At 38.0% G+C, this 44,651-nt stretch carries 44 protein-coding genes and 1 tRNA gene; 31 read left to right on the top strand and 14 right to left on the bottom strand.

The features are described from left to right. From OD355_RS12165 to OD355_RS12110, 12 genes are all read left to right on the top strand, one after another. Positions 1-698: hypothetical protein (locus tag OD355_RS12165; RefSeq protein WP_263038763.1), on the top strand; the 698-nt coding region annotated here is incomplete at its 5' end. Positions 699-1,055: 357 nt separating this feature from the next. Further along, on the top strand, positions 1,056-1,814 hold the full coding sequence (locus tag OD355_RS12160; protein ID WP_263038762.1) for a hypothetical protein: 759 nt from the start codon (positions 1,056-1,058) through the stop codon (positions 1,812-1,814). Between the two features lie 226 nt (positions 1,815-2,040). Beyond that, positions 2,041-3,027 (top strand): DUF4238 domain-containing protein, encoded by a 987-nt coding sequence (locus OD355_RS12155; protein ID WP_263038761.1) that lies wholly within the window; start codon positions 2,041-2,043, stop codon positions 3,025-3,027. 348 nt (positions 3,028-3,375) lie between these two features. After that, on the top strand, positions 3,376-3,732 hold the full coding sequence (locus OD355_RS12150) for a YciI family protein (protein ID WP_263038760.1): 357 nt from the start codon (positions 3,376-3,378) through the stop codon (positions 3,730-3,732). Next, positions 3,722-4,942: a sigma-70 family RNA polymerase sigma factor gene (locus OD355_RS12145; RefSeq protein ID WP_263038759.1), complete on the top strand. Its 1,221-nt coding sequence runs from the start codon at positions 3,722-3,724 to the stop codon at positions 4,940-4,942. Before OD355_RS12150 ends, OD355_RS12145 begins: the two co-directional genes overlap by 11 nt. A 439-nt stretch (positions 4,943-5,381) precedes the next feature. Next, on the top strand, positions 5,382-5,534 hold the full coding sequence (locus OD355_RS12140; RefSeq protein ID WP_263038758.1) for a hypothetical protein: 153 nt from the start codon (positions 5,382-5,384) through the stop codon (positions 5,532-5,534). A gap of 253 nt (positions 5,535-5,787) precedes the next feature. After that, complete coding sequence (locus OD355_RS12135; RefSeq protein WP_263038757.1) at positions 5,788-7,113, top strand: serine hydrolase domain-containing protein; 1,326 nt, start codon at positions 5,788-5,790, stop codon at positions 7,111-7,113. A 132-nt stretch (positions 7,114-7,245) separates the two neighbouring features. After that, positions 7,246-8,163 (top strand): hypothetical protein, encoded by a 918-nt coding sequence (locus tag OD355_RS12130; protein WP_263038756.1) that lies wholly within the window; start codon positions 7,246-7,248, stop codon positions 8,161-8,163. Then, positions 8,160-8,840, top strand: coding sequence for an ABC transporter ATP-binding protein (locus OD355_RS12125; RefSeq protein WP_263038755.1), 681 nt, complete (start codon positions 8,160-8,162; stop codon positions 8,838-8,840). The genes OD355_RS12130 and OD355_RS12125 overlap by 4 nt, the downstream gene beginning before the upstream one ends. Before the next feature lie 176 nt (positions 8,841-9,016). After that, positions 9,017-9,316 (top strand): GNAT family N-acetyltransferase, encoded by a 300-nt coding sequence (locus tag OD355_RS12120; protein WP_263038754.1) that lies wholly within the window; start codon positions 9,017-9,019, stop codon positions 9,314-9,316. Between the two features lie 29 nt (positions 9,317-9,345). Next, positions 9,346-9,540: a hypothetical protein gene (locus tag OD355_RS12115; RefSeq protein WP_263038753.1), complete on the top strand. Its 195-nt coding sequence runs from the start codon at positions 9,346-9,348 to the stop codon at positions 9,538-9,540. Positions 9,541-9,666: 126 nt separating this feature from the next. Continuing rightward, the gene (locus OD355_RS12110; RefSeq protein WP_263038752.1) at positions 9,667-10,260 is read left to right on the top strand and encodes a hypothetical protein; all 594 of its coding nucleotides are present in this window, start codon (positions 9,667-9,669) and stop codon (positions 10,258-10,260) included. Positions 10,261-10,429: 169 nt separating this feature from the next. On the opposite strand, the gene OD355_RS12105 is transcribed toward OD355_RS12110, so the two are convergent. The 7 genes from OD355_RS12105 to OD355_RS12075 all read right to left on the bottom strand — a co-directional run bounded on the left by OD355_RS12105 (position 10,430) and on the right by OD355_RS12075 (position 21,890). After that, a complete protein-coding gene (locus tag OD355_RS12105; RefSeq protein ID WP_263038751.1) occupies positions 10,430-13,225 on the bottom strand; it encodes an outer membrane beta-barrel protein in 2,796 nt (931 codons plus the stop codon). Positions 13,226-13,362: 137 nt separating this feature from the next. Next, entirely contained in the window at positions 13,363-13,998 is a 636-nt protein-coding gene (locus OD355_RS12100) for a DUF4097 family beta strand repeat-containing protein (RefSeq protein ID WP_263038750.1), read from the bottom strand. Positions 13,999-14,243: 245 nt separating this feature from the next. Then, positions 14,244-15,020 carry a DUF4097 family beta strand repeat-containing protein gene (locus OD355_RS12095; RefSeq protein ID WP_263038749.1) on the bottom strand — a complete coding sequence of 259 codons (777 nt, stop codon included), beginning with the start codon at positions 15,018-15,020 and terminating at the stop codon, positions 14,244-14,246. Positions 15,021-15,498: 478 nt separating this feature from the next. Next, positions 15,499-16,305 (bottom strand): anti-sigma factor, encoded by an 807-nt coding sequence (locus OD355_RS12090; RefSeq protein WP_263038748.1) that lies wholly within the window; start codon positions 16,303-16,305, stop codon positions 15,499-15,501. Positions 16,306-16,307: 2 nt separating this feature from the next. After that, positions 16,308-16,832 carry an RNA polymerase sigma factor gene (locus tag OD355_RS12085; protein ID WP_263038747.1) on the bottom strand — a complete coding sequence of 175 codons (525 nt, stop codon included), beginning with the start codon at positions 16,830-16,832 and terminating at the stop codon, positions 16,308-16,310. Between the two features lie 387 nt (positions 16,833-17,219). Continuing rightward, positions 17,220-18,680, bottom strand: a complete 1,461-nt coding sequence (locus OD355_RS12080; RefSeq protein WP_263038746.1) for a RagB/SusD family nutrient uptake outer membrane protein — start codon at positions 18,678-18,680, stop codon at positions 17,220-17,222. Positions 18,681-18,737: 57 nt separating this feature from the next. Then, the gene (locus OD355_RS12075) at positions 18,738-21,890 is read right to left on the bottom strand and encodes a SusC/RagA family TonB-linked outer membrane protein (RefSeq protein WP_263038745.1); all 3,153 of its coding nucleotides are present in this window, start codon (positions 21,888-21,890) and stop codon (positions 18,738-18,740) included. A 175-nt stretch (positions 21,891-22,065) separates the two neighbouring features. Between OD355_RS12075 and OD355_RS12070 the strand changes: the two genes are divergently transcribed. The 11 genes from OD355_RS12070 to mnmD all read left to right on the top strand — a co-directional run bounded on the left by OD355_RS12070 (position 22,066) and on the right by mnmD (position 31,263). Further along, positions 22,066-22,374, top strand: a complete 309-nt coding sequence (locus OD355_RS12070; protein ID WP_263038744.1) for a Rieske (2Fe-2S) protein — start codon at positions 22,066-22,068, stop codon at positions 22,372-22,374. Positions 22,375-22,901: 527 nt separating this feature from the next. Continuing rightward, the gene (locus OD355_RS12065) at positions 22,902-23,633 is read left to right on the top strand and encodes a MarR family winged helix-turn-helix transcriptional regulator (protein ID WP_263038742.1); all 732 of its coding nucleotides are present in this window, start codon (positions 22,902-22,904) and stop codon (positions 23,631-23,633) included. A gap of 116 nt (positions 23,634-23,749) precedes the next feature. Beyond that, complete coding sequence (locus OD355_RS12060) at positions 23,750-25,276, top strand: phytoene desaturase family protein (protein WP_382303514.1); 1,527 nt, start codon at positions 23,750-23,752, stop codon at positions 25,274-25,276. After that, positions 25,260-26,096 carry a phytoene/squalene synthase family protein gene (locus OD355_RS12055; RefSeq protein WP_263038740.1) on the top strand — a complete coding sequence of 279 codons (837 nt, stop codon included), beginning with the start codon at positions 25,260-25,262 and terminating at the stop codon, positions 26,094-26,096. The genes OD355_RS12060 and OD355_RS12055 overlap by 17 nt, the downstream gene beginning before the upstream one ends. Next, complete coding sequence (locus OD355_RS12050) at positions 26,096-26,548, top strand: hypothetical protein (RefSeq protein WP_263038739.1); 453 nt, start codon at positions 26,096-26,098, stop codon at positions 26,546-26,548. The genes OD355_RS12055 and OD355_RS12050 overlap by 1 nt, the downstream gene beginning before the upstream one ends. A 7-nt stretch (positions 26,549-26,555) precedes the next feature. Then, positions 26,556-27,023: an SRPBCC family protein gene (locus OD355_RS12045; protein WP_263038738.1), complete on the top strand. Its 468-nt coding sequence runs from the start codon at positions 26,556-26,558 to the stop codon at positions 27,021-27,023. 113 nt (positions 27,024-27,136) lie between these two features. Next, entirely contained in the window at positions 27,137-27,595 is a 459-nt protein-coding gene (locus tag OD355_RS12040; protein WP_263038737.1) for a sterol desaturase family protein, read from the top strand. Next, entirely contained in the window at positions 27,592-28,341 is a 750-nt protein-coding gene (locus OD355_RS12035; protein ID WP_263038736.1) for a lycopene cyclase domain-containing protein, read from the top strand. Before OD355_RS12040 ends, OD355_RS12035 begins: the two co-directional genes overlap by 4 nt. Before the next feature lie 83 nt (positions 28,342-28,424). Next, positions 28,425-29,201 carry a hypothetical protein gene (locus OD355_RS12030; protein ID WP_263038735.1) on the top strand — a complete coding sequence of 259 codons (777 nt, stop codon included), beginning with the start codon at positions 28,425-28,427 and terminating at the stop codon, positions 29,199-29,201. After that, positions 29,191-30,513 carry a cryptochrome/photolyase family protein gene (locus OD355_RS12025; protein WP_263038734.1) on the top strand — a complete coding sequence of 441 codons (1,323 nt, stop codon included), beginning with the start codon at positions 29,191-29,193 and terminating at the stop codon, positions 30,511-30,513. The genes OD355_RS12030 and OD355_RS12025 overlap by 11 nt, the downstream gene beginning before the upstream one ends. A gap of 72 nt (positions 30,514-30,585) precedes the next feature. Beyond that, positions 30,586-31,263, top strand: coding sequence for a tRNA (5-methylaminomethyl-2-thiouridine)(34)-methyltransferase MnmD (gene mnmD / locus OD355_RS12020; RefSeq protein ID WP_263038733.1), 678 nt, complete (start codon positions 30,586-30,588; stop codon positions 31,261-31,263). A 30-nt stretch (positions 31,264-31,293) separates the two neighbouring features. Here mnmD and gap read toward each other — a convergent pair whose 3' ends face one another. Further along, positions 31,294-32,304 carry a type I glyceraldehyde-3-phosphate dehydrogenase gene (gene gap, locus OD355_RS12015; protein WP_263038732.1) on the bottom strand — a complete coding sequence of 337 codons (1,011 nt, stop codon included), beginning with the start codon at positions 32,302-32,304 and terminating at the stop codon, positions 31,294-31,296. Positions 32,305-32,691: 387 nt separating this feature from the next. Here gap and OD355_RS12010 point away from each other — a divergent pair. Beyond that, positions 32,692-32,763: transfer RNA gene (locus tag OD355_RS12010), tRNA-Glu, on the top strand. Positions 32,764-32,862: 99 nt separating this feature from the next. Here OD355_RS12010 and rsgA read toward each other — a convergent pair. The 6 genes from rsgA to OD355_RS11980 all read right to left on the bottom strand — a co-directional run bounded on the left by rsgA (position 32,863) and on the right by OD355_RS11980 (position 37,786). After that, complete coding sequence (gene rsgA, locus OD355_RS12005; protein ID WP_263038731.1) at positions 32,863-33,777, bottom strand: ribosome small subunit-dependent GTPase A; 915 nt, start codon at positions 33,775-33,777, stop codon at positions 32,863-32,865. A gap of 53 nt (positions 33,778-33,830) precedes the next feature. Continuing rightward, positions 33,831-34,556, bottom strand: a complete 726-nt coding sequence (locus tag OD355_RS12000) for a hypothetical protein (RefSeq protein ID WP_263038730.1) — start codon at positions 34,554-34,556, stop codon at positions 33,831-33,833. Positions 34,557-34,800: 244 nt separating this feature from the next. Continuing rightward, complete coding sequence (locus tag OD355_RS11995; protein WP_263038729.1) at positions 34,801-35,856, bottom strand: hypothetical protein; 1,056 nt, start codon at positions 35,854-35,856, stop codon at positions 34,801-34,803. 7 nt (positions 35,857-35,863) lie between these two features. Beyond that, positions 35,864-36,502 carry a hypothetical protein gene (locus OD355_RS11990; protein ID WP_263038728.1) on the bottom strand — a complete coding sequence of 213 codons (639 nt, stop codon included), beginning with the start codon at positions 36,500-36,502 and terminating at the stop codon, positions 35,864-35,866. 5 nt (positions 36,503-36,507) lie between these two features. Then, on the bottom strand, positions 36,508-37,047 hold the full coding sequence (locus OD355_RS11985; protein ID WP_263038727.1) for an RNA polymerase sigma factor: 540 nt from the start codon (positions 37,045-37,047) through the stop codon (positions 36,508-36,510). Positions 37,048-37,135: 88 nt separating this feature from the next. After that, a complete protein-coding gene (locus OD355_RS11980) occupies positions 37,136-37,786 on the bottom strand; it encodes an ABC transporter ATP-binding protein (RefSeq protein ID WP_263038726.1) in 651 nt (216 codons plus the stop codon). Between the two features lie 150 nt (positions 37,787-37,936). Here OD355_RS11980 and OD355_RS11975 point away from each other — a divergent pair, with 150 nt between their 5' ends. The 7 genes from OD355_RS11975 (at position 37,937) to OD355_RS11945 (ending at position 44,528) form a co-directional block, all read left to right on the top strand. Beyond that, positions 37,937-38,158, top strand: a complete 222-nt coding sequence (locus OD355_RS11975) for a DUF2795 domain-containing protein (RefSeq protein WP_263038725.1) — start codon at positions 37,937-37,939, stop codon at positions 38,156-38,158. A gap of 157 nt (positions 38,159-38,315) precedes the next feature. After that, positions 38,316-38,948 carry a ribosome biogenesis GTP-binding protein YihA/YsxC gene (yihA, locus tag OD355_RS11970; RefSeq protein ID WP_263038724.1) on the top strand — a complete coding sequence of 211 codons (633 nt, stop codon included), beginning with the start codon at positions 38,316-38,318 and terminating at the stop codon, positions 38,946-38,948. Next, positions 38,923-40,047 carry a 3-phosphoserine/phosphohydroxythreonine transaminase gene (gene serC, locus OD355_RS11965; RefSeq protein WP_263038723.1) on the top strand — a complete coding sequence of 375 codons (1,125 nt, stop codon included), beginning with the start codon at positions 38,923-38,925 and terminating at the stop codon, positions 40,045-40,047. Before yihA ends, serC begins: the two co-directional genes overlap by 26 nt. A gap of 983 nt (positions 40,048-41,030) precedes the next feature. Beyond that, the gene (locus tag OD355_RS11960) at positions 41,031-42,038 is read left to right on the top strand and encodes a tetratricopeptide repeat protein (RefSeq protein WP_263038722.1); all 1,008 of its coding nucleotides are present in this window, start codon (positions 41,031-41,033) and stop codon (positions 42,036-42,038) included. 84 nt (positions 42,039-42,122) lie between these two features. Beyond that, positions 42,123-42,941 carry a TerC family protein gene (locus OD355_RS11955; protein WP_263038721.1) on the top strand — a complete coding sequence of 273 codons (819 nt, stop codon included), beginning with the start codon at positions 42,123-42,125 and terminating at the stop codon, positions 42,939-42,941. Positions 42,942-43,022: 81 nt separating this feature from the next. Then, positions 43,023-43,709 carry a hypothetical protein gene (locus OD355_RS11950; RefSeq protein WP_263038720.1) on the top strand — a complete coding sequence of 229 codons (687 nt, stop codon included), beginning with the start codon at positions 43,023-43,025 and terminating at the stop codon, positions 43,707-43,709. A gap of 147 nt (positions 43,710-43,856) precedes the next feature. Then, positions 43,857-44,528, top strand: coding sequence for an ion transporter (locus OD355_RS11945; RefSeq protein ID WP_263038719.1), 672 nt, complete (start codon positions 43,857-43,859; stop codon positions 44,526-44,528). The last annotated feature ends 123 nt before the right edge of the window (positions 44,529-44,651 follow it).

The raw sequence follows: 44,651 nt of genomic DNA, 5'->3' as shown, positions 1-44,651 counted from the left end.
TGGCAAGCTTTGAACAAAACCCTATGGAAAAACAAAGTCTTAATGAGAATGTTAGCGAAACTGACCTAATTCGGATTTTTGAAAAACTTGACGAATTAAATAAAAGCCTGAACCAAACAGCTCTTGACATTTTTAAAAATGAAACAGATAGAAAATTACTATCCAAACCAAGTCATTTAACATTTTCAATTGTACATAGAGCTATCGAATTGAATAGAGGATTTAAGTCGTTATCAGAAGCAAACAATTGGATAACTGCAATAAATTTGCTAAGACTTCAAGCGGACAATTGTATGAGACTTTTTGCTTTGAGCTTGGTGAAAGACAGATTAGATTTTTACAACCGAGTTATAAACGGAGAACATATAAGAAACATTCTAGACGCAGAAGGAAACAAAATGACAGACTTATATTTGTCTCAAAAATTAGATACATTATATCCTGGCTTTAGAATGCTTTATGAAAATGCAAGTGGTTTCATCCATTTTTCTAATGAACACTTGAATATTAACAACGACAGAATTGAAGATGGTAATGATTTTATGATGTACATAAGAATTGCAGAAACAACAGAATTCTCAATTGCGAAAAAAGTAGATTTTGCTTTTAATATGTTTAAAGTAACAGAAGAGCTTTATAGACTTTTAAATGGCTACAAATTAAGTATGGCAGAATTTATGAAAAGATTTGACAAGTAAGCCTTCCACTAACAAGGTATTGCCAAAAGCGGGGCTGAAGTTCTTCTGATTGAGCATTTTTGCAAGGTTCAACAGCAGTATGAAATCTTATAGTAAAAACGAATTAGAAGAAGCAAAATTTGCTATTGGTTCGACAATCAGCAAATGTGAAAAAGCATTGCAGAAATTTTCCGAGAAATCACCACAAAATACATTGCTAACAAAAAGGATTAAAGCCCTTGTAATATCAAGAGATTTGATTGACAAAGCAATATTAGAACTAAACCAACTAATGCAAACAACGAACCACTAACAGCGGTTTGGCCTAATGGGGGGCTGACGTGCTTCGTATAAAAATTTGTGCTAAATTTGAATTCTGTGCTTCGTATCAAGTGTTGTGCCGAAAATCCCCCACTTGTCAAGCCCCAAACCGTTAGCTGTGATATTATGACGACACTCACAACCAGAAACGAAATCTTAAATTCAAAAAGAATTATCAGCTCTGAACTTACTAAAATGCAGAAAGCATTTTACGATGAAGAAATGCTGCAATATTATAAAGACGATAATGAAGAGCATTTATATTGGGAACAGTTTGACTGCATTAAGAATGATGAAACAAACTATTCAACTTTCAATAAAATTATTAGTTTCAACCATTCAAACATTCACACTTTTGCAAAGAAGTTAACAGTAAAGTTAATCGAGTTATTTAAGGAAATAAATGTTACCAACTTCATTATAATTTCACATTTAAAACTTGATTTCTTTGGAAATAGAGAAAACAAATTTAAACCGTTAAAGAAAGCATACGAGAAACTTGAAAAAATTGTTGGCGACAAAACTTTTAATGAAGCATTTGAAATTAACATTGATAGTCTAGAAGATTTTATTGAAATTCTATTCTGGACAACCCGTTGCGACCCAAGTATTGCAGAATATGTTTTCGTGTTTGATAAAGACGAAGAATTTCAATTTCATTTATGTAAATATGGAAATTTACACTTGACGGAATACAATAACGAACAACTAACCGAGGATATTCTAAAAGAATTAGGTTGGACGATTATCGAAGGACAGGAACACGATAACTTTACAACAGACGGAAAAATTAAAGGAAGACAATTAAAACTATAAATACCACAGCTAACACGGTATTGCCAAAAGCGGGGCTAAAGTGCTAAATTCAAGATTTGTGCTTCTATCTCCGCCAAAAACGAATTTTATTTCGTTTTTTATTCTTAAATTTAACTCATAAAAATTAGTTTGGCTCGCCTCGGTGCAAAATCGAAACTTTCTGCTTCAAATGCCCCGCCTTCGGTAATACCCAAAACGTTAGCTTTAAGGCTTTAGACCCATTTCTATGACAAAGGAAAACGTCAGACAACACTTTATACCTCAATGCTACTTGAAAAATTTTTCTGAAAATGAGAAGTTTGTTTTTGTTTATAGTAAGACAAATGACAAAAAAGGTTACGCACAGAGCATTGCTAAAACTGCATACAAAGACTATTTTTATGCAATTCCCGAGAAATATTTGAACAAGGAAATTTTATTAGATATTGATAGCAATTTTATTGAGAAAAAAATCTTAGCAGAAAACATTGAAAGCCTTTATTCTGAACTTCTGAATAAAATAGTCCAAGCGGCGTCAGCGTGGACTTTCTCCAAATCGAAAAAAGAAATTTTTACTAATAAAGAACGAGATTTATTTGCAGCTCTAATTGCAATTCAATATTTGAGAATGCCCAATATAAGGGATATGTATTGGCAAGCTCAACGGAAAGCTCAGAAAGAAAGAAACGAAATTGTACAGGCATTTAAAAAAGTCAATGGAGATATTGACGATAGTGAAGCAGTTGCTCTTAATATAGATGATGACTACGCACCAGTTCTGCATTCGGGACTATTCTTAGACGAAAAGCTAATTGCAGACATGCAAGCCCTCTTGATTAAAAAAAATTGGAGGTATAGAGTTGCAACAAATGGGACGGTATTCACTTCTGACAATCCAATTTTATTGAAACCGCATCTTAAGAACCAAATTGCATTCTATGAAGGGTTTGCCATGAAGGGAGTTGAAGTAATTTTTCCAATTAGCAAAAATATTATTTTGACAATTTGGGATGAAGCTGTTTTTCCTAACTATAAATCAGAAAATAATGCGTTTAGTGTTTTAACGGATGCTGAATTGCGACAATATAATTGCTACCAATATATTTGGGCCAATGAAGAGGTTTATTCTACAAGAAATGACTTCAAGCTAATAGAACTACTTAAATTGTCTAATGGTGACGTAACCAAGGAAATATTTAAAGAACGACCGATAATAAAAGTAAATGGCAAATGATAGCCCTACAGCTAACAGGCTATTTTCAATAGTGCGGCTTGACGTTAAATGCTCAACTTCGGTAATTCTTTTTAACTTTAGTACAAAACTCAGCTGACGGATTACTATTGTCCCACCATCGCAAAGCCCCGAAACGTTAGTAGCAGGCAAACCAAAACAGAGTAAATGAACGAAACAGCGACAAAAGAAACTTGGAAAAACATTTCTATTGACAATCCAAAAAGAATTGACATAGACTTACTGTTTACAGACAAGTGTAAGCTTCCAAAGCGACCGATAAAAAAATCATAAAAATGTCCAAAATCCGAATATCTAAATGTCTTTACTGAAATTTAAAACCAATTTACAATGAAACAGTTCTTATTATTACTTCGCGAAGACGTTGAAAAATTAAATGAATTATCCCCAAAAGAAATGGAGGGATTAGCTAATGCTCATATGAACTGGGCAAACAAATTGGCCGAAGCAGGTCATTTGATCTCGGGAGACGGATTACACGAAAAAGGTGTTCTTATCACAGGAAAAGATTGTGTTATTAAAGACGGCCCTTACCTGGAATCCAAAGAAATCATAGGAGGTTATTACTTATTGCAGGCTGACGATTTAGAAAAGATTGTGGCGTTGGCAAAAGAATGTCCTACACACCTTTACGGAGGAACTACGGAAATCCGTCCGATAATGGAAATGGAAGATTATGAACAATAAGTTACTTTCGAAAGAAGAGATAAATTACAGAGCAATCTATGGAAAGCTGTTTTCAGGATTATTAAATCAATTTGGTACAAATTACGTTTCTGAAATTGAGGATGCTATTCAAAATTCGTTTTTGAAATCCCTAAGAATTTGGAAACAAAATAATGTTCCAAGTAGCAAAGAAAGCTGGCTTTTCATTGTTGCCCGTAACGATATATTGAACCAAATCAAAAAGCAGAAAGAAAATCCTAATTTTTCAGTAGAACAATTTGAAAATACTTTGTCAACAAGCAATGAAACAGATCTACGTCTTCAAACGATTATCTTCATTTCTGCATTAGAAAATGTTTCCAATCAAGCCAAAATACTTTTCGTTCTCAAAAATATCTTTGGTTTAAGCATTCCGGAAATAGCCGATAGCACATTAATCAACCCCGAAGCGATTTATAAAAACATCAACCGTACAAAGAAAAATATACAAGTCGAATATAGTGGAAATTTCATAGACCTGAACTCAATTACAGCTCATCAACAAGCAATTTCTATTGCAGAAGAAATCTTTTACGCGGTTTTCAATATCGGCTTTGATTCCTTTAGTGAAAAGACGGAAAATATTGTAAATAAAGATTTATGTCTGGAGGCTTTCGCTTTGACAAAACTTTTGTTTAGTCTATATCAATCTGACTTTACAAGCAACTTATTGGCACTCTTTTGCTTTCATACCGCAAGAATTCCTGCAAAAATGGATAACGGGAGGCTCATTTCTTTCTTCCGTCAAAATCGGGATAAGTGGAATAAAGAATTGATCAATGCAGGTTTTCATTATCTTAAAAGGTCGGACAAATTGAGCAAGTATTACCTAGAAGCAGTTATTGTCAGCAAGTATATGACAACAAAGGAATTAACCCAAAGCAATTGGGCCGATATGGTGAAATTATATGAAATGATGTTACTGGTTTCGCGATCACCCATTGTAAAATTGAATTATTGCTTTTGTTTGAGCAAAATAGGGAAAACCGAAAATGCGTTGAAAATTCTTTCACAGATAGAGAAAGAACTTCCCGGCGAACACCTCTATTTTTCGTTGGTCAAAGCTAAAATGCTAAAGGAAATCAGTCCCAAAGAATCCGATGATTTATTCCATTTGGTTTTAGACAAAATGCAACAAAAAATAAGAAAAGAATTCCTATTGGAAAACGAAATCAAAAGATGGATTTTATGAATGGTATATTTTGAAAATACAAATAATTTTATGGCTTACGGGGTGTTTGTGTATGCTTTCCTGTATGGGTAATAGCTCCCAAAAAGTTAATCCTGTTTTATCCTTGGACGAAGTGCGGGAAGATTTTCGCAAATGGGAGTTTTTCCATTTATTGATGCACTTGAAAAAAATGCGCCAGAGGGATTAAAAATGCTGAATTAGCAAAAGAGCGTGTTAAAATAAGGGCTTCCGAAGGTGGACATAATATTGAACCTGAAGTGATTGAACGAAGATATAAGAAGGGAATTAAAAATTTGTTTAACATTTATCTTCCGATTGTTGATGGCGCTTTGGTTTTTGACAATTCTGAAGGAAGACACGAACTTCTTGCACAAAAAACCATTGACGAAAATTTAATAATCATTGACGAACAAAAATTTAATGAACTAAAAAGCAATCTATGACAACTGTAGAAAAACAAATAGAATTTAAGAATAAGATACTTGTGGGACTTGAGAAAGTTTACGAGCGACTTATTGAGTTTAAAAAGCAGAAAAATACAGAACTTGTTATTATGAAGGATAACAAGATTGTGAAAATAAAACCGCAATAAAAGCCCAGCGTACAACATAGTATTTGAAAAAAGGCGCGTTGAGAGCGCAATATGACGCCTCTCCTATTTTAGCCGCTACTGCTTTCCCATTTCACCATTTTTTGTAATTTAGGCTCGTGGAAAAAGCATTCGCTTCCGGTGGTCTAAGCTGAACTTTTCATCCGTTTAGCCCGCCCATCGCAAACACTCTTTCCGTTGTGTGCAAATCGTCGACACAAAGACAATGAGATACAATGAGACTTAAAAACAAAAAATGATGAAATCTAAAATTATTGTATTGGCATTATTACTAGGAATAGGTTTGACTTTAAACGCTCAAAACTTTGACCGACAAAAAATGGACAGCCTCTTTTCAATTATTGAGAAAAATCAAAGAGGTATGGGAAGTATATCCATTTTTGACAAAGGGAACGAAGTTTATCATAACAGTTATGGGTACGCAGATTTAGAACAGAAAATTAAGAATAGTACTTCGACAAAATTTCGCATAGGTTCGATTTCTAAAACATTTACGGCCACGATAATCATGAAATTGGTAGAGAATAAAAAATTGTCATTATCCACACAACTCAGTGTTTTTTATCCACAAATAAAGAATGCTGATAAAATAACTATTTCTCACCTGTTGCAACACCGAAGTGGAATCGCTAATTTTACAAGTGCGGCAGACTATATGCAATGGAATACCGAACCTCAAACAAAAGAACAAATTATAAACAAGATTATATCAGGCGGCATATCATCTGAGCCTAACGAAAAATTTGAATACTCCAATTCAAATTATGTGTTACTTACATTTATTGCAGAAGATGTTTCGAAAAAGAAATTTTCCGAATTACTTCAAGAAACTATTGTTAAGCCCTGTCAATTGAAAAGTACATTTGTAGGAAGTAAAATCAATCTTAAGAACAAAGAAGCCCTGTCATATACCAAACTATCAGAATGGGAATTGGAAAAGGAAACCGATATGACTATTCCATTGGGTGCAGGTTTCATTGTTTCAACCCCTTTCGATTTGAATACTTTTTTGAATTTTTTATTTAAAGGGAAAATTGTAAAAGAAGAAACTTTGAAACAAATGACCACTGTGATAGATCGCTTCGGCTTGGGGTTGATTCGAGTTCCGTTTTATGACATGAAAGGATACGGTCATACAGGGGGAATAGACGGATTTCAAGCAAACGCTTTTTATTTTCCGCAAGAAAAAATATCTATAGCATTGACATCAAATGGAGTTGTTTATCCGTTGAATGATATAATAGTTGGCTCATTAAGTATCTATTTTGGAAAGGAATATCAACTTCCTCAATTCAAGGAATCTATTGCTTTGACGCCAGAAGAGTTGGACAATTATATAGGAGTTTATTCAACCGACTCTTTCCCTCTAAAATTAACAATTAGTAGAAACGGAAACACACTAATAGCACAAGGAACAGGTCAACCGTCATTTCCATTAGAATGTGTTGAGAAAAATAAATTCAAATTTGACCAAGCGCGGTTAGAATTAGAGTTTATTTCATCCGAAAATAAAATGATTCTCAAACAAAATGGGATGACTTTTGACATGAAAAGAGAATGACCTGCAACAAGCGGTTTGCAGTCAGGCGGGGCAAGTCGCAATTTGAAAGTTTGAACGAAACAATCCCGCCCGAACGCAAAGCCGCCAAATGTTAGCTACCATGGCAAAAGACCCGACAGAATGTACAGTTAAATGAAAGAATATTTGCAACTTCAATACAAAATGACAAACCGTAGGTTTAAAGACACAGGACTTAAACCATTGATTGCATATCTCATTTTGGCAGTTGGCTTTGTTGGACTTTCAATTTACTTATTTCATAAGACAGTATTTGCAGAATATATTTTTGTTTTTTCGGCTCTGACTCTTATCGGAAAACTTTCAGAAACCCGAAGAACCGAATTTTTGAAAATTTGTTTTGGCAACACAAAACTAAAAAAAATAAGAGTTACGGAAAACCTCATTTCCACATTACCATTCTTGATCTTTCTGCTTTACAAACAACTTTTTCTATCTGCACTTCTGTTGTTTGTTTCGACGACAATTTTAGCTCTTGTAAATTTTCGAACTACGCTAAACTTCACCTTATGGACACCGTTTTCAAAACGACCATTTGAGTTTACCATGGGCTTTAGAAACACTTTTTACTTGATTTTTGCGGCATATGCATTGACAGTTATTGCTGTTTCTGTAAGCAATTTCAATCTTGGAATATTTGCAATGTTGCTTGTGTTTTCCACTACATTAAGTTATTACACAAAACCAGAAAACGAATATTACGTTTGGACATACAACGTGAACGCCAAAGAATTTTTGTTTAGTAAAATTAAAACGGCAATACTTTTTTCTGCTTCACTTGTATTGCCAATTGTAATAGTTATCGCAATTTTCTATCCTCAAAATATCGGCATTCTATCACTTTTCTTTTTTGCTGGCTTTGCGTTTCTAATCAGCGTAATCGTTAGCAAATACGCTGCATATCCTGACGAAATGAATATTACACAAGGCATCCTTTTAGCTCTATGTATTGGGTTTCCGCCTATACTTGTTGTGCTTATTCCCTACCTTTTTGAAAAATCTGAAAACCGTCTAAGTAGCTTGTTGAAATGATAATAGTCCGAAATTTATCTAAGCAATACGGGAGAAATGAAGTTCTGAAAAACATCAATATACAATTTGACAAAGGAAAAGTATATGGTATTGTTGGCGAAAATGGTGCAGGAAAAACAACATTGTTTAGGTGTATCGCAGGCTTAGAAGATTACGCAGGCGAAATAAGTTCAATCCAAAACCCAATTAAAAATTATCTTGGTTTGTTGCTGACAGAACCTTTCTTTTTTCAAAAAATTACAGGCAAAGAATATATCCAGTTGCTATGCAACGCAAGGAACATAAAAATAGCAGATATTCAAGAAAGAAACATTTTTGACTTGCCTTTAAATCAATATGCTTCTACCTATTCAACAGGAATGAAAAAGAAACTGGCATTGACAGCCATTCTTTTGCAAGGCAACGACTATTTTATACTTGACGAACCATTTAACGGAGTGGATATACAAAGCAACATTATCATCACGGAAATTATTCATAAACTAAAAGCTCTTGACAAAACAGTTATCATTTCATCGCACATTTTCTCAACGTTGAGCGATACTTGTGATGAAATACATTTATTAAGCAACGGTAGTTTTATTAAATCTGTTCAAAAAGCAGATTTCGCAGCATTGGAAACAGAAATGAAACAAATGACAATAGGAAACAAAATTGAAAAATTAGGACTGACATAGAAACGGCTGCTAACAAGCATACTCGTAAAGCACGGCAGACGGAAGTAACTGAACATTTGTACTTCTATCAACATTTGTGCTTAATTTAGGCTGACTATTTTCAAATGCCCCGCCTTCGGCAATACCCAAACCGTTAGTGGCTATACAAACGCAGAGCCAACAAAAAAATTTTTAAAATGCACATTAGAAGCGAAGAAATTAGAGATTACAAAGAAGTATTTAAGCTAATTGAAAATGCTTTTGAAAATGAAGTATATACCGACCATAAAGAACAATTCTTAGTTGAAAGATTAAGAAACTCTAAGGCATTTATTCCCGAATTATCATTGGTTGCTGAAATTGACGGTGAGATTACCGGTTATATTTTGCTAACAAAGATTAAGATTATAAACAATGACATACAAAAAACATCATTAGCATTAGCACCAGTAGCAGTACTAAAAAAAATCAAGGAAAAGGAATTGGAGGAAGACTAATTGAGGAAGCCCATCGGAAAGCGAAGGAATTGGGGTTTGACTCTGTGATTTTATTAGGACACGAAAAATATTATCCAAAGTTTGGCTATGAAATGACAAAAAAATACGGAATTAAATTGCCTTTTGAAGTTCCTGATGAAAACTGTATGCTAATAGAGCTAACTGAAAATGCTTTAAAAGACATCACAGGAATAGTTGAATATCCAAAAGAGTTTTACGAATAAAGAACAGCCATTAACATCGGTTTGGCGTAATGGCGGGTGACGGATTTCTATTGAACATTTGTGCTAAAATCCCTGCCTTCGGCAAATACCCAAACCGTTAGGCGCAATTTTAAAATCACATCTCATATGAAAAACTATCTATTTATAATAGCAACACTTTTTTCTACAGTAGTTTATTCGCAAGATAGAAATATCATTGAAAAGACTTTTAATGAAATTAAAAGAAATTCAAAAGTTGATAAGAATGACTTTACTTGTTATAATTTAATGCAAAAAATGTATGATGAAGTTTTACAGAGCGAAAATTCAGAACTTAAAGAAAGTACAATAACTGCAATCAAGAAGTACGAGAATAGTAGAAAATCAAAAAATACATATTTGTTTGCAACATTAATGTTTTACCAGAATGTCATCACGAAATCAGCAAATGAAAAAGTAGTTAAACCTGAATTGCAAAGGGATCTTATAAATTATTTAGAAAATGAACTGATTGAAATCTACGGCAAAATCCCGGCAATTATTTACGTTTATAAAGTTGAAACTTTGAGTTTATTTGACGATAAAACAGAGATGAAAAAGTATATTGATGAAGGATTGAAAAACTACCCAAATTCAATACCACTAAAATATTATAGCTACAAATATTTGAATGAACAGACATACAAAGAAGAATTATTGAAAATAAACAAAAAACACTGGTTAATTAACATTGAAGAATAAAAACTGCCACCAACTTCTGTTCTTCGATTAAAGTTCAATGCTAAAATCACGCCCATCGCAAATACCTAAACGTTAGTGGCAATTTTAAAACGAGTACGGCTTAAGGCTGCTGCAAGCGCTCCCATTGTATTAAAAGGCATCGCTGCATACAGATCCAATCGTTATGCGATTACCACAAATTCCACTGTCCGCCTACTTTTTTCTTTTGCCCGGAGCTCAAAAGATTGTAAGTAAATGTAGCCATAAAATATCGTCCCAGCACATTTGTATTGTTATAGACAACCGTATTGCGGTTTGAACTTACAGACAGGCTCCTTACCTGGTTGAGCAAATCAAATACAGCTAACTTCAATACGCCACGCTCCTGCTTTAAGAAAGTAAAGTTTACGGCAGCTTTCCACAGAATAAAATCGCGCAGAGCCGGATCTTGGATCTGCTTTCTGTAATCGTAATTGAGCTGTGTTTCAAAGATTACATGTTTTATATGCCGGCTGATCAGCTCGGTGCCCAGGTTATAGCCCGGGGCTGTAAAGGTCTTAAAATAAGGGTTGGTATTTTTTGTCTGGTACTGGTAAAATCCTCCATTATAATTCCATTCCAGCTTATCGTTCCAATTCAGGTTCAGGCTTCCCCAGCTGTTCAGGTTCAGCGTTTTCTGCCTGCTTAATACATCGTTGTACAAAAAATTATTAGAATTATAAGCTATATAAGCGCCTATATTCCAGCTCCAGGTAAAACTCGTCTTTGTTTTGTTTTGCTTATTAATGCCGAAGTTGGTTGCATAGGCATTGCTGCCATCAGCATTAACCGGCAAAATAGTTTGCACGCCTTTGTTGTCCATCGTTATGTTTTGTATTACATCGTTATTGGTGCGGCTTGCGCTTGCCCAGGCCCACACGTTCAGGCTGCGTTTAGTATCGTAATTATTAAAATTGATGTCGATATTGTCTTTTACTGCCGGAGTCAGCGTTGTATTTCCCAGCACAATTGTATAAGGGTTGGTATTATCCCGCACGGCTATGAGGTGCTTGTAAGAGGGCAATATCACGTTTCTGTTATAGTTAAAGTTGAGGTTTTTATAAGTGATGCTCAATTGCGGTAAAATATTGGCCTGCTTTTGTTTCAGTGGTACAAGTGTATAGGAATATTTTGTAGTAAAATTTTGAATTTGCGCTCGAACTCCCGGCGTTATTCTCCATTCTTTTAGTTTTATTTCAATGCCCCCGGAGAAGCTGCCATTGTTGCTGGTACGGTCAAAATCACTGGTGAGTGCGGGGTCGGGCGTTTTACCGCCGTTGGCTAAAGCAAAACTTTCAATACTGTTTTTTAATTTTTCATATTCGTAGCGGCTATTGAAGCGGAGTGTAAGATATTTATTGACCGGCTCGCTATAGTTAACAAAAGCGCCAGCATTGGTTTGAGGTATTTTCTCCAGGCGCAACTGATGCATGAGGCTATCGTAAGCGGTGGGAAAATAATAATGCAGTTCTGCCAGGGTAGTGTAGTTGTTGTTTTTAGTATCGTATTGCGCAAACTGGCTGATCGTAAACCGCCTTCCTTTCTTTGATTTGCTAAGACGGGTAAACTCCATGCTTTGCCGGTAATAATTATTTTTATTGATTTTATTATTGTTTAAAGTGCCGTCATTTAATTTACCGGAAAAATTGTCAATGGTATTTTCCAACGAGTTCATCAGGTTATTCTGGCGCCCGCTTGTAAAATTCAGTACGCCTGTAAATGTAGTAACACTATCGGGCTTTAATTGTAACCCGGCATTGGCAATATGGCTGTTGCTTACAATATTGGTTGCAGCAATTGAGTTTCTTTGCTGTAAAGTATCACCGTAATTTATTTGTGTGTTTGTACTTCTTTGTATATCTGAATCTACATGGCCGAAATAGTATTGCAGATAAAAAGATTGTTTTTTACTTGGTGTATGATTCAGGTTGAAACCCGCACCCCTGCTGGCGCTTATGCCGCCATATTCTGACATGCCGCCAAATGTAATACCATTTATTTCTATGCGGCTTCCTCCGATGTTGTTGTTATTGATGCTGACACTTCTGTTTCCTGTAATGCTGGTAGTACGGCTCATGCCCCCGGTTTGCATCAGGTCTGTATAGTTAAAGCCGGGTTTGTTCAGGTTATTTCCATAACCCAGCACGCTCAACTGCAAAGTATCTCTGAACATATTCGCAATAAGCCCGGCTTCATAACGGCTATTTGTGCCGCCCCCAGCATAAGCTTTTCCAAACAGTCCTTTTTTGTAGCCTTTTTTAAATGTAAGATTAATTACTTTGCCCACATTATTGCGGTTATCATCGCCATTGGCATTCAACTCGTCTATATCATCGGTTACCTGCACTTTCTCAATACTTTCTGCCTGTAAGTTTTTACTGGCCATTTTGGGATCATTGCCAAAGAACGATTTCCCGTCTACCAGTATCTTGTTTACCCTTTTGCCATTAACCATAATATTGCCGTCCCTGTCTACATCTACGCCCGGCAATTTTTTCAAAAGGTCTTCTACCACAGCATTGGGCAGTGTTTTAAATGAACTGGCATTAAACTCTATAGTATCTTTTCTTACAATCACCGGCGGCCGCTCAGCTATTACTACTACTTCTTCCATATCTTCTTCCAAAACCGTCATTTCCAGCGTTGCCAAATCAAGCGTTTTTGATGTTGCGGATAAGATAAATTCTTTCCGAAGCGTAGCATAACCGGCATGTGTGGCAACTAATCTCAAAGGAACTTCAAGAGGCAGGCTGTTTAATGAGAAATGGCCTTTATGATCAGTGAGCCGGTAGGTGACCAGGGCAGTATCTGCAGCTTTGTAGACAGAAACTGTTGCAAGCGCCAGCAGATCGCCTTTGTCCCTGTCTTTAAGAGTACCGCTGAGAGATCCCTGTGAAAAAGCAGTAAAAGCAATAAGAATAAACAGGGCCGTTAAAATTTTTCTCATCAAAAGTGTTGGTTTAGAATTTAAAAATAAATATCCTTTAATTTCACAGGGATGTGAAATTTTGAATTTTTACATTTTCCCTTTAATAAGCTTATGCCTTTGAAGGGTCTTTATGTTTGTTGCTTGCACTATAACTTTTATTTATCTGATTTTCGCAGGTAAATATCGCCGCTTACAGATTTCAGGCTCACCCTGTCGCCGCCGCCGTTATAAAGTGCAGCGATACTGTTATGCGGGCGCTTTACGTCACCGGGCGTAAGAGGCAGATTGGTATAAACAGTACCTGTAACAGTGGTAATCAGGAAACTGGCATTGCGTGTTTTTGGTATTGCCATGTTTACATAACCGCTGATAGTAGATACTGATAACGGACCGGTACGTCCTGTGACACTAATATTTCCATTAATAGTTTTAATATTCACCTCAGATCCCGAGGGGATATAAATATTCCAGTTAACGTTCATGCTGGTAATGTTTTGGCAGCTATCTTTCAGTTTATTGCTACTTATTTCCCCTTTTATGACAATCTTATCTGCTGCTTCTTTAAACTGAACTGTGTACAATTCGTTGTTTCTGTTATGATTGATATCAATGGATGCCTTGGCATACAATTCATTTTTATGCCATGTAACAATGTTAATGCTGTCTGCAATATTCAGATCCATATCGAACGATACAGCAGGATTTACCGGCAGCCGTTTTTCAACAATTTTCTGTGCGCTTGTGCTTATTGCCAAAAAGCAAAGCAACGATAAGAGATAAGTTCGTACCATGGTATATTTTTGATTTTGTTCTGATGGGCTGCGATAGTTTTTGGGAAAATACGCCAGTGAATCATACATTGGTATGCCACATGCTTATGGTTATTTCTTCGTACATGTTTTGTTTTGCGGCTTTTCCAGCTGATATTGTGTGCCGGCTACTAAGGAGATGCATGTGCCTTATAAGCACAATATTATCGCACTTCATTTGTATATCATAGCATTTTAATTGTAAAGAAATTGTTTTAGCCGGCAGCTTACTTTTTTTTGCGCAGGTAAATACTGCCGCTTATATTGGCTACTTTCAGGCTGGCGCCACCGCCATTTACTGCTGCTTTGATATTGTTGCCGCCTACTTGCCTCAAGGATCTTTTTTGGTCTTGCAGGTCAAAGTCTGAATATATCTGGCCGGAAAGATTGCTCATCTGAATATCTACACCCGCACTTGATGGCATCATAATATCTATTTCACCGCTGACAGAATTTATAGAAAACACCTTGCCTTTGGGCATATTATCCAACTGCAGGTTTACATCGCCGGAAATAGTAGATAGCACTACAGGCCCTGAAATATTTTTAAGATTGATATCGCTGCAGTTTTTCACTTCCACTTCGCCTGATAATTTCGACAACGTTATTGTGCCGTACCTTGCACAATCTTTGTTCACTTTTACATTATAGTTTTTAGGAACCATTATAGCATAATCGCCTTTTTTAATAACCGGCAGCAGGCATTGCAGTTCTATTTTATTATCGCTTTTTACCATGTACAAACCAATGCCTGTATTATCTGTTCCGGACGCGTAAATAGCCTGCAACCCTCTTGCCCGCTCATTGTTGACTGCCGGCAAAGAAGAGGTAATTATTATTTCTGTTCCCGTATATCCTTCAACAGATAAATTGCCGGTAAAGTCTTTTAATGTAAGTACTGATGATTTTGTACCCTTCCCGGAGATCCGGTATTCCCGTGTTTGGGCAGAGGCAGACAATGCAAAAATCAAACTTAGCATAAAAGGTAAATATATTCGTTTCATGTGTTAATATTTAATTTTTTCTGTTTGTCACATGGAATAGCCTTTATTCATCCGCGGTTGTATGCAACCTTGCTTATGGCTATTTCATGTGTATATAATTTATTTGTTTTTCAGTTGTCACATAGAATCACCAAAACCTAATTCTTTATTATCATTCCCGCTTGGTATAGATTCTTAATCTTTATGGTTATTTCATGTGTATATTTTTATTTTTCTTTATGGTCACATGGAATAGCCTTTATTCATCCGCGGTTGTATGCAACCTTGCTTATGGCTATTGCATGTGTGTGTATTTAGTTCGTCGCTTTGCGGCTGTTTTAATGGTCACATGGAATTACTTGTAGTGAACTTCGTTTCGCTTATTCATCCGCAATTGGTATGCAACATGCTTATGGTTTTTTTTATAAAACTTCTATTGCGTTGAGTAGAAATTTTCACGAACATCTTTACAGCTAAAAAGAAGATAAGTGATGCAAGCTTAGAGCATCTGCATGCCTTTTTCTGCTGCTTCCTTCACCGGCTCAATAGCATTTTTATCATTAATAATATTTTGTAATGTTTTTTTAGCGCCGTCTGCTTTCTTATTGGCTAAAAGATTGATCATAACAATCTGTATGATCGGGTCTTTCTGTTTAGGCAAGGATGCCACAAGGGAATCGCTCACCACATCTATATTTGAAAACTTAGCAACAGAATATAAAGCTGCCAGCCGTACATTGACGTTTTCATCATTATTGATCGTTTGCAGCAACGCATTGATCATATTAAGGTCCGGCTGTTTTATTTCTTCAACATAGCCTACCGCTTTTATCCTTTCGCTTGCGCTTTCATTATTCAGCAATGCAAACATCACGGCTTTTTTCATTTCCTTTACTTCAGTTCTTAATTCAGCTATTTCAGTTTGTTTTCCTTGGCCGCTACCGTTACTGTTTTTAATTAGATAGCCTATCGTAAGGCCTCCTATAAACAACATAATGCTTGCTGCTATATTGTACGGAAACCTGGACACTGAAAACATTTTTGCGGCCGGCTTCTGCTGTTTCTCAAACACCTGCTCTTTAGCCGATTCCTGTTGTAAATTATACTGAAATCTTTCCCTAAAACCTGCTGGCGGCATTTCCTGTTTGCAATCTTGCATAGCTACAGATAAATCCTGGAATGCCTGAAGTGTTTTTCTGCACTCCGCGCAAGCCGACAAATGCATTGTTACTGCTTCTGTATGCTGATCGTCTAAAGTACCGTCCAGGTACTCTACTAACAATAATTCTATTTTCCTGCAATCCATGGCTACCAGTTTTTTACTTTAGAATATACATCTTTCAACTCCTTCATTGCCCTGCACATCTGCGTTTTCACAGCGCCTTCCGTACTGTTCTTCATCTTAGCAATTTCTGAATATTTAAATCCTTCATAACGGCTTAATATTATCAGTTCCCTTGCATCGGGAGTTAATCTTGCAAAAGCATGCAAAAGATTTTCAACCGGCATTTCTCCTGCGAAAGTATGGGTCACCTGGGTTGAATCCTGCTCGTAATTATCGGTAAGGCTGATAACACGGCCGGCTTTCTGCCTCATTTGAAAATCGTCTGTAAAAATATTCCTGGCCATTTGATATAGCCAGCTTTTAAAACTTCCGCATCCCGAATCAAACGAATGCCTATACCTGATTACCCTCAAAAATAAATCCTGCGTGAGGTCTTCACTTACCTCCCTGCAAGCGCCCATTTTCCTGAAAAAGTTGTATAGCGCTACATTATACCGATCAAACAACAGGCTAATGCCAGACATATCGCCATCTCTTGATCTTTGCATTATTTTTTCGTCCGACAATTCTTCCACCGGTTAAATTTGACTTGTTATAAACTGAATACTCGAAAAAAAGAAAAAGGTTACAGGAAATAAAAAATATTTTAGTCCTTACACTTAAGCAGCCGTTTCCATGACACGCACTGCTTAATTCACAAATATGAGATATTTCTCGTTTAATGGTGTACTGATCTTTTTGATGGCAGAGGTGCAATAAAATAAACCGGCAAAATGCCGGTAAAAACAACCTATCGCAAATTACACAGAGCGAAGTGTGCAATCAAGAACCGGCCAGGCAAAAATTGATACAGGTTGCCGGCAATATTGCTCTCTAAAGGTTTGAAAGCCTTAGTTACTCTGGTACGGCAATAATCGCTTGTGACGAAGTGCAGTTTAATAGCCTGGGTTTTGCTGAGCGCCAATTCCCGGATTGGCATTGATCTCACCGATGGCTATCGGCAAAATTATTTTATTAAAGCTGCGGTCGATGGTTTTTGGCCTGTGCGCCATAGTTACGCCTACATGTTCGTCATTAAAAGTTATTTGTTTGCCGGCCCTGATCATATCAAAAAAACGATGGCCCTCGCAAAGCAACTCCTTGCTTTTTTCATCAAGAATAAGGTCTTCTGTGATGGTAGCAGCAGTAGCGGGCGCCAGCGCAGGTGCACGTTTGCGTATGAGGTTCAGGTAGGTTGCTGCTTTTGCCGGGTCCGGAGACGGTTTTTTAAATGCTGCTTCAGCCGCTGTTAAGTAGATTTCAGATAAGCGGATCACTTTAATGTTTACTGCAGTATACGGGTCTTTGCCTTCGCCACTTTTATCTACAGAGCCTACATATTTATAGCAGGCGCCTTTACGGGTTTTTGAAATTTCATCATAGGTCATTATACCCCAGCGTACATCTGTATTATCTTGCCCAAGCCTGCTGAGATAATAATCGGATGCTATAAAATTTCCTAAGGCATTATTGTCTTTGTTGCGTAAATAATAAAATCCTATGGAAGCCGAACCTAATTCACCTTCATCTTTTACCATCCGTAATTCAAAAATAGATTCTTTACCAAACTCTGCTTTCCAGGAATTTACCCATTCTGTATTGCTATACAAACTATAAACGCCTGAAGTTATTATCTCTTCTGCAACATTCAGCGCTTTCTCATAATCGCCCATAGTTAAGTACACCCGCGACTGGATAGCTTTGTTCCCATAATAATTGATATAACCATTGCTTTTGGCCTTAGGCAGCAAAGATTCAGCTGCTGTTAAGTCAGCTAAAATCTGGGCATAGGTTTGTTCAACCGAACTTCTCAATGGCTGCGCAGAAGCGCTTAAAACCTCAGTAACCACGGGCACCCCATAAGAGCTTTTGTCCATTGTATAAGGCTTGCCATAGAGGCGTACCAGGTCAAAATACATTAATGCTCTCAGCGTCAATGCCTGTCCTTTGTAGTTTTTAAAATCAATGGTAGTGCCTGCTGCTTCCAGTTTCTCTATGCCTGCTATAATATTGTTGGTCTGCAATATCGTATTGTATATATCTGACCAGAAGGAAGAGTAGGTGTTGGAGTTAACCGTATGGTTAAAGGTGTATAATGCATCCAGGCCCCTACCTTGCGACGCGATGGTAAGATCACCGCCTTTGGCATCGGCATAGATCAGAAAATTTCTTCCGTAATAGGTAGACCTGATCATTTTCCTCATTACGCCATTGAGCATTACTTTGGCATCTGCAAGGGTATTGATGGTGATGTTAGCATCTGTAGAGTTGCTGGGCTTTACATCAAGAAAATCTTTTCCACAGGAAAAAAATAAAGCGCTTGCAACTACTGATAGTATGATAAATAACTTTTTCATTCTTATCTCTTTTAATGTTTTTAATTGTTCCGGATAGCTATGTGATTGCAGAATATTTTACAAGTTAAGCTCAAGGCCAAAAGTGTATGTTTTACCAAACGGCGTTTCCCAGCCTCTTGTACCATAATTGTTCACTTCCGGATCGGCCCATTTAAATTTAGACCAGGTCAATAAATTTGTTCCGTTGAAGAATAGCCTGGCAGCATTCAGGCCGGCTCTGCTGACGATGCCTACAGGAATATTGTAAGAAAGATTTACATTTTTTAACCGCAGGAACGAAGCATCGTAAATATGCCGGCTGGAGCGCGTAATGCCATCCTCATGGTCGTTTCCGCTTATCTGCGGATAAATAGCATTGGGATTGTCTGGCGTCCATGCAAGCTGGTACGCGTAATAGGAGCGAACCCTTTCCCAATAATAGCCATCCTCGGCCACGTCTCTGGAACCTGCATCAAATAATTTTCCGCCCCACTTATAAATAAAGTTGAATCCAAAAGTAAATCCTTTGTATTCCACATCTGTGTTGAAGCCTCCGTATGCTTTGGGCAACGGCGATCCCGTGATCACCGATTGTGCTTCAGAGACGTTATTTGTTGCTCCTCTGCCATTGTGTAGGAATGCGCCGTTAGTGCCGTCATTGGTATACCATATAGGCTTGCCATTGGTTTTATCTATACCTGCCCACTCGGGAGTATAGAAAGAAAGCACCTGCTCACCCTCGCGGTATATAAACTGAACCCTATCGTCTCCGCCGGTAGGATCCCACCACAATACATCCTGGTCTCCATACAATTCTAACACTTTAGATTTTATAAAAGATGCGTTTACACCAGCAGACCATCTCACCCGGCTGTTCCTGATGATATCGCCATTCAGAGAAATCTCTATTCCCTTATTGTTGATGGATCCTACATTTTTTAACGTGGTGGAAAACCCGGTGACCGTGGAAATGTTCACATCCTGTAAAAGATCTTTTGAGTCCCTGTTGAAATATTCTATACTACCATTGATCCTGTTGCTGAGCAATCCAAAATCAACACCCAAGTTATAGGTATAGCTGGTTTCCCATTTCAGATTTTCATCTGCTATTGTTGTCAATGCACCTCCCGGCTCCCCGTTATAATTATATCCGAAAGTGGCCAACGATCTCCATCCGTAATTAGGGCTTGGAAATGTTCCGTTGGTGCCATAGGATGCCCTTAGCTTTAGCAGCGAAATTTCTTCCATTCCTGCCATAAATTGTTCATTTTTCAGGTTCCAGGCTCCCGAAACCGACCAGAAATTGCCCCAGCGCGTATCCGGTCCAAGCTTAGAGTTGCCGTCCCTTCTGAACGAAGCGGCAAGGAAATATTTCTGATCAAAATTATATTCAGCCTTGGATAAAAATGACATCATATTATTTCCCCAATAGTAGGCATCGGCATCTTTTTTACCTGCTGTGGCCACAGTATGCAGCGCGCTAGAAGGCATGTTTGAGCCGCTGGCCATTGTGTAGTCTGTCTGATTTTTTTCTGCTTCAAAACCTCCTAATAAATCAACTGTGTGCCGGCCAAAAGACTGGTTGTAATTCAATGTGGTAGAAGACCCCATCTTTTTGATATTGGTGGTATATTCAAATACGGTTCCGTTGGCCGTAGCTCCATAGGTTGTATGGAAATGAAGCGGGCTGTAATAGAGATGGTCTTTTACCTCAGCATTATCATAAGAAAATACCGTCTTCGCGGTAAGTGTGGGCAGCAATTGAATGGTCAGCGATTCTATGGCAGATACACGCAGGGTCTTTGACCAGTTTTCCCATTGTGTATCGTAATAAACAGGATTGTAGCCAAGAGAATTGTATCTGGCTGTATATGGCTTACCGGTTTTATAATCGGTAGGCCAGTAGAAGGGAAACAATAAGTTCCGTGAAAGATATAGGTAGTTAGTGCCGGTATTCCTGGTATCGTTAAACCCGCTTTTGTCGTTAAAGCTTATGTTCACGTTTGAGCCAAAGTCAATATATTTTCCTATTTTTTGCGAAACATTTACTCTGCCGCCGATGCGGTCAAATTCATTCGTATATGCCCTTCCCTTATCTTTTGTGTAGGATAATGATGAAAAGTATCTGGTCTGATCTTTTCCGCCACTTACTGCTATATCGTAGTTCTGGTACTTGCCTGTTCTGAACAGTGCTTTTTCCCAGTTGAAATATTTTCCATCGCGGTTTTCAACACCATCAGTTTTACCCGTGATTATTACATCTTCATACAACCCGGTACCTTTTGTTGCAAAATCATAGCCATGAATGCCAAAGCGTGTTTTCATCCGGTTCAGTGCATACTGGTTTGCCTGCGCTTCGGTGTAGCCGTTTGATTGCCTGTAGTCGTGGAAAATCCGGTAAAAATAATTTATTTGCTCTTGCGGGCTTCCTGTTTCGTAGTTATCTGTAGCCCAGGAAGGTGTAAACCCGAAAGTGGATCTGAAGTTGATGCGCGGCTTGCCGCTTTTCCCCTGCTTGGTAGTAATCAGTACAACACCGTTTGCAGCACGTGATCCGTACAGAGAGGAAGCTGCTGCATCTTTAAGCACAGTGATGGATTCAATATCATTCGGATTCAACGTGTTCATTATATTATTTGAGGTATAGAGTTGCCCGCTCATCTGGCCGGCACTCCCAGATACTACCGGAACTCCGTCAATCACGTACAACGGCTCGTTGGATGCATTCATAGAACCTGTGCCCCTGATCCTGATAGACGATGCAGATCCCGCCTGGCCGGATGTAGTCGTGATCTGCACGCCGGGCATTCGTCCTGTAAGAGACTGCTCAAAAGAAGTAACCGGGACATCTTTGATCTCTTTTTGATTGATTACTGTAGCTGCGCCGGTATAACTGCTTTTTGTAGTGGTACCGTATGCCACCACAAAAACTTCCTGGAGGTCGGTAATCCCCCTGGACATGCCCACATCAATTACAGTTTGATTGCCAACGCGAAACTCTTGTGTAATAAACCCAGTATACACGAAAACAAGCGTGTCATTTGCAGAAGCCTGGATGGAGTATTTGCCTTGCTCGTCGGTAATTGCCAATGCCTTGCTCTGCCTGTTCACAACATTGGTATTGGAAAGGGGCTGGCCGTTTTCATCCACAACCGTACCCGTAACTTGTTGTGCATTTGAATGAATAATTAATACTAAAAATACTGTCAGCAGTGAAAAAGCTTTTCTCATGTAGCATAATTTAGATTATTGGATTATTGAAATTATAAAATTTTTATGTAAATCGTAATGATTTTGAAAAATATATCTTATAAAATTAAATTCTGCTAACAAATTAAGGATTATGTTAGCCAACTACTAATTAGAATTTATTAGCTTTTTAAACTTAAAACAGTATTTTGCGCTTATGCCTGCTTATAAAATTACTGACGTTGTAAACAATGCGCTTCCCGGCGTAATGACAGTTGTTGAGATAGCATCCATAAAAATTATTGTGGTGAAAAAAGAAAAGCAGGTGTATGCTTTCCGGGCATCCTGTCCGCATGCAGGCACCATGCTTACGGATGGATATATTGATGCGAAAAACTGTGTCGTATGCCCCACCCACTTTTATAAATTTGACATTGCCTCGGGAAAAAATGTAACAGGCGAAGGCTACCGCTTAAAAACCTATACAACAGCAGAAGCAGACGGGGAGTGGTATGTGTATGTGTAATACATACGGAAGCTGTTATAAGCTTCTCGCTTAGCCGTGCTCTCGCATTATCAAATCCACAGATTACCAGAATGGTTTAAATTCTATCATCATTATAACAATAGATGATCTGATTTAAAATAAGCATTTCCTTAGTAAGTGATGTAGAACCGGAATTTCCATTAACCAGATGGTAGTTTTAAAGTTTCTACTATTCCTAAATAGTATAAATTTATACTAATTATTTTTAAATAAGTATATTTATGTACTTTTCATGGCAATAAATAGTATTTTTGTATTATAAATATTAGGAAATAACCATCTCGCCTAATGCGAGGCCAACCGGGATAAGTATTGAATCTAAAGAGATGATTATTCTATGTTACAACTGAAAAACAGATAAAATATAAAATATACACATGAAATAGCCATAAGCAAAGTTGCATACCAACCGCGAATGAATAAAGGCTATTCCATGTGACCATAAAGAAAAATTAAAATATACAGATGAAATAACCATAAAGATTGAGCATCTATACCAACCGGGAATGAGTATTGAATCTAAAAAATGGTTATTCCATGTGGCAATTGAAAAAACAAATAAAAATACACATGAAATGAATTATAGTTTGATAAAAGATGTACTTGATTTAATCAAAATGTTTGAAAATGAAAATACAGGAATTAGCGCTTATCAAAACGATGTAGAAGGCTTTAAAATTTGGATGGCCAAAAAATATCAGCCTCTTATTCATGATCAAGAGGTGGATTGGGAAGGTAAACTAACAGGAAGAACAACTGAAAGTGTTATTGCCAGCCTGGTAGTTCACATGAACAGGTTTGGCAAAAATTACTTTAAATCGGCAATTTATGGCTCTGATTTTTCAACCCCTGACGATGTTATCTATTTGATTGTATTGAAATTCAGCCAAAACATGAGCAAAATGGATCTGATTAAAAAGAATGTTCATGAAAAACCAGCAGGCATGCAAATTATCAAAAGGCTAATCGCCAATGGTTGGGTATATGAAAAAGACTCCGACACAGACAAAAGAAGTAAAGTTATCAATATTACCCATGCAGGTTTAAGGGCATTGGATGCAGTAATGGAAAAAGTAAGGCATGCAACTGATATAGTATCCGGCGATTTGTCGAATGAAGAGAAAATCGAGTTAATACGGCTATTGAATAAACTCAATGATTTTCACCAAAAGATCTATCATAAAAACTTCGATCCTAAAACTTTATTAAATAATGTAAAGGATTTTAAAACTAATTAGCATGCAAAGGGAGAACATCTGATTTCTAAGAGGCGCTGCCCAGGTAGATTATTCGGTTCAAACCATTATCTACTCCTACCTGTTCTTCCAGGTAAAAAAGACATTATCAGGGGCTTATCAGATTAACCACCCGGTACGCACACACAAAGAAATTGAAAATGAAAAAGAAGATAGCGATAATTGGTTCCGGATTTTCCGGTTTGTCAGCCGCAGCTTACGCAGCAAAAGCCGGGAATGAAGTTCATGTTTTTGAAAAACATGATCAGCCCGGCGGCAGGGCCAGACAATTTACTACGCCACAAGGTTTTGTGTTTGACATGGGTCCAAGTTGGTATTGGATGCCCGATATTATGGACAAGTTTTTTGCTGATTTCGGTTATAAAACAGCTGATTTTTTTGATCTGATATCCTTAGATCCACAGTTTGAAATGATTTTCGCGGATAAGAAAATGAATGTACCTGAAAATTTTGAAGCGCTCAAATTGCTGTTTGAAAAAACCGAAAAAGGTGCGGGAGTTCAGTTAGAGAAATTCATGAGATCGGCAAAATTCAAATACGAAGTGGGGATGCAGGATTTTGTTCAAAAACCGTGTTACAGCTGGCTTGAATTTGTTTCTCTCAAAATAGCCAAAAGTGCCTTGAAATTAGATTTACTCACGAATTTCAGGAGCTATGTTGCCAGGTATTTTAAAAACAAACAATTGAGAACCCTGATGGAGTTTCCCGTGATTTTTCTCGGCGCTTCGCCCAAAAATATCCCGGCGCTGTACAGCTTAATGAATTACGGAGGATATGCTTTGGGTACACATTATCCGAGAGGCGGCTTTTATCAATTAGTATTGGCAATGAAAAATGTAGCTGAAAAACAAGGTGCGGCTTTCCACTTCAATAATACAGTTGAGAAAATCAATACGGAAAACAACAAAGTAACCTCTTTGCAAATAAATGGTTCAAATCAGGAATTTGATGCGGTAATTGCTTCTTCAGATTATCACCATACAGAAAGCCTTTTAAATGAAGCACAAAGAAATTATACAGATACCTACTGGCAAAAAAGAACATTTGCCCCGTCGAGCCTGATCTTTTATTTGGGCATCAATCAAATCATCCCTGACCTCAAACATCATACACTGTTTTTTGAAAACGATTTGGATGAGCATATTGATTGTATTTATGAAAAAAAGAAATGGCCCGAAAATCCATTATTCTACTGTTGCTGCCCTTCTAAAACAGATGACGGTGTGGCTCCTAAAGGTAAAGAAAACCTGTTTTTGCTAATGCCATTGGCTATGGGTATAAACGATGATGAAACGCTCAGGGAAAAGTACTTAAAAGAAATGCTTGCCAGAATTGAAAAACATACCGGCATAAATGACCTGCTTTCAAAAATTGAGTACCAAAGAAGCTATTGCGTAAGCGATTTTATTGCTGACTATAATGCGTATGGCGGCAATGCATATGGCCTGGCAAATGTATTGAACCAAACAGCGGTTTTAAAACCAAAAATAAAAAATAAAAAATTGGATAACCTGTTTTACACAGGCCAGCTGACCGTTCCCGGCCCCGGAGTTCCTCCGTCCATTATATCCGGTAAAATAGTGGCCAACGAAATAAACAAAATCTATTATGAAACAGCTATATGATGAACTTTCTTACTCAGTAAGCAAGATAACAACCCAGAAGTACAGCACTAGCTTTTCTTTGGGAATTTTGGCCCTTAAGCCGTCTATCCGCAATGCAATTTATGCTATATATAGCTATGTAAGATTAGCAGATGAGATTGTAGATAGTTTTCATGATTATGATAAAGAAAAATTATTAAACACATTGAAGACAGAAACCCGCATTGCTTTAGAAGAAGGGTTTTCACTCAATCCTATTTTGCAAGCTTATCAACAAACGGTACATAAGTATAAAATTGATAGCAGGCTTATTAATCAATTCCTGAACAGTATGGAGATGGATTTGCAAAAGATAGACTACAACTCTGAACTATATAATGAATATATTTATGGCTCTGCCGAAGTAGTAGGCTTAATGTGCTTGCAGGTTTTTACAGAAGGAAATAAACAAAAGTTTGAAGAACTGAAACACTATGCCATGAAATTAGGTTCTGCATTTCAAAAAATAAACTTCCTAAGAGACCTGAAAGATGATTACCAAATTTTAGGCAGAACTTATTTTCCCAATGTTGATATGTGTGTGTTTGACAATTCCGTAAAATGCCAGATTGAAAAAGAGATAGAACAAGAATTTAAAGAAGCTCTGGCCGGTATAAAGAAATTACCAAATTCGTCTATGTTCGGCGTTTATCTGGCTTACAAATATTACATGTCATTGTTTCAGAAAATAAAAAGAAAATCTTCAACAGAAATAATGCATCATAGGATCCGCGTTTCTAATCTGCAAAAAGCCTTAGTAGCGTTTACAAGTTATGTAAGATACAAAACAGCCATTTTGTAATGAAAGTTTTTATCGTACTCATACCGCTTTTATTGATGCTTACCGACTTTAATCACCCGGCTTTGCATGAAGCAAGAGTTAATTACAACAAAGCGGCTCACGATAAAGATGTATGTAAACAAATGATTGATAAGCTGGAAAATGCAAGTAAAAATTCAGCTCTTAACCTGGCCTACCTCGGTGGGTTTCAAACCATATGGGCAAATCATGTTTTTAACCCGATAGATAAACTCAAAACATTTAAACAAGGAAAGAAAAATATTGAACAAGCCATCAATAAAGAACCAGGTAATGTTGAAATCAGGTTTATCAGGCTTTCCATTCAGAAACATGCTCCTATTTTTTTAGGCTATCGTACTAACATACAAGAAGACAGGGATTTTATTATCAAACACAGGAACGATGCAGCTTCGGAAGTTCTTCAGAAAAACATAGAGGCACTCTTAAAGTAATTATTCTATGAAACATACATTATATAGAGAGCAGCAGCTGCATTGCGATATACAAACTGCATGGGATTTCTTCTCTTCGCCCATGAACCTGCCGGAAATAACGCCAACAGATATGGCCTTTACGGTGTTGACAGACTATAAAGCTGAAAAAATATTTGTGGGAATGATCATTGATTATACCGTATCGCCGTTACTTGGAATACCGCTAAAATGGAAAACCAGGATAACAGAAGTAATGCCCAATAAAAGCTTTACAGATTTTCAGGAAAAAGGTCCATACAAATTATGGAATCATCATCATGAATTTATCGCTAATGAAAAAGGCGTTTTAATGAAAGATACGGTAGATTATCAACTACCTTTGGGCGTTTTGGGAACAATTGCACATAGCCTATTTTTAAGAAAAAAATTAGAAGGTATCTTTAATTACCGTTACCATGTTTTAGAAAAAAAATTCAACCAAGTAAATCAGTAATATAAAATAGCCATAAGAGTGCTGCATACCAACTGAGGATGAATATATAGCGCAACGAAGTTCACAGGAAGTAATTCCATTTGACCATACAGAAAAAAATAAAAAATATACACATGAACATTTTAATAACATTGCTCGTTTTTATATTGATGGAAGGTGCAACCTGGGTGATACATAAATATGTAATGCATGGCTTTCTTTGGGTTTTACACAAAGACCATCACGACCATAGCAATGAAGGTGCATTTGAAAAGAACGATTATTTTTTCGTGATATTTGCTTTGCCTACAATTGCTTTGATGTATTTCGGCTCATTGCAAAATTATAATTATTTGTTTTTTATAGGTTTGGGTATCATGCTATACGGAATGGCTTATTTTTTTGTACACGATATTTTTATTCATCAAAGGATTAAATATTTTAAGCACACCAACAGCCGCTATTTTTTGGCACTTAGAAGAGCGCACAAACAGCATCATAAGCATTTAGGAAAAGAAGAAGGTGAGTGTTTCGGTTTTTTGTATGTGCCTTTTAAGTATTTCAGAATGTATTTTAAATCTCATAAAAAATGATGGCATATACCTATTCACTGATATTGTTTTTTACGGTCATCATATGCTTTATTGCATCTTTTGACAGGAGAATTAAATTCCACAAACACTTTGGCTCGTTTTTAAAGGCTGCTGTTCTTGTTGCCATTCCTTTTATCGCATGGGATGTATGGTTTACTGCCCGCGGTGTATGGTGGTTCAACACAAACTATACGCTTGGTATAGTGATAGCAGGATTGCCTTTGGAAGAAATGCTGTTTTTTATTTTTATACCATTCTCTTGCATCTTTACCTATTATACAATTGATAAGTACTACAGATGGGAAGTTCTGAGTGCATTTAATAATTTATTGGCGTTTGTAAGCATTATTGTTTTATCTGTGGCTGGGCTGCTGAATACAGATAAAATTTACACGCTGATTACAGCAATAGTAACAATACTGACTTTGATCTATTTGCATTTTATAGCTAAGGCAGCATGGCTTACAAAAGCATCGGCAGTTTTTACGCTCCTAATGCTTGGCTTTTTCCCGGTCAACGGGATTTTAACCGGCAGCTTTTTGGAAAACCCGATCGTAAATTATAATCCAAAAGATTTTTTAGGAATAAGAATGTTTACCATTCCTATTGAAGATGCCGTTTACGGTTATTCTCAATTTCTTTTGGTAATTTATTTCTTTAAAAAATTTCAAAAACAAAAAAATTATGAAAATGAGTCCGTCAACCATTCATTAGCAGCTTACGATCCCGAACTGGAAAACAAATAATATATAAAGTGAGCTATAAGAATGCAGCATACAAGCGCCGATGAATTCCATGTGACCATAAAGAAAAAGTAAAATATATACACATGCAAAAGTCTTTTAAAATTTTAAATGCAGTTGCTCTGGTTGCAACTATAGTTGTCAGCTACTTATCCAATACTGGTGTTTTTAACGGCGAAACAATGGCAACAGTGTCTGCCAGGTACCAGAACTTGTTTACCCCTGCCGGTTATGCTTTTTCTATTTGGGGGCTTATATATTTAAGCCTTTTGGGTTTTGTAATTTATTATGGGCCTTTGGTGAAAAGCTCACCGGCCAAGGATAATACGATTTTGCAAATCGAATGGTGGTTTATTATTTCCTGTGTGTGTAATAGTTTATGGGTAATTACCTGGTTGTACGATTATGTACTTCTAACCATTCCTATTATGGTTGTTTTATTCATTGCTTTACTCAAAATAATTGTAAATACAAAAATGGCATTTCAAAAAACAACTATTGCAACCAATGTTTTTCTTAAGCTGCCTTTTTATATCTATTCAGGCTGGGTATCTGTAGCATTGGTAGCCAATATAGCTGCATTTCTTAAAAAAATTCAATGGAATGGCTTTGGAATTTCGGAAACATCCTGGGCAATCATCATGTTTATAGCAACGGCTGCTATCCACTTGTTTATGATTTATAAACGCAATATGCCTGCTTTCGGAATTGTTGCTGTTTGGGCATTAATAGCAATTGCAGTAGCCAATAAAGAAGTAAACAACACCGTCTATCTGGGCGCAATCATTTTTGCTGCTTTCATTTTAGTCAATATTCTTATTCAATTTTTTAAAACAAAAAAATTCTCGTTAAATGAGAAGTAAGATTTCCATATTTTGGTTCCGGCGCGATTTGCGCCTGGAAGATAATGTTGGACTTTCTCAAGCGCTTTCTAACCAAACTCCTGTTCTTCCCCTCTTTATATTTGATACAGATATTTTAGAAAAATTAGAAGATACATCCGATAGAAGATTAGATTATATTCATCAGGCGCTTGTGAAAATAAACAAGGAATTAAAAACTTTCGCTTCAACACTGAACACCTTCTATGGAAAACCATTGAATGTTTTTAAAAATCTGGCAGAAACATATGCTATTGAAGCTGTTTATTGCAACCAGGATTATGAACCGCAAGCAATAAAAAGAGATACGGAAATCTGTCAATATTGCAAAGAGCAAAATATAGCGTTCAGGGTTTTTAAAGACCAGGTTATTTTTCATAAAACCGACATTGTAAAAAATGATGCTGCACCTTATACGGTTTATACGCCTTATTCCAAAAAATGGAAAGCGTTGCTGGCCGAAAAAGATTATAAGCCTCACCGCGCAGATTTTTCTAAATTTTTAAAACAAGATTTTGCTGAAATACATTCCCAGGAAGCAATTGGATTTAAGCAAACCGGTATTCATTTTGAAACGCCGGAATTAGATGCTAAAATCATTGATGAATACCATCAATACAGAGACTTTCCTGCGCTGCAACGCACCACACAATTAGGCATTGCTTTGCGGTTTGGCACAATAAGCGTTCGCAAAACTGTGGCTTTTGCTTTGCAACACAATCAAACCTGGCTGAACGAATTAATCTGGCGTGAATTTTTTATGCAGATTTTGTATCATTTCCCCAAAGTGGCAAATCAGTCTTTTAAGGCGAAATACGATTTCATTCAATGGCGAAACAATGAGCAGGAATTTAAATGGTGGTGCGAAGGTAAAACGGGCTATCCGATTGTAGATGCCGGCATGCGTCAGCTGAATAAAACAGGCTATATGCACAACCGCGTACGCATGATTGTTGCGAGTTTTCTTTGCAAGCATTTGCTGATAGATTGGCGATGGGGCGAAGCGTATTTTGCCCAGAAACTCAACGATTACGATTTGTCTGCCAACAACGGCAACTGGCAATGGGCAGCAGGTTGCGGCTGCGATGCTGCGCCTTACTTCCGGGTTTTTAACCCGGCGCTGCAAACGGAAAAATTTGATAAGAATTTAGCATATATCAAAAAATGGCTGCCTGAATTCGGAACAAATGATTATCCGGAACCAATTGTTGAACACCGTTTTGCAAGAGACAGGGCATTACTTGCCTATAAAAAAGCATTGCAATCAACAGATCAGCCTCCAAGCCTGTTTTAAGTTGTGATGGTTGGGTTTTCCAATAGCATATCGATGAAACAATGTAAATTTAAGTACTAATGTTTTATCAAGATGCCAACTCAACACCAGATCCGGATGACCAAAGACGGCTCACCCACGCTTTTTCATACACACTATAATCAAACCTATCACTCTGTAAACGGCGCCCTGAGCGAGTCTCAGCATGTATTTATCCGTACAGGCCTGGCTGAAGCTGCACGCCGGAAGAGTCAAATAGTTTTGTTTGAAGTGGGCTTTGGCACCGGGTTGAATGCTTTACTCGCTTACAGCTTTGCCATAGCAAACAACCTGCATATACAATATCTCTGCCTTGAACCTTTTCCTGTGCCGCACAATCAGCTGCTTGCTTTCAGCCGCCAATTACAACTGCCTGCAGATTTACAGCAGGTATTTTTGCGTTTGCACGCTGCAAAAAATATTCCTGTATCGCTTGGCGACAGGTTTACATTTACCTGCTATGAAAAGAGTTTACAAAACTATCACGACAGGCCCGGTACAGACATCGTATTCTACGATGCTTTCTCTCCTGCGGTACAGCCTGAAATGTGGACTGAACAGGCCTTGCAGTGTGTAAGTGATATGATGAATGATGATGCTTTACTGGTTACCTATTGCGCTAAAGGAGCCGTGAAAAGAATTTTAAGGCAACTGAATTTTGTTGTAGAGTCTTTGCCCGGTGCAAATGGAAAAAGAGAAATGATCAGGGCAACAAAAAAGCAGCACCCGTAGATGCTGCCTATACTATTGTTGTTGCAAAAATTATTTAGAGATCAATTCAGCAAAATGCTTGATTGTTCTTACTAACTGTGCAGTGTAGCTCATTTCATTATCGTACCAGGAAACAACTTTTACAACTTGTTTGTCGCCCACAGTGATCACTTTAGTTTGCGTAGCATCAAACAAAGAACCATATTTAATACCAATGATATCGCTGCTCACCAACTCATCTTCTGTATAACCGAAGCTCTCGTTTGAAGCTGCTTTCATAGTAGCATTAACTTCTTCTTTGGTTGTTTGCTTTGCCAACACTGCAACCAATTCTGTTACAGAACCTGTGATCACAGGTACGCGTTGTGCGCCACCGTCTAATTTACCTTTCAGCTCAGGGATTACCAGGCCTATTGCTTTAGCTGCGCCTGTAGAGTTAGGCACTATATTCTGCGCTGCTGCACGTGCGCGGCGAAGGTCGCCTTTGGCGTGCGGAGCGTCTAAAGTATTCTGGTCGTTGGTGTAAGCGTGAATGGTAGTCATGCTGCCTGCTTCAATTGTATAAGCATCGTTCAATGCTTTGGCCATTGGAGCCAAACAGTTGGTAGTGCAGGATGCGCCGCTGATAACAGTTTCAGAGCCATCAAGAATATCATGGTTTACGTTGTACACGATTGTTTTCAGATCACCTGTAGCAGGAGCAGAGATCACAACTCTTTTAGCGCCTGCCTGTAAGTGTGCTTCTGCTTTTGTTTTATCTGCGAAGAAACCTGTACATTCCACAACCACGTCTACATCATGTTCTTTCCAGGGAATAGTTGCAGGGTCTCTGTGAGCATAGATATTTACCTCATCGCCATCTACAATAATAGAAGATTCTGTATGTTGTACATCCTGGTTAAAACGACCTTGTGCGCTGTCGTATTTTAAAAGATGTGCCAAAGTTTTAGGGTCAGTAAGGTCATTGATAGCAACCACGTCAATGCCTTCCATGTTGTATATTTCACGATATACCAAACGTCCGATACGGCCAAAACCGTTGATAGCAACTTTTACGCTCATAGTATTTTAATTTTATTTTTAATTTATTCTGATGCAAAGTTACAATATATTAGCTTACGGAATATGATTTATGACATAAAAAACTAAACTTTTGCATATTCGTTAGTTTTTTGCTGTTAAAATATTGATGTGTGATTTTTTGTATGCTGCTTTTGCGGATGGCTTTTAATGGCCACATTAAAAGCCTTATTCATTCCCGGTTGGTATAGATTCCTAATCTTTATGGTTATTTCATGTTGCATTCTGCCTCTTTTTGTGGCTCCCCAATGGCATTGAAGAACCTGCCATTTTGCTTAACAGATGTATCCCAAATTTTTATAAACATTTCTTGTTTAAAATTTGGGTGAATGAGAAAAAAATATTTACCTTTGCAATCCATCAAAAAATGGAGCGTTGGTCAAGAGGTTAAGACACCTCCCTTTCACGGAGGAAACACGGGTTCGAGTCCCGTACGCTCTACAAAGGAAAGGTTTAAAAGTTGTAGAATCCTGATTTCTGTAAAGAGGTCAGGATTTTTAATTTACCCGCACGATATCGCTCATTATCATCACCGCTGAATTAAAGTGTATCAAGAATATTGATGTAGCTTATATAGCGACCCGGCGAAACCCTGCCTGTATGCATCACCGCGTTTTTAACGGCACAATCAGGCTCATTTACATGCAGGCAATTGTTGAATTTACACTCCGGTAAAACTGCGCGCATTTCAGGAAAATAATGCGACAACTCAGCCTTGGGCATATCCGCCAGCGCAAACTCCCTAATGCCCGGCGTATCTATAATGGCGCCGCCTTCAGCCAGGTCAAACATTTCTGCAAATGTGGTGGTATGCATACCCTTGCCGCTCCATCCGCTGACTTCACGGGTTTTCAGGTTTTTTTCAGGAAGTATGCTATTGATGAAGGTAGACTTGCCAACACCGCTGTGTCCACTGATGAGGGTGGTTTTATTGTGCAATAAATCTTTTACTTCATCCAGCCCCTGATTATTCACCAGGCTGATGCCTGCTACTTTGTAGCCTATATCGCTGTAAATGCGCTTTAGTTCTGCGAACTTTTCCTCTTCCTTATTTTTATGCAGGTCTGTTTTATTAAAGATAATAACAGCAGGTACGTGATAGGCTTCGGCCGTCACCAGGAAGCGGTCTATAAACCCCGGCGATGTCCTGGGATTTTTTAAAGTAGCAAACAGTAAGGCCTGATCAAGGTTAGAGGCTACAATATGATGCTGGTTTTTATTGTGGGGAGAAGCGCGCGCAATGTAGTTTTTGCGTGGAATGATCTTTACGATCACTACGCTCCTTTCGCTTTCCGTATCGGCTTCTATTGCTACTTTATCGCCCACGGCGATAGGGTTGGTTGAGGTAATCCCGTCAATCTTAAAAACACCTTTTATACGGGCATTAAGGATCTCGCCGTTATCGGCTTTTACAATGTACCAGCTGCCGGTGGATTTATATACTGTTGCCTGCAAAGAATTGTTTTTTGTAAAGATAGTTTTTAGCGCGGTAATTCAAAAACTGAAAATTATTTGTTGCTGCGCGCCTGGTATTCCTTAAAGCACACGGTGATGTATTGGGCCATATCCAGTTCATTCATTGAAAGTGCTACATCATACGGTGGTTCGTACAGGCGCATAAATTCATCGCGCTCGCTGCCCGTAAGGCCCGTATAGGTTGTTACCAGCGACTTTGTAAACCTGCTTTTTACATAATTATTTTCTTCAAGCGATAGGGCAAAGTTTTTATAGAATTGCTTCTTGTTGTTTTTCTTGATCTGCAATGCATAAAACAGGTTGCCGATATTAAACGGGTTGGTGAGCCAGTCCACAAAATACCTTGCGGAACTTTTTGCATTGAATATTTTTGCGTATTCTCTCCGGTTGGCCAGGGAGTCGAGATAATGATTTTTATTGACCACAATAATATCTTTCAACACTTCTTCCCGTGAAGAAATATCCTGAGGCTTGGTAATGATAACCATGTTTACGATCCTGTTAGCTGGTACGGCATATTTTGCAGACCTTATGCCGTTGTATAGCACATACAGAGAATCAGCCACACCTGTAGCAGGCAAATAAAATATGCCCATTGAGTCGGTAATTGTTTTTTGTCCGCCGGTACTGTAAACTGCTGCGTGGGCAACAGGTTCGCCGGTGAGGCTTTCAACAGTGCCCATGATGAGGTTGCTGCTTTGTGCAGCAGCATTTGTTGCCATCAACAGGAAGATAATATAGTAAAGGCCGGCACGCATCTGCTAATTTTGGATCTGTAGTTTTTTAATTTTTGATCCCTCTTGGTAAACTTTGTGTTTCTGTGCCCATTGTGGTTAAACACTAATGGAAGCATACGCCATAAAGGCTTCACAACGGTCACGATTATTATTACTGAGACACAAAGGCACCAGGGATTTCTTGGTAAAATTAACAGGAAAACTTATGCAATGGTCATAAATAAAACAAAAAGCGCAGAAGAACTGCGCTTGGTAAGACTGCTCTCTACATACTAATGCCTAATTGAATAGCCGGAGTTACTCCTTTAAAAAAGTCATTGAAATACATATAAGGTTGTACTGATAGCCCTTTATATTTTAACCCTCCAACACCGAATTTAAAAGTATTCTGAGGCATAAAACCCCCTCGGCCTTTTATTAAGTACCCTAGAGTAACCGGCAATATATAACCGGGGTTGTGTGAGGAACTGGCGCCGAAATTTTTTCTATAATTCAACGTTATAAAGTCATTTCTGTAAGCAGCCAGCTTACCTTCTGGATCAGTTTTAAAGAGATAATTGGGTTCCCAGGAAATGCCAAATGCATTTGTTCCCCGTTTATCATCGCCTATACCATGCACAAAATATAGGTTCAGGGAAAAGGCAGGTGTAAAATAATGCTTATAATTCTGGGCGGCTACACCAATAGTCATTTCCAGCTGGTTTCTTGAAACAGGATAGCGGAATGGATTGCCCGTAACTTTATTGTCTTTCACTGAAAAGACAGATGTAACCACACCTCCCTGTTGTTGCCTGCGTATTTTTTTTGGATTTGACGATTGGGATTCATTTATCAGCTTTTGTATAAATTCGGTAGTATATGCATTATCGTATTCCATTAATGTAGTTACATCGTTTAAGACGAATGAAAGTATTAATGGGAAGTTATCATTGTGAGCGCTTGCAATCTCCGGAAAAATATTGAGCGTATCTTTCGCTGTTTTTAAATCACTCACTTCAGTAATGCTGATATAATATGACTGCTCCTTAAGTGTGTTTATCTTTACGGTTAATGATGCATTAGCGTTTTCATATAATTTTACGTTTACGGTTTTGCCATGCAGTCCCGGCAATGAGTCTTTTATTCTGTTTAAGTGACGGCTTACCTGCGATATGATACTGCTGATGCTGCCCATCTTTTCTACATCTGATAGCGCTGCAGTATGAACGAGCAGATAATTACCCTTTCCATAGTCAAGCTTTACACCTGTTTGGGGTGTCTGTGCTTTTAAAATAACTGAGCTTAACAGCAGTGCCGTAATAAAAAATAAATGCTTGTTCATATATGCGTTATAAAGGTATAGCAATGTTTGTGACGCTTTTAGATTGGATTATATAGGCTTCTTCAACCTCTTCCTGCCTGCGCTGGCTCCCGAACCGGAAAACAATTGGAGCAGCTTTGTTGCGGTATGATGTTGACTCCCGGACTTTTTCAATATCACTGAGATAAACAACTTTTCTTTTTGCAGGTGTAGCTGCCGCGGTCTCGTATTGGATGGCGCTGACAACCGGCATTGACTGCTGCTCTTCAACAATAACCTGTTCTTTATTTTCCGGCAGTATCGCTGCTGCCGCTATTTTAGCAACTCTTGTCTTTAGGTAGCTTTCTTTTAAATTTTCTTTTTGCCCGGTTGACGCAAAATTTTTTGCTGATGCAATCCCGGTTGTTTGTGTTTTAACTTTATTGATTATAACACCCGGTATGTTACTGCCTGCGAAACGTGCAGCGCTTTCTTTTTCCCTGTTCAAATACATAAAGATTATTGCGCCTCCCAGACACGCAGCAGCAGCGTAGTGCCACCACTTTGCAGATTTACGCTTGCCGGGACTAAGCATATTTTCAAGCCTGTACCAACCGGCATTTTTATTGTATTGGTATACCGGATAATCTTCCAGTTTCGTCCGGATATTTCTATCGTTTTCTGTCATGGCTACTATAAGTTTATTATAGAATCTTTTTCGATCATTTGCTGTAATGCTTTTCTTGCTTTATTTAGCTGCGACTTTGAAGTTCCTTCAGAAATATTTAATTCGATGGCTATCTCCTTATGGCTCATATTTTCAAGCACGTATAAGTTAAAAACTGTCCTGTACCCTGCCGGCAGTTGCACTATATAGTTGAAAATATCATCTGCTGCAAGTTTATCCAGGCTTGTCGCTTCTGCATCAATTATATTATCCAGCATCTCATTCTGATATAAAAAATGCTTTTGCTGCCTTAAGAGCATCAGGCATTCATTTACCATTATCTTTTTTAAAAAAGCTTTTTCACTGCCATTGCCCCGGAACTCAAATGTATTGATCTTATCAAAAAACTTTTGAAACCCTGTAAGCATCACGTCTTCGGCATCTTCGAATTTTTTTACATACCTGATACAGATGGCTAGCATTATATTTACATGGCGTTCAAAAAACACACGTTGTGCTTTCCTGTCGTTTTGTTTACATGCACGTATCAGATCTTCTGCCTTCAAAATATATGGTTCTGAATGGTAAATGCATTACGGTACAGGAAGGTTGCCTGTAGCAGATAATTTAATATTATTTACACCGCTTATTTACTCACACAATCATACCATCCTTCATGGTTAGAATGCGGTCGCTCATGTCTGCAAGCTCTTTGTTGTGGGTAACTATAAGAAAAGTCTGGCTGAATTTTTCGCGAAGGCTCAAGAATAGTTCATGCAGTTCTCTGGCATTCCTGCTGTCGAGGTTTCCCGTAGGCTCATCTGCAAAAACAATAGAGGGCTTGTTGATCAGCGCCCTGGCTACTGCCACGCGCTGCTGTTCCCCGCCGCTGAGCGCATGGGGCTTATTTTCCAAACGGTCGTCCAGGCCAAGTATAGACAGCAGCCGGCATGCCTCTTCCTCCGCTTCTCTTTTTTTCTTTCCCCCCAGCCATGCAGGAATGCACACGTTTTCAAGCGCAGAAAACTCCGGCAGCAGGTGATGAAACTGGAATATAAAACCGATATTCTTATTCCTGAAAGCCGCAAGTTTATTGCCTTTCAGCGTGTGTACCGAAGCGCCGTCAAGGTAGATCTCTCCTTTATCAGGCGTATCAAGCGTGCCCAGTATGTGGAGCAGAGTACTCTTGCCTGCCCCCGAAGAGCCGACAATAGATACAATCTCACCCTGGTTGATCTCTATATCAACGCCCTTTAAAACTTCCAGGTCTGTGTAACGTTTGTGTATATTTACAGCCTTTAGCATCATTTTTGATTTAGCACTATAGAGTGCAAACGTAAAGTTTTAAGATTTAAAAACTTGATTTTATACCAAATATTTAATCCCGGGTATTGTTAAGTTCAATCTGAAACTCTACATTTGCCGAAAATTTACTAACCTTAAAAAAATTATAATATGTTTTGGAGTTTAGAATTAGCAACTTACCTGGAGGAAGCTCCATGGCCTGCTACCAAAGATGAACTGATAGACTATGCTATACGCTCCGGAGCGCCCATAGAAGTTGTGGAAAACCTGCAGGAACTGGAAGACGAAGGTGAGGTGTACGAAAGCATTGAAGACATCTGGCCTGACTATCCCAGCCAGGAAGATTTTATGTTTAATGAAGATGAATATTAATAACCGAGCCACCGTTTTTGCGGTGGCTTTTTGTTTCAGCCGCTGTTGCAGCTGCGCGCTTCTGTGGATAAACCGATATTGTAAAATTAAATATGCACAGCGCGGATTATATCCGCCTGCTATTCTTTAAAAGCCTATCTTTAATTTTGCGAAAATTATGGTCATTAAAAACGCTACATACGTTATTTCAAGCCCTTCCTACAAAAATTGTCCGCCTGCGGACATGCCGGAATATGCATTTATCGGTAGAAGTAATGTAGGCAAATCTTCGCTGATCAACCTGATTACCAACCGGCAAAATCTTGCTAAAACATCAGCAACGCCCGGAAAGACACAGCTCATCAACCACTTTCTTATAGAAAGCGGCAGCAACAAACAGGGCAGGCTGCAGTGGTACCTGGTAGATTTGCCCGGCTACGGCTATGCAAAAAAAGCAAAAACAGAACGGAAAAGCTGGAGCAAAATGATAGAAGATTATCTCTTGCACCGCGAAAACCTGGTAAACCTGTTTGTACTGATAGACAGCAGGCACAAGCCCCAGCGTATAGACCTTGAATTTCTAAGCCAGCTATACGAATGGGAAATGCCATTTACCCTTGTATTTACCAAAGCAGATAAAGAGAAGCCTGGTGTTGTACAAAGAAATGTAGATGCTTTTTTAGAAGAATTAAAGGCTTCCACGCAATTTTTGCCGCAGGTGATTGTAACAAGCTCTGCCAAAAAATCTGGCAAAGAAGAACTGCTTGAACTGATAGCGCGCATGAATGAATCGTCTACTGAACAACAATAAGTTAAAAGAATTTTATATGCAGATGTATAATTTTAATTCAGGGCCTTCCATTCTTCCTGAATATGTTTTAAGAAAAGCCGCTGAGGCAATTACTGATTTTAAAAAAACGGGGCTATCCATACTGGAAATAGGCCACCGCACAACTGCATTTATAGATACCTTACAGGAAGCCCGCCAACTGGCTAAAGAGCTGATGCAGCTTGGGCCCGACTATGAAGTGTTGTATTTACAAGGAGGCGCTACCACACAGTTTATGCAGGTGCCCATGAACCTGCTGGGCGCAAGTGATACTGCTGCTTATTGCGACAATGGCATATGGGGCACTAAGGCCATTAAGGAAGCAGAGATCTGGGGAAATGTAAATGTAGTGTCTTCTACAAAGGATAAAAATTACAGCTACATTGAAAAAGTGTTTGCAATTCCCGACGCGGTCAATTATTTACACATTACCACGAACAATACTGTGGAAGGCACGCAGTGGCACACCATCCCGGGCACAGGCCAAACCCCGCTGGTAGCCGATATGAGCAGTGATATATTCAGCCGGCCGCTGGATTTCAGCAGGTTCTCGCTCATGTACGCAGGCGCACAAAAGAATGCCGGTGCGGCCGGCACTACACTGGTAATTGTCAATAAAAATATTTTAGGCAGGATTAACAGGAACATCCCGCCGATTATGGATTACAGAAAACACATAGAAGCCGATTCGCTGTTGAATACTGCCCCGGTTTTTGCGGTATATGTTTCTTACCTTACCTTAAAATGGATAAAAGAAGAAGGTGGCCTGGAAGAAATGTGGAAGCGTACAAAGCAAAGAGCCGAGCTGATGTATGCTGCATTGGATTCGCTGGACATATTTACACCTATAGCGGCCAAAGAAGACCGCAGCCTGATGAATGTAACCTTTACCATAGAAAATAAAAACTGGGAAGATGAGTTTTTGGAACTTTGCAAAGAACATGGCATGATAGGCGTAAAAGGTTATCGAACTGTAGGAGGCTTACGGGTATCTCTTTACAACGCTATGCCGGTCAGCAGCGTGGTAAAGTTCACAGAACTGATGAGTATGTTTAACGACCGGAAGAAAAAAGCCAACTAAACAATTAAGCTTCAAGCTGCTTATGGCAAGCAACTTGTAATAAAGAAAAATAAAATATACACACATGAAATAACCATAAAGATTAGGAATGTATACCAACCGGGAATGATAATAAAGAATTAAGGTTTTGGTTATTCCGTGTGGCAAACAGAAAAATTAAATATTAACACATGAAATAGCCATAGTAAAGTTGCATACCAACCGCTAATGAATAAAGGCTATTCCATGTGGCAAACAGAAAAAATTAAATATTAACACATGAAATAGCCATAAGCCAAGTTGCATACCAACCGCGAATGAATAAAGGCTATTCCATGTGACCATAAAGAAAAATAAAAAATATACACATGAAATAACCATAAAAATTAGGAATTTATACCAACCGGGAATGATAATAAAGAATTAAGGTTTTGGTTATTCCGTGTGGCAAACAGAAAAAATTAAATATTAACACATGAAATAACCATAAAGATTAAGAATCTATACCAACCGGGAATGATAATAAAGATTAAGATTTTGGTTATTCCATGTGGCAAACAGAAAAATTAAATATTAACACATGAAATAACCATAAAGATTAGGAATCTTTACCAACCGAGGATGATAATAAAAATTAAGGTTTTGGTTATTCCGTGTGGCAAACAGTAAAAATTAAATATTAACACATGAAATAGCCATAAAGATTAAGAATCTATACCAACCGGAATGAATATGGAATCTAAAAAAATGGTTATTCCATGTGACAACTGAAAAACAAATAAATTATATACACATGAAATAATCATAAAGATTAGGAATCTATACCAACCGAGGATGATAATAAAAATTAAGGTTTTGGTTATTCCGTGTGGCAAACAGTAAAAATTAAATATTAACACATGAAATAACCATAAAGATTAGGAATCTATACCAACCGTGAATGAGTATGAATCTAAAAAGCTGGTTATTCCATGTGGCAAACAGAAAAAATTAAATATACACACATGAAAAAGTTATTCCTTATTCCTGCTTTATTCGCTACGTTATCGCTGTCTGCACAAACAAATATAGATGTAGCCAAGAACCAGGCATTTGAACTTGCAAGAAAAGGCGACTACGCCAAGGCAATAGATGTACTTACTAAAGCAGAACAGTCTGCCCCGGGCAATATAGTGCTGCTGAAAGACATAGCTTATTACAACTATGCCAAAGGAGATTATGACAAAGCAATTGAACATGGCAATAAACTGGTAAAGAGAGACGATGCAGACGAGCAGGTGTACCAGATACTGGGTTCTGCTTACAGGAACAATAAGAAATACGAGGAAAGTGAAAACATCTATGGCGAAGGCATTGCCAAATTCCCTAAAAGTGCAGTCCTATATGCAGAGCTGGGAACCACTTATGCCGATAACAATAAAGCCAGTGAAGCCATTGCCGTTTGGGAAAAAGGTGTAAAGATAGATCCGAATATCAGCAACAACTATTATTACCTTGCCAAAGCGTTTGCAAAAAATCTCAACCCGTTAAAATCTATTCTGAATGCAGAGACTTTTGTAAACATGGAGAATAAAACACAAAGAACCGTTGAAATGAGAACGCTTTTGCTGGAGCAATACAAAACGCTCTTCTCCAACGCAAGCTATATTAACCGGTACAGCAACGGGCGCAACGAATTTGAAAAAGAAGTGGCTGCTTCCTACCGCAAGTTTGCTTCCGTAGTTGCCGGCGGTGTGAATGCAGAGACGCTGTCTGCATTGCGCGGGCAATTTATTGTAGACTGGTTTCAGCAAAATAAAGACCAAAAATTCCCGTTTGCTTTATTTGACAGAAACAGGCAAATGCTTCGTTCCGGTATTTTCGATGCATACAACAGGTGGCTATTCTCCTCGATGTCTCCCGAACAGTTCAGAACATGGGGCAAAACCAACGAAGGGCAGATGAGTGAGTTTATGCGGTATTTTAATGCTTCTATCCTAAAGTTCCCCGAGGGCGGACAAATTTATTTCTAAAAAAATATCAATAAAAGAGACTAAATTATATAGTCTCTTTTATTTTTGCATTACGCAAATAACATAACCACTAAAACTACCACCATGCTGTTCATTGATTTGTTCTCCAACCTGCACATCCCGAATTTTGCTGATCCCGGGATCTGGATAAGCCTGCTCACCCTGGCTTTCCTTGAAATTGTGCTCGGGGTTGACAACATCATTTTTATATCGATCCTTTCCAACAAACTGCCGGAAAGCCAGCAAAAGAAAGCGAGGAATATAGGCCTGCTCTTTGCCATGCTGTTCAGGGTGGTATTGTTATTAATGATCAACTGGATCATAGGCCTGAAGGAACCGGTACTTACGCTGGATTGGTTCGGCGATCCGCTTACGGACGGGCCGATGCAGTTCTCCTGGAAAGACATTATTCTCATAGTCGGCGGGCTTTTCCTGATCATAAAAAGCACGCTGGAGATACATTCCAAAATGCAGTTGCAGGAGCACCATGAAGTGAAGGCTGTAGCTGCCGGCGCCAATATGCTGATCAAAGTAATTATCCAGATCATTTTGATTGATATGGTATTCTCGTTGGATTCCATACTGACCGCTGTAGGCCTGGTGGACAATGTGCTGATCATGATCATTGCGGTAGTGGTTGCCATAGGTATCATGATGCTGTTTGCAGGCCCTGTAAGCCGCATCATCAACAAGCACCCGAGCCTGCAGATGCTCGCGCTCAGCTTCCTGGTAGTGATAGGCGTATTGCTGATAGCAGAAGGCATACACCAGCATGTAAGCAAAAGCATTATCTACTCCTGCCTGGCATTCAGCCTTGCCGTGGAGCTGCTCAACATCAATTTCAGGAAAAAACAGGCAAAGCTAAAAGACGTAGCTGCCAATAGCCCGGAAAGGGATCTATAAACATTAAGTTTTTTTAAGCAACGCCGTCCTATTTGGGCGGCGCTTTTTTTATGGGTAATGGCAATAGATTTATTAAGATAAATGTTTATATTTGGTAGTGGAATTGGGGTGTTGGGCAATCCTAAAAAAGAACGAAAACTCTATTGGAAGAAGAGAAAAGAACAAAAAAATATGAACGAAACACCTTTTAAAGACGGGCAAACTTTGAAGAAAATATTCGCCGAGATTGCGAAAATGAATATAAAAAAACACACCCGTGAGATTGTTGAGTTAGTCATTGACGGTAAATTAAGCAAAGAAAATATTCAGAATATTCTTAGGAAACATTCGATACGAAAAGTTGAGAAAATCAAGCCTGAATTATTGGGCGTACTTATTGCTTATGCAAATTTTGTATTGGAAGACAACGTGATAACCAACAACGAGAAACAAAACTTTGAATTCCTCAAAATGTATTTCGTAATTCGAGAAGGAGACTTTTACAAATACAAATTATTGGAAACTAAATCCATAATCAACAAGCAATTAGAGCGTTTATATGCAGACAATTTGATTACCCAAACCGAAACGGAAAGCAATGATTTACTGCAAGAAATGTTTGATTTGCATTATGACCAATTTGATAAAATGAAAGAAAATTTTGTTATAAAATCAATCGAACAAGGTGCTGAGATATCAAATCTAGACACTGCAAATACAAACATTTTAAAGACAAAAAGTACAAATAAGCTGATTTTAAGGGTAAAAACATTCTTCGGAAAAAAATAAATTATGGGTTGTTCTTCAAGGAAAAGAATAAAAATTGCACCGGTATTAGCCTAAATGTGAGTAAAAAAATCAAGCAAATCGTTTAGCAAGAGAAACCAATCTTACAACTGAAAAATTAACGGAAGACATAAACGTAACTGCATAGAAATGGAAGAAGATTCTACAAATAAATTCGGGTTCTTAAATTTAGCGGTGCTTGTTCTTTCCGTTTATGTTCTTGGCGCTCTGATTATTGATACAACTTTTAAATTATCGGAGGAAACTTCTATACTTTTGAATTATATCGATGTCGCTATTTGCATATTCTTCTTTATCGAATTTTGTATAAGGTTTTATCAGGCTGATAATAAGTTGAAGTTTATGCGTTGGGGCTGGATTGATTTAGTTTCGAGTATTCCAATGATAAATTTTTTGAGATTTGGAAGAATTTTTAGATTAATTCGACTATTTCGCATTTTGAAAGCATTTCGCACGACAAAACATTTTGTAACATATATTTTTAAAAGCAAAGCACAAGGAGCATTTACTTCTGCAACAATTTTGGCGATTTTATTGATAATTTTTTCGTCAATAGCTATTCTCCAAGTTGAAAATACACCAACCAGCAATATTAAAACAGCAGAAGATGCCATTTGGTGGTCTTACGTTACAATCACAACAGTCGGTTACGGAGACAGGTATCCAGTAACAACAGAGGGGAGAATAATTGCCATGTTTTTAATGACCGCAGGAGTAGGACTTTTTGGAACTTTTACAGCTTATATCGCTTCTATTTTCGTAGTAGATAACAAAAAAGAAAAGACAGAAATAAACGAATAAAAGCTGCCTCTTCAATAAATAGCTAACCTCCCACTGGCGCAAGCGTCCGCTTGTGCCAGTAATGCTTGGATAGTCTGTAACACTTCCTCCAACAAAATAATCCCTCCGTTCTTTTAATTATAT

Source organism: Haoranjiania flava, assembly GCF_025631005.1.
GTDB lineage: Bacteria > Bacteroidota > Bacteroidia > Chitinophagales > Chitinophagaceae > Haoranjiania > Haoranjiania flava.
The sequence above is the reverse complement of the archived record's forward strand: the minus strand, read 5'-3'. Positions and strand labels throughout refer to the sequence as shown.

Bases quoted from the DNA above. Each gene is read 5' to 3' on its own strand.
- OD355_RS12155 (WP_263038761.1), top strand. From the start codon at position 2,041: ATGACAAAGGAAAACGTCAGACAACACTTTATACCTCAATGCTACTTG.
- OD355_RS12150 (WP_263038760.1), top strand. From the start codon at position 3,376: ATGAAACAGTTCTTATTATTACTTCGCGAAGACGTTGAAAAATTAAAT.
- OD355_RS12145 (WP_263038759.1), top strand. From the start codon at position 3,722: ATGAACAATAAGTTACTTTCGAAAGAAGAGATAAATTACAGAGCAATC.
- OD355_RS12140 (WP_263038758.1), top strand. From the start codon at position 5,382: ATGACAACTGTAGAAAAACAAATAGAATTTAAGAATAAGATACTTGTG.
- OD355_RS12135 (WP_263038757.1), top strand. From the start codon at position 5,788: ATGATGAAATCTAAAATTATTGTATTGGCATTATTACTAGGAATAGGT.
- OD355_RS12130 (WP_263038756.1), top strand. From the start codon at position 7,246: ATGAAAGAATATTTGCAACTTCAATACAAAATGACAAACCGTAGGTTT.
- OD355_RS12125 (WP_263038755.1), top strand. From the start codon at position 8,160: ATGATAATAGTCCGAAATTTATCTAAGCAATACGGGAGAAATGAAGTT.
- OD355_RS12120 (WP_263038754.1), top strand. From the start codon at position 9,017: ATGCACATTAGAAGCGAAGAAATTAGAGATTACAAAGAAGTATTTAAG.
- OD355_RS12110 (WP_263038752.1), top strand. From the start codon at position 9,667: ATGAAAAACTATCTATTTATAATAGCAACACTTTTTTCTACAGTAGTT.
- OD355_RS12105 (WP_263038751.1), bottom strand. From the start codon at position 13,225: ATGAGAAAAATTTTAACGGCCCTGTTTATTCTTATTGCTTTTACTGCT.
- OD355_RS12100 (WP_263038750.1), bottom strand. From the start codon at position 13,998: ATGGTACGAACTTATCTCTTATCGTTGCTTTGCTTTTTGGCAATAAGC.
- OD355_RS12095 (WP_263038749.1), bottom strand. From the start codon at position 15,020: ATGAAACGAATATATTTACCTTTTATGCTAAGTTTGATTTTTGCATTG.
- OD355_RS12090 (WP_263038748.1), bottom strand. From the start codon at position 16,305: ATGGATTGCAGGAAAATAGAATTATTGTTAGTAGAGTACCTGGACGGT.
- OD355_RS12085 (WP_263038747.1), bottom strand. From the start codon at position 16,832: ATGCAAAGATCAAGAGATGGCGATATGTCTGGCATTAGCCTGTTGTTT.
- OD355_RS12080 (WP_263038746.1), bottom strand. From the start codon at position 18,680: ATGAAAAAGTTATTTATCATACTATCAGTAGTTGCAAGCGCTTTATTT.
- OD355_RS12075 (WP_263038745.1), bottom strand. From the start codon at position 21,890: ATGAGAAAAGCTTTTTCACTGCTGACAGTATTTTTAGTATTAATTATT.
- OD355_RS12070 (WP_263038744.1), top strand. From the start codon at position 22,066: ATGCCTGCTTATAAAATTACTGACGTTGTAAACAATGCGCTTCCCGGC.
- OD355_RS12065 (WP_263038742.1), top strand. From the start codon at position 22,902: ATGAGTATTGAATCTAAAAAATGGTTATTCCATGTGGCAATTGAAAAA.
- OD355_RS12055 (WP_263038740.1), top strand. From the start codon at position 25,260: ATGAAACAGCTATATGATGAACTTTCTTACTCAGTAAGCAAGATAACA.
- OD355_RS12050 (WP_263038739.1), top strand. From the start codon at position 26,096: ATGAAAGTTTTTATCGTACTCATACCGCTTTTATTGATGCTTACCGAC.
- OD355_RS12045 (WP_263038738.1), top strand. From the start codon at position 26,556: ATGAAACATACATTATATAGAGAGCAGCAGCTGCATTGCGATATACAA.
- OD355_RS12040 (WP_263038737.1), top strand. From the start codon at position 27,137: ATGAACATTTTAATAACATTGCTCGTTTTTATATTGATGGAAGGTGCA.
- OD355_RS12035 (WP_263038736.1), top strand. From the start codon at position 27,592: ATGATGGCATATACCTATTCACTGATATTGTTTTTTACGGTCATCATA.
- OD355_RS12030 (WP_263038735.1), top strand. From the start codon at position 28,425: ATGCAAAAGTCTTTTAAAATTTTAAATGCAGTTGCTCTGGTTGCAACT.
- OD355_RS12025 (WP_263038734.1), top strand. From the start codon at position 29,191: ATGAGAAGTAAGATTTCCATATTTTGGTTCCGGCGCGATTTGCGCCTG.
- mnmD (WP_263038733.1), top strand. From the start codon at position 30,586: ATGCCAACTCAACACCAGATCCGGATGACCAAAGACGGCTCACCCACG.
- gap (WP_263038732.1), bottom strand. From the start codon at position 32,304: ATGAGCGTAAAAGTTGCTATCAACGGTTTTGGCCGTATCGGACGTTTG.
- OD355_RS12000 (WP_263038730.1), bottom strand. From the start codon at position 34,556: ATGCGTGCCGGCCTTTACTATATTATCTTCCTGTTGATGGCAACAAAT.
- OD355_RS11995 (WP_263038729.1), bottom strand. From the start codon at position 35,856: ATGAACAAGCATTTATTTTTTATTACGGCACTGCTGTTAAGCTCAGTT.
- OD355_RS11990 (WP_263038728.1), bottom strand. From the start codon at position 36,502: ATGACAGAAAACGATAGAAATATCCGGACGAAACTGGAAGATTATCCG.
- OD355_RS11980 (WP_263038726.1), bottom strand. From the start codon at position 37,786: ATGCTAAAGGCTGTAAATATACACAAACGTTACACAGACCTGGAAGTT.
- OD355_RS11975 (WP_263038725.1), top strand. From the start codon at position 37,937: ATGTTTTGGAGTTTAGAATTAGCAACTTACCTGGAGGAAGCTCCATGG.
- yihA (WP_263038724.1), top strand. From the start codon at position 38,316: ATGGTCATTAAAAACGCTACATACGTTATTTCAAGCCCTTCCTACAAA.
- serC (WP_263038723.1), top strand. From the start codon at position 38,923: ATGAATCGTCTACTGAACAACAATAAGTTAAAAGAATTTTATATGCAG.
- OD355_RS11960 (WP_263038722.1), top strand. From the start codon at position 41,031: ATGAAAAAGTTATTCCTTATTCCTGCTTTATTCGCTACGTTATCGCTG.
- OD355_RS11955 (WP_263038721.1), top strand. From the start codon at position 42,123: ATGCTGTTCATTGATTTGTTCTCCAACCTGCACATCCCGAATTTTGCT.
- OD355_RS11950 (WP_263038720.1), top strand. From the start codon at position 43,023: ATGTTTATATTTGGTAGTGGAATTGGGGTGTTGGGCAATCCTAAAAAA.
- OD355_RS11945 (WP_263038719.1), top strand. From the start codon at position 43,857: ATGGAAGAAGATTCTACAAATAAATTCGGGTTCTTAAATTTAGCGGTG.